The sequence below is a fragment of the Pseudomonas putida genome (assembly GCF_001941965.1).
GTDB classification, from domain to species: Bacteria; Pseudomonadota; Gammaproteobacteria; order Pseudomonadales; family Pseudomonadaceae; genus Aquipseudomonas; species Aquipseudomonas putida_L.
In genome coordinates, this window is sequence record NZ_MKZO01000067.1 from 1 (window position 1) to 57069 (window position 57069).

Here is a 57069-nt window from a genome sequence, read left to right on the forward strand (position 1 = left end):
TCAAGCCAGGGTTTGGCTGGCGGTGTCAAGCGATGCGGTATAGGTAGTCAAAAGGGCTTCTCCCATGCACTGATTTGAGCGCTAATTATATGATATTTATGGATAATTTCCAAAGTTGATGACATTGAGGTCTGGCCACGCCCATAGACTTCTTGAACCGAAGTGAACGCACCAACGCGTGGATCACCAATTCGCTCATTGGTGATATTTTGGCCGTTACGCTCACTGACGGAAAATTGAAGCTCTGCGTCCGACCAACCCAAAACCTTGTCGAGGTCTACATTGACGCCGAACGCAAGCTGATCAGCATATCTGCCAGTAGTATGGGAATCGTAACCCCCAGCCACATTAGACGCGGCCTCTCCTACATAGGTGATATCGAACTTATAGCCTTTCTCAAGGAGCTCTGAGCGAAGTCCGCCCCAATCACCCATCATCCATGGCGAGTCGTTTGAAAATGCCCCTTCCGCATGAGCATAGCCACCAAAACAAACGAGAATTGCAGGAATGGTACGCACAGCAGCACACGCCAAAGAATGTTTGACAGACATGGTTAATCTCTTTTGTTGTTTTTAGATAATCGAACGAACACTACCGCCATCAACGCCCCACACACTCGATGTAACAAATGAAGCTAGATCAGAGGAAAGGAAGACAATAACGTTTGCTACTTCCTCTGGAGTTCCGAGGCGGCCAAGTGGCAACTGACGCAGGGACATCTCATGCTTCACGGCCTCCTCGGGTGGAAGACCGTGAATTTCACTCAACGTGTCGGCGAAACCACCTGGCTTTGTCCAAAATGGCGTCCAAATTGGCCCTGGAGCGACAGCGTTAATACGGATATTGGGGCCTTCACTGCGAGCCAGTCCTTTGGTGATCGCGAGTACCGCTGCTTTGGATGCAGAGTAATCCATCGGATTGGACTCAGGCTGACGCGCCAAGTCAGAGGCATTATTGATAATCACTCCGGATTTACGAGTTCGCATTACAGGCAAAACCTTTCGGCACGCCCGAACGTAACTCATGAAATTCAGATCGAGTGTCTGCTGCCATTGCTCATCTGTAATGTCATCGAAGCTACGTACAGCCCCCGAGCCTACGTTGTTGATCAGGATATCAACAACACCATCAAGGGCTGTCAGAGCACTGTTGAACGACGAGTCGACGCCATGAGCGGTGGAGAGATCTGCTTTGATGATGTGGCTTTCGACTTCGAGCATGTCAAGCTCATGCTTGAGGGTCTCAAGCTCATTCAGGTCGTAATCTAGCAAAGCAAGAGAGCAACCTTCCCTGGCAAACGCAAGAGCTGTTGCTCTGCCAATGCCATTAGCTGCTCCTGTGATGATTACTTTGCGTTGTTCTAAGTTAATGTGCACTAGATCCTCCAAGGCCTCTTTTCGAGGTCGATTTCTCACTGAGTTTTAGCGGTATCCTTAGCGACAAGTCCATGCAAGCCGTTTTAGTCTTACCACCTAGAAAGCTTTAACCTGAGAACACCGAATTTGAGGCGCATACCACCACCAGCAACCAAATAAGAAACAGCAAAATCTGGAGCGGCATAGAAAGCCGATATATAGCATTAACCGTGGCAGGACTCATAATTCAGCACCCCTAAAAATATTCTTATAATAAATCCGCGCATACGCACCCGATCAACCTCTCAGACTGAAGCAGTCTGAAATCTTTGATACTCAGGCACGGGCACATACTGAAACCTCTGCAGCCCTGTTGTTCCAGGCGCTATAGAAACCGCAACCATGCACGGCCAAAAGATTCTGGATGTATGACTTTGCTTAGATCGAAAAAATGCGCGAGAACGTAAGACGGCTCTACTATTGAAGAAACCGGCGCACGCCAAAGAAAGGGCGAGTCGCTTTGACTCGATAGGAATGGTGCAATTTTTAGCGGAAGCGCTTTTCGAACAAATGGGAAGTCGACTAGCGAAGAATGACATGAAAATGGCAAATGCCAGATTGAAATAGTGCATAGCCAAGCCCTGTAAATTTTTATATTTGTATACAGTTTTATGCCCAACCACAGCCACTCAAATTCCCTTTCAACCCACACTAAACAAGCAGTAAGACCTGACGCTGCATCAAGCCCCTGGTAGGGCCCTGCGTTCATAGCCTAGGCATTTGAAAGTCACAGAGCTGCTTCCTGCATCTAAGGGAAACACAAGCCGTCTTTTCAAAAAATGCCTTGATTGAAAATCATTATTTCCATATTGAAATAATCATGTAGTGGCGCAAGGAGCGGTAGAGCTTTGGTCTACTCACAGTAGATTGAAAGGGGATTTACCTAGCAGGCGCTGTCCCCGATAGTTCCGCCGATTTTTTCTCTAGTTAGTTCTAGGTAGTTATTCCACATGGATTGGCGGGTTAATCGCTCGTCCTAGCTCACATCGATAAAGAGACACACTTTAATGTCCCTAGAAAAACAAACCCGGACTGGTGGATGGTTCCCCCCAGTGCTGGGCAGCCTGCATGCCTTGTTAGGCTTGTTCCTTCTTCTCGGCGGGATCGCCCTCGCCAAGAACGGAGGCTCTTGGTATTACCTGATTGCAGGCGTTGGTATGCTGCTATCGGCCTACTATCTGATGCGCAGACGATCCATCGGTATCGCGATCTATGGCGCTGTGTTCCTGGGCACACTGGTATGGGCCGCATACGAAGCCGGCTTGGATTACTGGCAGTGGGTTCCTCGACTAGGCGTGTTCCTGGCGCTCGCTATCCTTAACGCATTGGCCATTCCAGCTTTCAAACCCGAAATGAATCGGCGGGCCAGCAAAAAAACATCTTACTCCCTCGCGGGCGTGCTCGGCTTGGTATTGCTAGCAGGCTTCGCCGCTGCCTTCATTCCGCATGGTGTAATCGAATCGAATACCACTGTAGATCGCAGCAACATGACTCCGGCGACCCAAGGCAATTGGGCGCACTATGGCTCCACTGCAGCGGGCACGCGCTATGCCCCTTATGGCCAGATCAACAAAGAGAACGTCGATGGACTAAAAGTCGCGTGGACATTCCACACCGGTGAAGTCGCCGAAACTGGCCTCGAAGACCAAAACACCCCCTTGCAGATCGACGATACCGTTTACATCTGCACGCCTAAGAGCCAAGTCATCGCAGTCGACGCCGATACAGGCAAGGAGCGCTGGAGATTCAATCCCAAGTCGGACACTGGCGTTTGGCAGCGATGCCGGGGCGTTGGCTACTACGACGTTGAGAATGGCGCCAAGTACCACGATACCCAGAACTCCCCTGCCCAGCCTGCAGCGGCAAACAGCTGCCGTCAGCGCATTATCGTCGCTTCAAACGATGCACGCTTGATGGCTGTTGATGCACACACAGGCGAGCTGTGCGAGAGCTTCGGTGAAAATGGTACTGTCCAGCTAAGCCAAGGCTTGGGCCCATATAAGCCCGGAATCTACTCCCAGACTTCCGCTCCATTGATTGCTGGAGACCTTGTAATTCTTGGCGGGCGCATCTACGACAACGTGGCTGCCGGCCAGCCATCTGGCGTCGTTCGCGCATTCAGCGCAGTCACTGGCGAACTGGTGTGGGCATGGGATCTTGGCAATCCACTAATTGATCGCCTGCCACCTGAAGGTGAGACTTACACCAAGGGCACACCAAACGTATGGGTTACACCGACCTACGACGAGCAACTGGGCTTGGTGTATCTGCCAACCGGCAACACGACGCCGGACTTCTGGGGCGGAAACCGCACAGAAGCGGAGCGGAAGTATTCTTCTGCCGTCGTTGCTCTGGATGTGCGCACGGGTAAAGAACGCTGGATGTTCCAAACCACTCATCATGATGTCTGGGACTACGACGTTCCTGCACAGCCAACGCTCTACGATATCCCTGATGGAAAAGGCGCAACCGTTCCAGCTCTGATCCAGGTCACCAAACGCGGTCAGATCTTTGTACTGGATCGTAGAAACGGCAATCCTATTTCGGATGTGAAGGAGATCGCCGTTCCCCAAAATGGCCAGGAGCCGCTGTCTCCGACTCAGCCGTATTCGGTAGACATGCCAGCCATTGGCGTAGATCCACTGTCTGAAAAGCGCATGTGGGGTCTCAGCGTCTTCGACCAGCTGATGTGCCGTATCCAGTTCTCCCAGCTTCGTTACGAAGGCGATTTTACTCCTCCGACGACCACACCCTCACTGCAGTGGCCGGGCTTCTACGGTGGCATGAACTGGGGTAGCGCAGCTGTTAACGCTACCAACGACTACCTCATCGTTAACGACATCCGCCTGGCGCAGATCATCCAGCTGAAAAGTCGTGAGGAAACTGATCGAATCATTGAAGAGACCCGTGGCAAAAGCGGAGGCGCTGGCCATGACGGCATCAATCCTCAGTACGGCACTCCATATGGTGTGATGCTGATCAACTTCATGTCGGCTCTCGGCGTTCCCTGCCAGAATCCCCCGTTCGGGTCGATGACCGCAATCGATCTCAAAACCAAGAAGATCGCATGGCAGCGTCCACTCGGCACCGTCGAAGACACCGGCCCGCTGGGAATTGCAACGCACCTCCCTATGCCAATCGGCACACCAACACTAAGCGGTTCCCTGACCACGCAGTCTGGCCTCATCTTCTACGCGGGCACTTCTGACTACTACCTCCGCGCCATCGATGCTGATAGCGGGAAAGACCTGTGGAAAGGTCGACTCCCTGTCGGCAGACAAGCAACTCCGATGACCTACATCTCGCTTAAGACGAAAAAGCAATACGTACTTCTCACCGCCGGCGGCGCTCGAAATTCGCCAGACCGTGGTGATTACGTGATCGCCTACGCCCTGCCTGACAAGTAACGGTAGTGGCAGCATGGGGTCGGCCACAGGCTGACCTCATGCTCTGGCCGACATCCTTCAAAAAAAATCTGCATCACTTCCTTAGCATCTGCTCAGGCGGATAGCTGTCGATGGCGCCTGCGCTCATCTCGATTTAAATAGCCAACTCAGTCAGTGACGAGTCCAAGTCTTGAAGCCATCTGCCTGCGCTCATGCTCAAGTCGCTCATCACCACCAACACAAAACGTGAGCAAAAAAATACCTGGAACACCCGCACGATGTCCCAGGTAACGCTGCACAAAAGCTACGTGAACTCACTCCTAGGAAGCAGTGAGCAACAGCGCGGCATAACTCAGCAAAACAACGATGATCTCTAGGTCGATAACAGCTCTGCGGATCAGTTAGATCCATCGCATAGGCCCGGCCCCGGGTAAATCACCTTAAATCGATGCTCCTTCTGCGCCCGTCCTGAAGTCGAAGCTGGCGGTCAAACCACCGTCCGCTGTGACATCGGCACCGTTCAGCGCAACCGCCCCCTCTGAAAGCAGGAACAACGCAGCAGACGCGACTTCCCGCGCTTCCGGGATGCGGCCATTCGGTTGACGAGCAGAGCGTGTATCAAAGAAACGCTGCGAGTCCGCCGCAGACTCGAGATGGCGCTTGAACAGGCCAGCCATCATCGGGCCAGGACTCAAGACATTTACACGTACTCCTTGGCGCGCATGATCCATAGCTCGTTTGCGCGCAATTAAAAATCGACCGATTTCAGCGTTTCAAAAACCCATAGATTTTCCAGATACTTGCAAAACGCAAGACTGTTGTATTTTGCATGGCAACCTATTTTTTATTTTTGGGGCCGTATCTCTTACAAAAATCACCCCTTAGTCAGCGCTCAAGGGCATGGAAGTAGGGTCTATCTAGACCCCGTACAGCTCACCACAAACGGATGAACATCAAAGTTCCCCAAACGCAGCTGCACTCAGACCAGACACCAGAACGAAATTAACCTGTCAAAACAGTGGAATGAATAGCCAAGCTTGAAAAACATTATTTCACAGATGAAACAAATAACTCTGCTCGTTGTGCTAGCGTTTAGATCACGGTCTAGGTGCTGGTCTCGTTACCCATACACACCAGAACTGGAAGCCAAATACCCGAACGCTTCAACGCTTCATGGAGAGGCGGGCCAGGTGGTAGGCTTCAGAGATCGCTTCGCTGCACCTACCCACACGCCGTTAGCCTCAGCATCGAAGCAGTGCGCTCCGTGGTTCTTTTCAAATCAAGGGGGCTTTCTTGTGAGCCGGGCCTACCACGCTCGCACGCAGACCTCCCTTCAATATCATGTTCGAGAACCTGTCACGAATGAGTAAACACGTAATCTTCACCCTATCCCTAAAAGTCTCACCATCTAATCTTGCGGCTCTCTTAAAAGTCGTGCAACAACTGGTTGCCGATACTGAAAAGGAAGAAGGCTCGCTTACCTACGAGTACTTCGTCTCCGATGATGAAAGCACTATTGCGATACATGAAAGATATGTAGATTCGGCGGCAGCAGACCTCCACCTAACCCATACTTTCCCTCCATACTCTGAGAGCTTCGCTAAATTTACAGAAACCGAAAGCTTCTTCATCCATGGTGACGTTTCCACAGAACTCAAGGCAACACTTAAAGAAGCCAAGGTAATTTACCTTAAGCCATTCGCCGGATTTGATAGATACTAAATACAATATCGTATGTCGCGGGTATTAAAATGTCTATCCGCGACTCACCCTCCTCACGCCAATCACCTGCTGTACTTGCTTGATATGAGAGGAGCGAGATTCTCCCTCGTCTGACGAGCCTGCTTAATACCTGGCAGGGTCATCCGTCTCGCGGCCCTGAGATGGCCTAGGATCGGCATCAACAAGCGGTCTCGAATACGCTTTACCGCTGAACGATTGTTTAGCTATAACGGTGGAGTACTGCGGCCAAATCTGAAGCCGTCCTGCGATCCAACCCTTTCGCCCGGCCAGGGTCTTCACCCTCCGCCGTGGAAGACCTGGAGTGCTCTGATGCGAAACCCATTATTCAAGACTCGTATCACCGAAATGCTCGGCATCCGCCATCCAATCCTTTGCGGCGGGATGGGGCCTGGCGTTTCAGACGCGACCTACGTAGCGGCTGTGGTCAATGCGGGGGGAATGGGGTTCATCGTTGCTTCTGCCTACCCTGATCCAGAGCAGTTTCGCGAGGAGCTTCGTAAGTGCCGGCAACTGTTACTTGGAAAAAGGTTCGGTGTGAACCTCTACATATCAGGTCAGCCCACTGCAGCCGGTCGGATGCAGGAGCAGGTGAGAATCCTGGCTGAAGAGAATGTCCTTTGCGTCGAGACCTCAGGTGGTAGCCCCGAGGCAATCCTTCCTGCTCTCCGCGAATCCGGCATCAAAGTGCTGCACAAGGTTTCAGCCGTCCGACACGCGAGGTCAGCCGAACGCCTGGGCGTTGATGCCGTGATTGTTGTTGGCAATGATTCCGGAGGTCATCCAGGAACCTATGGTATCAGCAGCATGGTGCAGGCCCCTCAGGCCTCACAGGAGCTATCCATACCCCTGGTGATTGGCGGTGGGATGGGAACAGGGAGCCAACTCGCCGCCACCCTGGTGATGGGTGCTGACGCGATCTTGATGGGCACCAGGATGCTGGTATCGGAAGAGCTGTGGATTCACCGCCAATACAAGGATCTACTGGTGAACAGCGATGGCACGGATAGCGTCATCGTCAAGACCGGCCTACGCCAACATCACCGGGTTTTGAACAACGAAAGCGCGAAAGCCGTGGCTGCCATCGATGCGACGGGTACCAGCGATTTTGAACACTACCGCCCGCACGTCATGGGCAAATTAACCACCCAGGCCTACCTTACGGGTGATAGCAGCATCGGTATGCTCGACTACGGGCCATCTGCAGTTTTTGCGACTGCAGTGCAGCCAGTGGAACAAATATTCGACGACATTCTGGACGATGCAAAGCGTGCAATGCAGCGCCTGAACAACCTCAGCTGTGGAGGATGACCTTTACCGTGATTCGCGATGGATCGCTGACCTTGTCTTTGCCCAAATAGGACAAGCCAGGTGCAACTGGATCTTCTGCTCAAACTCCAACGTCCCCAGCAAATAAAGCATCCCTAGGTTCTGTCTGAAATTGAGCGAAACCGAACTTCAGTGCCGCGAATGCTGAGAATTTTGTAAGGTTTTCAGCCATCTATGGAAAGGAATCCTGTGATGGCTAATCGCTACGAACTCTCGGATGAAGCATGGAATCTGGTCGCAGATCTGTTTACCTCAACCCACACCAGAGGCAGGCCGCGATCAAGTGATCGCCTGATGCTCGATGGCGTGCTGTGGTTGCTGCGCTCCGGTGCTCCCTGGCGCGACATGCCCGAGCGCTTTGGGCCCTGGCGAACGATTTATCACCGCTTCCGGCTTTGGCGAAACCGGGGAACCTTCGAGCAGATGCTCAAGCGATTGCATTTGCAGCACAATGATCAAGGGCTCATCGACCTGCAGACCTGGATGATCGATTCAACTGCTGTTCGTGCCACCCGCGCCTCATCAGGTGCAGGTAAAAAAGGGGGCTTGATGAGCCCGCAGATCACGCTCTAGGCCGCAGTCGGGGTGGTCTCACCACCAAGATTCATATGCTCTGCGACGCCAACGGCGTGCCTTTGCGCTTCCTGCTTTCTGACGGTCAAGCCAGCGATATCAGCTACGCAGAGCCATTGCTGGACGATGTCTGTATCCCGACGAGCAAACGCGGCCGACCTCGTAAGCGCTGCCGCTGGCTTTTAGCCGACAAGGGCTACGATGCTGATGCACTACGCCGCTACTGTGACCGGTATCGAATGCAGCCGGTCATTCCTCTGCGTGCGATGAAGCGCAAACCCAAGCCTGGGTTGCCCCGCCTGTTTGATCGCCCCAAATACCGCCAGCGGAATGTGATCGAGCGTATGTTCGGCTGGCTGAAGGAGAACCGCCGAGTCGTGACTCGCTTCGACAAGCTTGCAAAAAGCTATGGCGCGATGGTCTCGCTGGCTTGTGTCATGCGGTGTCTGCGACACCTGTTTTGAGACAGAACCTAGATAGTATGAAAATTTACCGGTTGTAATGGCGCGGCATGCAGCAATCCGGCGGACGGCGGATCAAGCGCAGCCTGTTCATCGATGCCGGCGGCGTACGCTTCCTCACCGCCGAAGAACAGCACCGCCTCAGCGATGTGCGCCTGCTCAAGGACTACCTCGCGCAAAAGCGCAACGAACTGCACACCTGGAACGAATCCCAGGGCCAGGTTGCCGAGCTCTCGGCCAACCGCCGCAAGCTGACCAATATCGGCACCTTCCGCGCCTTCGCACTCGCCTACCTGAAGAACCATCCCGACGTGCAGCAGGGCATGACCTGCATGGTCCGGCAGATGCAGACCACCGCCGAGGGCGTGCCGCTGGAGATCTACTGCTTTACCCGGACCACGGTGTGGGCCGAGTACGAGCGGATTCAGGGGGATATTTTCGATTATCTGCTGGCGGTGTTGCCGGAGTTTGGGTTGGCGTTGTACCAACAGCCCAGCGGCAGCGATCTGCGCGCCGGGCTGGATGCCCTGTCGACCGGCCTGGCCGGCGAGCGCCGACCGCTACGTGCCGAGGCGACCGCTCAAGAGCAAGCCTGACGTACCTACTGGTTCTTCTGGCTATCGCGAAGCTGGTAATGAGACACATAGGTGTCTCTCGAAGGCTTGAGATGGTCGCTGCACAGTTGAACCAGTTTATCCACGTCGCCAGCCCTCAAGGCGTCGATGATCAGCCAATGCTCGCGCCGTGCCCGTTCCAGCTGATCGCTTATGACCAGGGAGGACGAGCGAATGGAATGGGCACGCTGGGCATGGTCCTGGGTCGCCGCCACCAGCACTGGGTTGTCCGAGAGGCCGAACAGGACTTTGTGAAACTGCATGTTGGCGCGGAAGGCGCCACGAAGGTTTTCTGACGCGACCATCTCGTCGTGGTTGTCCTGAATGGCAATCAACCGGTTCAGGTCGCTCTCGCCGACCGGAAACCTGATCAGCCGCACACACTGGCATTCAAGCAGCTCGCGCACGGCATAGAGATCTTCCACTTCCTTCGCCGTATAGGCGCGAACGAGCGCACCCACGTTGCGCTTGCGCTCCACCAGCCCCATGCGCTCGAGCTCCACCAGCACCTGCCTCACCACGTGCCGCTTGAGGCCGAAACGCTCGAGCAGGTCATCCTCGACCAACCGCTCCCGTGGATGAAGAAAGCCCAGGACAATCTCCTCCTCGAGTATGCGCACAGTCTGTTCGAGGCCGCTGGCCTGGGTTTCCGAATCGATGAGTTGCATGACGCTGCCTTAAGAACGGGTGGTGCGGACGGGAGAAAGACTGCCACAAAACCACGCGTGCCGCAGCTTCATCGACGGCCAGCCACCTCGCCGAGGAGCGGTGCTTGCACAAGCACCGTGATCGTGTTCTTATCGCCTCACCAGATTATCAATAATCTGATCGACAATTAATTCAATAATAACGCGGTAGGTGATCCATGCCTGACACTCCTCCTGTCATCAAGCCCACTGGCATTCGCAAAGGGCTGACCAACTACGGCGATACCGGTTTCGCCCTGTTCCTGCGCAAGGCGTTCATCAAAGGTGCCGGCTACAGCGACGATGCGCTGGATCGCACGATCATCGGCATCGCCAACACGGGCAGTGGCTACAACCCCTGTCACGGCAATGCGCCGCAGCTCATCGAAGCCGTGAAGCGCGGGGTGATGATGGAGGGTGGCCTGGCGATCGATTTCCCGACCATTTCCATCGCTGAAAGCTTCTCCCAGCCGACCAGCATGTACCTGCGCAACCTGATGGCCATCGACACGGAGGAGATGATCCGCGCACAACCCATGGACGCCGTGGTGCTGATCGGGGGCTGTGACAAGACCGTGCCGGCTCAGTTGATGGGGGCCGCATCAGCCAATGTGCCGATGATCCAGTTGGTGACGGGCTCCATGCTCACCGGCGGCCACCGTGGCGAGCGCGTCGGCGCGTGCACCGACTGCCGGCGCTTCTGGGGACGCTATCGTGCCGAGGAGATCGATGAGCAGGAGATCACCGAGGTCAACAACAAGCTGGTCGCGAGCATTGGCACCTGCTCGGTGATGGGCACTGCCAGCACCATGGCGTGCATCGGCGAGGCACTGGGCATCGTGATGCCGGGTGGCGCAACGGCGCCGGCCGTCACCAGCGACCGGATACGCATTGCAGAGGAAAGCGGTCGCCAGGCGGTACGCAACGCGCGCAATGGGCTGACCCCGGACAAGATCCTGACCGCGAAGGCCTTCGAGAACGCTTTGCGCGTCCTGCTGGCCATTGGCGGGTCCACCAACGGCATCGTTCACCTGACCGCGATCGCCGGGCGCATGGGCTTCGAGATCGATCTCGAGGCGTTCGACAACATGAGCCGCGAAACCCCGGTACTGGTCGACCTCAAGCCTTCAGGCCAGCACTACATGGAGGACCTGCATCGCGCAGGCGGCCTGCAGTCCGTTCTGCGTGAACTGAAACCGCAATTGCACCTGGACGCGATGACCGTCAGCGGGCGCAGCCTGGGTGAAGAGCTCGAGGATTTCCCCGAACATAAACAGGATGTGGTTCGCAGTTTCTCCAACCCGATCTATCCAGCGGGCGGCATCGCGTTCCTCAAGGGCAACCTGGCGCCTGATGGCGCGATCATCAAGCAATCCGCCGCCAACCCCGAGCTGATGGAGCACGAAGGTCGGGCCGTGGTCTTCGAGAACTCCGAAGACATGGCGGCACGCATCGACGATCCGGACCTCGATGTGCAGGCCGACGATGTCCTGGTACTGAAGAACATCGGCCCGATCGGTGCGCCGGGCATGCCCGAGGCCGGCTACCTGCCCATTCCCAAGAAGCTCGCCCGACAGGGCGTAAAGGACATGGTGAGGATTTCCGATGGACGCATGAGCGGCACCGCGGCCGGCACCATCGTGCTCCACGTCACCCCGGAAGCGGCGCTGGGCGGGCCGCTGGCACTGGTCAGGAGCGGTGACCGGATTCGCCTGAGCGTCAGCGAGCGCAGCCTGGAACTCAAGGTTGACGACGCAGAGCTCGCCGCTCGCCGCGCCAGCCTGGTCCTGCCGAAACCCGTCGATGCCGAGCGGGGCTATCGCAAGCTGTTCTACGAGCAGATGACCCAGGCCGACAAAGGGTGCGACTTCGAATTCCTGCGCCCTCCGCAAATGATCGCCCGCGTACCGATGAAGTAAGGCCTGGCAAGACAGTAACGCTTCATTGAAGGCCGGTCGCGTCCAGGCGTTTCTGGCGCTCCCGGCTCACTGACAATAACAAGAGGTGTTCGAATGAACGCGCGCCCTACCCGCATTCGCTATTTCATTCTGCTGTTACTTTTCCTGGTAACAACGATCAACTACGCCGACCGCGCGATACTTTCCATCGTCGGCTCATCGATGCAAAAGGAACTTGGCATCACGCCGGTGCAGATGGGCTTCCTGTTCTCGGCATTCGCCTGGGCCTACGTGGCCGGCCAGATTCCCGGAGGGTGGTTGCTGGACCGGTTCGGCACCAAGCGCGTCTACGCGTGGAGCATCTTCCTCTGGTCGTTGTTCACAATCCTGCAGGCCACCGTCGGCTGGTACAGCGTGTCGGTCGCCGTGGTCGTCATGTTCGCCCTGCGCTTTCTGGTCGGGCTCGCCGAATCGCCCTCCTTCCCGGGTAACAGCCGCATGGCTGCCGCCTGGTTCCCCTCCGCTGAACGCGGCACGGCCGCGGGCATCTTCACCTCCGCCCAGTACTTTGCAACCGTGCTGTTCGCGCCATTCATGGCATGGATCGTCTACCGGTTCGGCTGGCACTACGTGTTCGTGGTGATGGGCGGCCTGGGCATGGCGATGGCCGCTATCTGGATCAAGACTGTCTACTCGCCAAAGCAACACCCGCGCATCAATGCAGAAGAGCTCAGGCATATCGCCGAGGGCGGCGGCATCATCGACATGGACCAGACCGGGGCCAAGAGCGATGCCGTCAAGCCCAGCCTCTCGGCGTTCAAGCAGCTGTTGAGCAACCGCATGATGCTGGGTGTATTCGTCGGCCAGTACTGCATCAATACCCTTTCCTACTTCTTCCTGACCTGGTTCCCGGTGTATCTGGTCCAGGACCGCGGGATGTCGATCCTCAAGGCGGGTTTCATCGCGTCCATTCCGGCGATCTGCGGGTTTCTGGGCGGTGTACTGGGTGGAATCATTTCCGATGGCATGATCCGCAGAGGACAAAGCCTGACCTTTGCACGCAAAGCCCCGCTGGTGCTGGGCATGCTCATGTCCACCAGCATGGTTGCCTGCAACTATGTCGACACTGAATGGGTGATCGTGGCGATCATGGCGCTTGCCTACTTCGGCAAAGGCTTCGGCGCCATCGGCTGGGCAGTGGTGGCCGACACCGCGCCCAAGCAAATCGCCGGGCTGTGCGGCGGCATGTTCAACGCGTTCGGCAACACGGCCGGCATCACCACGCCCATCATCATCGGGCTGATCCTGCAGGCGACCGGCTCCTTCGAGAGCGCCCTGGTATTCGTGGCTGCCAATGCCCTGGTCGCGATGTTCTGCTACCTGGTCATCGTCGGGAAGATCGAACGTATGGAATACAAGTCCGATGACACCCAGCAGCCACTTGCAAAGAGCGTTTCAAGCTGATGGTTCAGCTACGTCGCGTTGAGCGCCGAGCGCTGCGTACCCAGGCGACTGAGCCACAGTGACGCCAGGATGATGGTCCCACCGAAGAACAACCGCCCCAGCGGCTCGTCCTGATTCCAGATCAGCAAGTTGAGCAGCAAGCCCACCGGGACATGCAGGTTGTTCATCACCGCGAGGGTGCCGCCGGAAACCAGGCAGGCGCCCTTGTTCCACCAGTACAGGCCCAGCGCCGTCGGACACAGCCCGAGGAACAGCAACACGCCCCACTGCACGTTGGTAGTGGGCAGGTGCCGGGCATTGCCGAAGGCGAGGAAGGCCGGCAGTACGACGATCAGTGCACCCAGGTAGAAGTAGCCGAAACGCCGGTAATGCGGCAGGTCGCTGGGGTGGCGGGCGACCAGGTGCTTGTACAGGACCTGGCCGGCGGCGTAGGTGAAGTTGGCCAGTTGCAGGAGCAGGAAGCCGATGAAGAAGTCCGGGTTGATGCTGTCGAAGCGGATCACCGCCGCGCCGGCCACGGCCACCAGGGCAGCGAGCAGCGCCCAGGGGTTGAAGCGGCGGTTCAGGGCGTCTTCGATCAGGGTCACGTGCAGCGGGGTGAGGATGGTGAACAGCAGCACTTCCGGCACCGTCAGCACGCGGAAGCTGAGGTAGAGGCAGACGTAGGTGATGCCGAACTGCAGGGCGCCGATCACCAGCATGGCGCGCATGAAGCGCGGCTCGACCTGGCGCCAGCGGGTCAGCGGGAGGAAGACGATCAGGGCCAGGACGACCCGGGCCAGCACCGCAAAGTAGCTGTCGACGTGGCCGGCGAGGTATTCGCCGATCAGGTTGAAGGAATACGCCTGGATCAGCGCGACGATCAGTAGGTAGCCCATGGTTGCCTCTCGGGGATCAAGGCGGCGACCTTAGCGGGTTGGAGTATCCCAGTGCAATTCTCGGGATTCTTTATTGCTCTTGAGGGCCTCATCGCTGGCAAGCCAGCTCCCACAGGGTTCTGCAGCGACTCGGACCCTGTGGGAGCTGGCTTGCCAGCGATGAGGCCCTGAGAGGCAATAAAAAAACCCGGCCGAGCGCAGGGCTTCGACCGGGCAGTACACCCAAAGGAGCAAAAAGGGGTGTCAGTCAGGGAATGTTCTTTGGCCTCAGGCCACCGCGGCCAACTTGGCCTTGGCCTGGTTCAGGCCCTTCTCATGGAAGTCGCCGCCCATGTTCAGGCCTTCGGCGTGGATAAAGGTCACGTCATGGATGCCGATGAAGGCCAGCACCTGACGCAGGTACGGTTCCTGGTGATCACTCGCCGCACCAGCATGGATGCCGCCGCGAGCGGTCAGCACGTAGGCGCGCTTGCCGGTCAGCAGGCCTTGCGGGCCGGTGTCGGTGTATTTGAAGGTCACGCCGGCACGCAGCACATGGTCCAGCCAGGCTTTCAAGGTGCTCGGGATGGTGAAGTTGTACATCGGTGCCGCCAGGACCAGCACATCGGCCGCCAACACTTCGTCAGTCAGTTCATTGGAACGCGCCAGGGCCTGCAGCTCTTCGGCGCTGCGCTGCTCTTCGGGCTTCATCCAGCCGCCCAGCAGGTTGGCGTCCAGGTGCGGCACCGGGTTCTGTGCCAGGTCACGCAAGGTGACGCTGTCGGCGGGGTTGGCGGCCTGCCACTGGGCAACGAAATCACGGGTCAGTTGACGGGAAATCGAATCCTGCTGGCGGGCGCTGCTTTCGATGATCAGTACGCGGGACATTGAATTTTGCCTCCATCGGCAAGGTCGCTAAGTCGATGGAGACAAGATTAATGATTGACCTATCGATAAAAAAGCGTAAAAACTCGGTCAAATCTATCAGTTAATTTGCTTGTTGCGCCTTGCAGTCCACCAGGATGCGCATCTTGATGATCTGCTTGTTGAAGTTGGCCGTGACATCGAGGCTCTTCTTCGCCGGCACGTCGACCCGGCGTACCCTTGGGGTTTCCGGGCCATTGCGGAAAGTCACCCGGCACGAAGCGGCGGTGTCGCCATAGTTTTCGAGGGTGATGGTGCTCATGTCGTTGGCGGTGTCGTAGGCGGTGGTGTCGAGCTTGATACCCTCGCCCAGCTCCTTCGTCACTTCGATGGGATACGCCGCCAGCACGGTCAGCGGCAGCAGGGCCAGCAACGCAACAGAATATTTCTTCATTCGGCGCTCTCCTTGAGAAGAGCGCCAGCTTAGGACAACAGGAGCCGAAGATGAAAGCGCCGCGCGTTACCCTGGATCAGTGGCGAACCCTGCAGGCCGTGGTCGATCACGGCGGCTTCGCCCAGGCCGCCGAGGCCCTGCACCGTTCGCAGTCCTCGGTGAGCTACACCGTGGCCCGGATGCAGGATCAACTCGGTGTGCCGCTGCTGCGCATCGACGGGCGCAAGGCGGTGCTGACCGATGCCGGCAACGTGTTGCTGCGCCGTTCGCGGCAACTGGTCAAGCAGGCCAGCCAGCTGGAAGACCTCGCCCACCATATGGAACAGGGCTGGGAAGCCGAGGTGCGCCTGGTGGTGGACGCCGCCTACCCCAACGCCCGCCTGGTCCGCGCGCTGAGCGCGTTCATGCCGCAGAGCCGCGGCTGCCGGGTGCGTCTGCGCGAAGAGGTGTTGTCCGGGGTCGAGGAAGTGCTGCACGAAGGTATCGCCGACCTGGCCATCAGCAGCTTCAGCATCGCCGGCTACCTGGGTGCCGAGCTGAGCGCGGTGGAGTTCGTCGCCGTGGCCCACCCGGAACACCCGCTGCACCGCCTCGGCCGGGTCCTGAACTTCCAGGACCTGGAAAGCCAGCTGCAAGTGGTGATCCGCGACTCCGGCCGCTCCCAGCCCCGCGACGTCGGCTGGCTCGGCGCCGAACAGCGCTGGACCGTGGGCAGCCTGGCCACCGCCGCGACCTTCGTCAGCAGCGGACTGGGCTTTGCCTGGCTGCCGCGCCACCTGATCGAGCGCGAGCTGCGCGAGGGCGTGCTCAAGCCTTTGCCGCTGGATCAGGGTGGCAGTCGCCATCCACTGTTCTACCTTTACTCGAACAAGGACAAACCCCTCGGCCCCGCGACGCAGATCCTCATCGAGTTGCTGCGCAACTTCGACACCGCGCCGCTGGACGTCCCCTTCGCCGCCCCGGCCCAAGCCTGACAGGAACCGCCCATGGCCTACTTCGAACATGAAGGTTGCTCCCTGCACTACGAAGAATACGGCCGGGGCGAACCCCTGGTACTGCTGCACGGCCTCGGTTCGAGCTGCCAGGACTGGGAAATGCAGATCCCGGAACTGGCCGCCGACTATCGCCTGATCCTCCTCGACCTGCGTGGCCACGGACGCTCCGACAAGCCCCGCGAACGCTACAGCATCGCCGGCTTCAGCGCCGACCTGATGGCCCTGCTGGAACACCTGAACACCGGCCCGGTGCATTTCGTCGGGCTGTCCATGGGCGGCATGGTCGGCTTCCAGTTCGCTGTCGACCACCCCGAGTGGCTGCGCAGCCTGACCATCGTCAACAGCGCCCCGGCGGTGAAGGTGCGCACCCGTGACGATTATTGGCAGTGGGCCAAGCGCTGGAGCCTGGGGCGCATCCTGTCCCTGAGCACCATCGGCAAAGGCCTGGCAGCGCGGCTGTTCCCCAAGCCGGAACAGGCCGAACTGCGGCGCAAGATGGCCGAGCGCTGGGCACAGAACGACAAGCGCGCCTACCTTGCGAGCTTCGACGCCATCGTCAACTGGGGCGTGGAGGAACGCCTGGGGCGGATCACCTGTCCCACCTTGATCATCTGCGCCGACCACGACTACACCCCGGTGGCGCTCAAAGAGCAATACACCGCACTGATCCCCGGCGCCCGACTGGCGGTGATCGCCGATTCCCGGCACGCTACGCCGCTGGACCAGCCCCACGTCTTCAACCAGACCCTGCTGCAGTTTCTCGCTGCGGCCTCAACCACCTCTCAAGGATCATTGAGTACATGCTGAAGAAAATCCTCATGGCCGCCTGCTCGGTCGCCTTCGCTACCGGCGTCATGGCTTCGGACAAGACCCCGCACGTCGAACTGACCACCAGCTTCGGCAAGATCGAGATCGAACTGAACGCCGAGAAGGCACCGGTCAGCACCAAGAACTTCCTGCAGTACGTGGACAGCGGCTTCTACAACAACACCATCTTCCACCGCGTGATCCCGGGCTTCATGGTCCAGGGCGGTGGTTTCACCGACCAGATGGTGCAGAAGGACACCAAGGACCCGATTGCCAACGAAGCGCGCAACGGCCTGCTGAACACCCGCGGCACCCTGTCCATGGCCCGCACCAGCAACCCGAACTCGGCCACCAGCCAGTTCTTCATCAACGTCGCCGACAATGACTTCCTCAACCCGGGTCGCGACGCCGGCTACGCGGTATTCGGCAAGGTGACCAAGGGCATGGAAGTGGTCGACCAGATCGTCAACTCGCCTACCACCATGAGGAAAGGCATGCGTGACGTGCCCGCCGATCCGGTCTACATCAAGTCGGCCAAGCGCATCGACTGACCGGGGTGTCACAGGGACGTGACCCCTCGGGCGAAGCGCCCGCCATCCTTACAGGAGTGCTGCATGCTGTTCCGTCGTTTCGAGCAATTGATCGACATCTTCCGCGAGGCGCCCACTGCGGCGCCTCCTTCGCGGGTCCTGCCCTTCTACCTTTACTACCTGCGCCAGGTCTGGCCGGCGTTCGTCGCCCTGATGGTGCTGGGCCTGATCGTCGCCCTGATCGAAGTGGCGCTGTTCAGCTACCTGAGCCGGATCATCGACCTGGCCCAGGGCACGCCGAATATCAACCTGTTCAGCGAACATGCCGGCGAACTGATCTGGATGCTGGTGGTGGCATTGGTGCTCAGGCCGGTGTTCGTCGGCCTGCATGACCTGATGGTGCACCAGGCCATCAGCCCGGGCATGACCAGCATGATCCGCTGGCAGAACCACGCCTACGTGCTCAAGCAGAGCCTGAATTTCTTCCAGAGCGACTTCGCCGGGCGCATCGCCCAGCGCATCATGCAAACCGGCAACTCCCTGCGCGACTCGCTGGTGCAGGCCATGGATGCGCTGTGGCACGTGAGCATCTATGCCATCAGCTCGCTGGTGCTGTTCGCCGAGGCCGACTGGCGCCTGATGATCCCGCTGCTGACCTGGATCGCCTGCTATGTCGTGGCCCTGCGCTACTTCGTGCCGCGGGTGAAGGAGCGCTCGGTGGTGTCGTCGGAGGCGCGCTCCAAGCTGATGGGGCGGATCGTCGATGGCTACACCAATATCGCCACCCTCAAGCTGTTCGCCCATACCGATTTCGAACAGCAATACGCCCGCGAAGCGATTCGCGAGCAGACCGAAAAGACCCAACTGGCCAGCCGGGTCATCACCAGCATGGACGTGGTCATCACCAGCCTCAACGGCCTGCTGATCGTCAGCACCACGGGCCTGGCCCTGTGGTTGTGGACCCAGTCGCTGATCACTACCGGCGCCATCGCCCTGGCCACCGGCCTGGTGATCCGCATCGTCAACATGAGCGGCTGGATCATGTGGGTGGTCAACGGCATCTTCGAGAATATCGGCACCGTGCAGGACGGCCTGGAAAGCATCGCCCAGCCGGTCAGCGTCACCGATAAACCGAACGCCCCGGACCTCAAGGTCGATCGCGGCGCGGTGCGTTTCGAGAACGTGGATTTCCACTACGGCAAGAGCGGCAGCCGGATCATCAGCAACCTCGACCTGGATATCCGCCCCGGCGAGAAGATCGGCCTGATCGGCCCGTCCGGTGCCGGCAAGTCGACCCTGGTCAACCTGCTGCTGCGCCTGTATGACCTGGAAGGCGGGCGCATCCTCATCGATGGCCAGGATATCGCCGAGGTCACCCAGCAAAGCCTGCGCGGGCAGATCGGCATGATCACCCAGGACACTTCCCTGCTGCACCGCTCGATCCGCGACAACCTGCGCTACGGCAAGCCCGATGCCAGCGACGAGGAACTGTGGAACGCGGTGTGCGGCGCACGGGCCGAGGAATTCATTCCGCTGCTCAGCGATGCCCAGGGCCGCACCGGCTTCGATGCCCATGTCGGCGAGCGCGGGGTCAAGCTCTCCGGTGGCCAGCGCCAGCGCATCGCGATTGCCCGGGTACTGCTGAAGAACGCGCCGATCCTGATCATGGACGAGGCCACTTCGGCACTGGATTCGGAAGTGGAAGCCGCCATTCAGGAAAGCCTGGAAACCCTGATGCAGGGCAAGACCGTGATCGCCATCGCCCACCGTCTCTCGACCATCGCCCGGATGGATCGCCTGGTGGTCCTGGAGAACGGCCGCATCGCCGAGATGGGCAGCCACAGCGAGCTGCTGGCCCAGCGCGGGCTCTATGCCCGGCTCTGGCATCACCAGACCGGCGGTTTCGTCGGGGTCGACTAAGAGCCTCGCTCAGCCCTGTCGATACGGCAGGGCCGAGCGGGCATCTTTCGCATAGGCCAGCACGCCGAGACGTTCCTGGCGCAGGAAATCCTCCACCGCCGTGCGCAGGCCCGGGTGCAGCAGGTAATGCCAGGAGCGGGTGATCACCGGCTCGAACCCTCGAATCAGCTTGTGCTCGCCCTGGGCGCCGGCGTCGAAGCGCTGCAGGCCTTCGGCGATGGCGTAGTCCATGCCCTGGTAGAAACAGGTCTCGAAGTGCAGGCGATCGAACTCGGCCAGGCAGCCCCAGTAGCGGCCATAGAAACTGTCGCCGCCGACCAGGCTGAAGGCCATCGCCACTTCGCGCCCGCCCTGCAGGGCCATGACCACGCGGATCGCCTCGGGCATGCGCTCGGCCAGCAGGCTGAAGAATTCCCGGGTCAGGTACGGTGCGCGACGGCGCACCGCGTAGGTGTTGGCGTAGCAGGCGTAGACGAAGTCCCACTGCGCCTCGCTCAGTTCGGCGCCGCGATACCAGCGGAACTCGATGCCCTGCCCCGCCACCTGCTCTCTCTCCTTGCGCATCTGCTTGCGTTTGCGCGAAGCGAGGGCGTCGAGGAAGTCCTGGAAATCCCGGTAGCCCTGATTGCGCCAGTGGAACTGGCAGCCGAGGCGTTCCAGCCAGCCTTCGCGATGCTGCAGGGCGGCGTCGGCGGCGGGGTCGGTGAAGTTTACGTGCAGGCCGGACTGGCCTTGTTCCAGCAGTGACTCCTCGACCTCCTCCAGCAAGGTTGCCAGCGCATGGGGTTCGCCCAACAGACGTGGTCCGCCTACCGGCGAGAAGGGCACGGCGCAGAGCAGCTTCGGGTAATAGCCGATCCCGGCCCGCTCGCAGGCATCGGCCCAGCCGTGGTCGAACACGTACTCGCCGAAGGAATGGGTCTTGGCGTAGGCCGGCATGGCGGCGAGCAGCTTGCCGTGGTCGTCGGTGAGCAGGCGGTGGGACGGGGTCCAGCCGGTGCGCGGGCTGACGCTGCCGCTGTCTTCCAGGCTGCTGAGGAAGGCGTGGCGCAGGAAGGGTTGGTCCGCCGGGACCAGGGCGTCCCAGGTGGCGGCATCGAGCTGGGCGAGGTGGTTCAGGGTGAGAGTCGGCATTGCGGGAGTTTGCCGGGTTGTGTGCAGGAAAAGAAGATTTGTGTTGTAGCGGGTGGCCTCATCGCTGGCAAGCCCACAATGACCACGTGAGCAACCAAAGGAAAAAAAAGCCCCACCGAAGTGGGGCTGAAAATTTAACGGATGAAGGAGCGTCTTTGCTTAGAAAGCGTACTGTGCGCGCAGTACGAAACCGTCGCCTTTGTCGTCGCCGTTAGCATTCTGGGCGTTGTCGACCTTGGCCTTGACGTAGGTACCGCTGATACGGACGTTTTCGTTGGCGTACCAGTTCAGACCCAGGTTATGCACCTTGCCTTCGATGTCGCCGACGTTGGCGAAGGCGCCGTTGTCGTCTTCAGCTTCGATGTGATCGTAGCGGTAGAACACTTCCCAGGCACCGATCTGCTTGTTCTGAGGCTTGACAGCGTCGAACTTGCCGAGCTTGTAGGCACGGGCTTCACCGGTGATGGTGTAGGCAACCTGAGCGTAGTAACCGGTGGCCTTGATGTCCTGGTAGGCAGCAGCGTCAGCTTCGACCTTGCGCTTCAGGTACTCACCCTGTACCGAGAAAGGACCGGTAGCGAAGGCAGCTTCCAGACCCCAGGCGCGGTCGGTGTCGTAGGCACCGGCTGGAGTGTTGTTGGCGCCACCGAGGGTCAGGCGGTTGCCGTTGGTGCCAGCGTCCTGACCACCGTCGGTGCTCACGCCACGCATGCCCAGGCGGCTGCGGATACGGCCGTCGAAGGAGGTGTCGGACAGGTCGCGCTGAGCGACGTTCAGGCCGAAGTGCAGGACGTTGCCGTCGCTGTGCATCGGCGCGAAGACGCCACGGAAGTTGAACTGCTTGGTGCTGTCGCCGTCTTTGTCAGCGTTGGTGGCGTCTTTGGCGAACATGCCGCCGGACAGGTAGACGGAATCACCGATGTTGCTCGAAGCCTGGATACCCAGGCCGCCGTTGTGACCGTTGACCCAGTCGGCCAGGTCGTAGGCAGCGGTACGCTCGGGAGCGGTTACCCACTTGGAGCTGGTGGCTTTTTCCAGGCCGAATTCTGGGTCGAAGCGACCTACCTTGATCGACACTGGCTTGAAGCCGTTGTAGGCCAGCGAGGCCTCGTCGAAGTAGCCGTCTTCGCTACGGTTGTCACCACCGGAGTTGTGGGAGAAGTCGTAGTTGATCTGGTAAGCCCAGTCGGTAGCCAGAACACCACCGATTTCCAGGAATGCACGACGGAAGTAGCCAGCGTCAGCGCGGTTGCCGTTGACGGTGTAGAACTCGTCGAAGCTGCTGTAGTCAGCCTGGACACGACCGCCGACCTTGAAGCTGTATTGCTTGTCAGTAGTAGCGACCTCGAGGCCACCCTTGGTCTTGACTACGATATCGGCGCCGTCGGTGGTCACGGTACCCGCGAAAGCCTGGGCGGTAACGGCCATGGCCAAGGCGCTGGCTACGAAACCTGCGAAGTGCTTACGGATCATCGATGAAGCTCCCCTAACGTTTTATGGTCTTGATTACGTTGAAAAAACACGTGGACAGGGCCACTTGTGCTGGGGAGGAATCTTGGCGGGGGGTTATTTCAGATCAGTGGCTTTTATATAAATGTTTTGTGACAGCGGAACTTTTTTACTCCGTTCAGGAATATGGCAAAACGCCCGTTTTTCGGCGCGATTGACATCAATTTGCCATCTCTGGGTCGTCCCTGCGACAAAAGCGCACAGCAGCACAGCCTTCCCTCTTCTACCTGCCCGCACCTCGCCGCACTGTCCTGAGCTTCCTTCGCAAACTGTCATGGTCCGGCGACCAGACAGTTTGGTGCGCAGCGCCCCGGCTGTACCGGTACATCCCCCGACGCTCTTTCTAATCTGACCCCGTTCATCAGGCACGGACGCTTCCAGGTAGCAACACCACCTCACCTCACAAGTGCAAGTAAGAAGGAGCAGCAATTGAAAACTGATGAAACGGTCGTCGTCACCGGAGTGACGTCTGGCATCGGGCTGGCTTGCGCCAGAATTTTGCTAAAGCAGGGAAGCAACGTTATCGGAATCGGCCGTCGGGAAGAGCGCCTGAATGCATTGAGCGATGAATTCCACGGAAGTTTCCACGCAATAAGTTGTGATGTTCGCGACAGCCAGACATTGAATGAACGGATCAATGAACTGCCGGAGCAATTCGCAAGTATCGACAAACTGGTCAATGGCGCCGGCCTGCTGCAAGGTCACGGCAAGTTGCTGGACATTACCGACGAGCATATTCAAACCATGCTCGACACCAATGTCCACGGCCTGATCAACGTGACCCGCGCGGTATTGCCCCGGCTGATCGCCAGCGGCCGCGGCCACGTGGTCAACCTGAGCTCCATCGGCGCCCATGTGCATTACCAGGGCGGGCATGTGTACGCCGCCTCCAAGGCCTTCGTCGAGCACTTCGGCCGCTGCCTGCGCACCGAACTGGTGGGCAGCCGGGTACGCCTGACCACCGTCGCCCCGGGCAAGACCCGCTCGGAGTTCGCCCTCGTGCAGAACAACGGCGACCAGGCCCGGGCCGACCAGGTGTACAGCAGCCTGACCCCGCTGGAACCGGAGGATGTCGCCAATGCGGTGGTCTGGGCCCTGCGCCAGCCAACGCACGTGAATATCAACCTTATCGAACTCACGCCTGCTGACCAGGAACTTTCGTACCGGTGATGCCATGAGCCAGACTCTCGCGAAATATTACGTCAGAAACAAACTTACCCATAAGTTGATCAGCAAGCGTGTGTTGTCGCCAATCTCGTTGTCGCAACAACCACCGGCGGATCTGGTCAAGGCCTTGTGCATCGAGGAAGAAGTCTCCCGGCTGTCCGCCGTGTATGCCAACTTCCAGCGTGATGACGATGAACAGACCGGACTTCCACGTTATATGCCGTTCTATCGCTTTATCCAGTCGAAGTTCCCGGGTTTCCAATGGCAAGTTCGCCATGAAGAAGGCCGCAAGACCCTGATTCTGGATAAACCCTATATCAACCAAAGTCGCCCTTCGTTGCTCAACCTGCTGCTCTGCGCGGTCAACGACAACACGGTGACCACCCCGGCGCTGAAGGTCCGCTACCCCACCATGACAGTGCTACCAGACGCTTTGGTGATCGACCTGGAGAAGGCCTTCGAGCGCCTGTCCTTCACCACCTCGGCGCCGCACTTCATGGCGCGCTTCGCCGAAACCCTGGCCAAGGGCCTGGCCGGTGAAACCATCACCCTGGTCTCGCCGGTGTGCCCGGACTACGGCTACGAAAGCAAGAACGGCCGCCTGCGCTACACCTTCGAGCACCTGGGCGAAGGCATCGGCCTGGTGGCCGGGCGGGTGGTCAAGACCCTGCCGGTGCTGCAGGCAGTATTGAAGAAGCACGGTATCGATGCACGGATCGCCATCGGCGCCGGCGACTTCGAGGGCTTCGATGCCTCGACCCTCAACCGCCTCAAGGAAACCCGCGAGGGCTTCGCCCGCAAGCTGCGCATCAGCCAGCAGAAGATCCTCGACATCCTCGGCCCGGACACCGAGTCGATCATGATCGCCGAGGCTGCCGGTGGCGAAGCGCAGTGGCATGCCCTGACCGCCGAGGCCGAACGGCGCCTGGCCAGTCGCGACAACGGCTGCATCGTCGAAAGCGACCTCGACTACGCCGGGATCTTCAATGCCCGCCTGCCGCTGTACCAGGCCTGGCACCAGCAGCGCAGCAATGAGGAACTGATGCAGATCCTCTACGCCCAGGGCGCGGAATACGCGGCCATCGGCAAGGTCTTCGCCGCGCAATGGCAGAACCCGATCGTGATCGGCGCCGACCATAACCGCATGCAGCCGTTCTACTGGTTGTACAGCGACATCCCGGTCCTTTACCTGACGCGGGTGTACTGATGAACCAGCACGACAACGCCACCCACTACTGCCAGTACGGCCCGCAGGGCAACCTGCGCGCGGCGTATGGCCGGCTGCCGTTGCAGCCGCTGTGGACCTGGCTGACCGGCAAGGGCCTGGTGCAACCGGCCGAGGCCCTGAAGGCGAAGATGGACAAGACCGGCGAGCGCTTCCTGCTGGTCCACCTGCTGTTCACCTGGACGGTGATGATCGGCCTGGTGCTGCTCGGCAAGGCGGTGCTGGACGGTGCTTTCCATCCGCTGCTGTCGGTGCTGCTGGTGATCGCGGCCTGGGTGCTGATGGTCAACCGCCTGCGCAGCATGCAGGCGACCTTCCATTACCTGACCCACGGTGCGGTGCTCAAGGACAAGGCCCGGGCCCAGCGTTACGCGCGGTTCTTCCTGACCACGCCGCTGCTGTACCAGGACTGGGACACCTACAACCAGAGCCATGTCCGTGAACACCACAACATCCATGTGCTGTGTACCGACATCGACCCGGACCAGCGCTTCATCCAGGCCCAGGGCTTCTACCCGGGCATGCCGGAGCTGGCCTACTGGTGGCGGGTGATCTGCACACCGTTCCGCCCGACCTACCTGCTGCGCCAGTGGCGCGCGACCCTGAACGACTGCTTCGTGCGGCCGCCACGGGACGAGGTGCGCTTCCGCCTGGTGTTCTGGGCCGTGTTGCTGGTGCTGCTGTGGGCCACCGACAGCCTGATGGCCTTCGCCCTGATCTACGGGATCCCGCGGGCGGTGCTGTTCGAGCACTCGATGTGGCTGCAACTGTTCACCGAACACCTGTGGTTCTACCAGCGCGAGGAAGGCAGGGCCGACAAGCCGCATTACGGCCGCCTGACCTGGGGCCGCTTCCAGGGCCGCACGCCGCCAAGCGGTGGTGTCGCTGCCTGGACCGGCTGGGTGCTCAAGGCGCTGCTGCTGGATGTACCGGTGCGCCTGTACGTCTACCCACAGGACCTGCCCAACCACGACGCTCACCACCGCCGGCCGAACGTGCACTACCGGCATATCGCCAACTACCGCGCCAGCATTGAGGGCCAACCGTCCAGCTACGGCCCGTTCCTCGAAGTCTGGGGCTTCATGTCCGGCCTGTACCTGATTCGCGACCACATGTGCCGCGGCGTGCGCGAGCCCTTCGGCCCGCTGCAGAACGCTGCGACCCAACCCCAAGACATGCTGTACCCCACGCCCAGTTCTCAAGGAGCCTGATCATGCAACAGACGATTCAAGCGGCAAGCCAGCAACTGAACAGCAGCGCCTACGCAGCCCTGAACGCTGCCCAGCTGTTCTCCCGCGAAGACCTGGCCTACATGGAAGAAGCCTGCCAGGTGATCCCCAAGACCATCATCGAGATCGGTGACGTGGGCGAGCAGAACTTCCTCTCGGTCGGCCGCTTCATGGAAGACCAGAAAGGCCAATTGCCGGTGTACCGCAACGATCCGTGGGGCAAGCGCGTGGTGGAGATCCTCTCCTCCGGCAAGAGCCGCGAGTTCTTCAACGGGATCATGGGCGGCGAAAGCTACATCCGCCGTTGCCAGGCCAACCAGCTGGAAGAAGGCAACTTCATCGGCAAGCACATCGACACCTACAGCAACCTGGAATACCGCTACTCGGTGGTCATCCAGTTCGGCAAGGACTACGGCGGCGGCGAGTTCTTCGTCGACTACGAGGGCAAGGAAGCCCTGCTCAAGACCGGCTACGCCGACGTGCTGATCAACCGCTGCGAGATCCCCCACGGCGTGCGCAAGGTGGAAAGCGGGACCCGCACGTCCCTGGTGTTCTTCCTCAGCACCAGCCCGCTGGACAAGCCGAACCTGAACAACAAACAGATCTGACCGGCGTGCGCATCCGCCCATGGAGGGCGGATGCCTTACCGGTAAAGCCAGAAAGGAACCGCTGCAATGACGCAAAGTACAGTCGCCAGTTTTCAAGACACCAAGAACCAGGACATGCAGGCCTACTTCCTCGGCCTGATTTCCGTGGCCGCCTTCGCCATGACCCTGCCGGCGGCGAAGATGCTCGCCGGCGACCTGAGCGCCCTGCAGGTCGGCTTTTTCCGCTCGGTGCTGGCGGCGCTCGCAGCCATTCCATTCCTGATCATCGGCCGCGCCAAGCTGCCCAACGGTTCCCAGCTCAAGCGCATGTTGCTGACGTCCACCGGCATCGTCTACGGCTTCCCGATCCTCACCGCGCTGGGCATGCAGTATGTGCCGGTCAGCCACGGCGGCGTGGTCCTGGCGGCACTGCCGCTGTCCACTGCGATCTTCGGCACCCTGATCACCGGCACCCGGCCATCGAAGATGTTCTGGCTGGTATCGAGCCTGGGCTTCCTCACCGTGTTCGCCTACACCGTGATCAAGTCCGACGTGCAGGACATCTATATCGGTGACCTGGCCCTGCTCGGTGCCGTGGTCCTGGCCGGTTTCGGCTATGCCCAGGGCGGCGCCCTGTCCAAGGAACTGCCGGGCTGGCAGGTCATGTGCTGGACCCTGGTGGTCAGCCTGCCCGTGCTGCTGCCGGTGAGCCTGTTCCTGTACGACGGCGAGACCATCGCCAACCTGCCTGGCCAGGGTGTCGCCGCCCTGCTGTTCCTGGCCCTGATCAACTCGCTGCTGGGCTTCTTCTCGTGGAACCGCGCCCTGGCCCTGGGCGGTATCCAGCGCATCAGCCAGCTGCAGCTGCTGCAACCCTTCTTCACCTTCGCCTTCTCCATCTGGCTGATGGGCGAAGCCTGGAACTGGCTGACCCCGGCGGTGTGCGCCGTGGTGATCGTGCTGGTCTGGCTGTCCAAGCGTCTCTGAACCTTTGCGCGTGTCGGGCGACCGGCACGCGCCTTTTTATCCCGCAATAACACGGAAACATCGAGATGAGCGCTCCGAGTTTTTTCCGCCCCGGCAGCGAACCGCCGGACACCCCCACGCACTGCATCGCCCGTTATGTGGATGGGGTGCTGGGCCTGCTGGCGCTCAAGTCCGGCGAGCAGGTGCTGGACATCGGCTGCGGCGACGGCTGCCTGACGGCGCAACTGGCCAGCCAGGGCGCCGAGCTCACCGGCTTCGACATCGATCCGGAACGGGTGGTGGCGGCCCGGGCCCGTGGCCTGGAGGTGAAACGCGGCAACGCCGAGGAGCTGTATTTCCATCAGGATTTCGACGTGGTGTTCAGTCATGACGCCCTGCACGAGATGCACCAGGCCGACGAGGTCGCGACCGGCGCCTACATGGCGCTCAAGCCGGGAGGACGCTTCGTCGGCGAGTTCGCCGGCAGCGCCCACGCCGCGCTGATCCGCCGGGCCCTGACGGGGGCGCTGGAGCGCCGCTCGATCGACTGGACCGACCTGGAACGCTGGTATCTGCCCAGCGCCCACGAGTACCAGCAGGTGCTGGAGCAGGCCGGGTTCCATGTCAGCCATATCAGCTGGTTCGAGCAGCCGCTGGTGCTGGAGGTGCCGATCACGGAGTGGATCGAGGGTTGCTGCGGTCATTACCTGCAGGCAGTGCCGGCAGACATGCGCGCCGCCTTCCTCGAAGAGGTCACGGAAGACCTGGCCCGCGACCTGCTGGACAGCAACGGACGCTGGACCGTGGATGCGACACGCCTGCGGTTCCGGGCACACAGGAAGGCCTGAGCCATGGCCAACCCTTCAATCAGTCGAAGCAGGATCAACGTCATGCCCATGCAAACCAATGGATTGGCCCTGAAGTCCTTTTATGCCGATAGCCGCATCTGGGCGGGAAAGGATGGCAAGCCGCTGTACTGGATCGATGACCTGAGCCTGGCGGTGAATGGCCTGGAGATCCTCGAAGACTCGTTCATCCCGACCCTGCGCGACAACGATATCGTGCAGATCCTCAATGGCGTGATCTATTCCTATGAGGACCTGGGCCAGGTGAGCACCTTCGCCGACTACTTCAAGCGCTGGCAGTTTCGCTGCATAGATGGTCAGCGACAAATTGTCTGAAACGCAGGTCGTTGCAATGACTGACGTTCAGGCGGATGTACTGGTCGTACTCGCGGGTATTGCTGAACAGTGAACCCGGGGCCAGGAAAATCCGGGCATCGTGCGCCTCCTCGATCAGGCGGCGAAGATCCACGTGCGCAGGGAAGCGCGCCCAGATGAACAATCCCTCCACCACGCCCTCGTCGACTTCCACGCCGACCTTGGTCAGCCACTCCCGTGCGCGGATGCGCTCGTGCATCACCCGCTGGCGCAAGGCATCCAGATGATGCTGGTAGCGCCCGGACTCCAGGGTGTAGGCGACGATCGTCTCGTCCAGGGATGACCCACACAGCACGTTGTACATCTTCTGCTCCACCAGGCGTTCGACGAACTCTGGCGGCGCCACCACGTAGCCCAGGCGCAGCGCCGGGCTGAGCACCTTGCTGAAACCACTCAGGTAGAAGGTCCGGTTCCACTCGTCGAGGCTGCTCAGGCGCAGGGTCTGGCGGGTGCACAGGGCGCCGAAGATATCGTCCTCGACGATATGGAAATCGTATTTCTGCGCCAGTGAGAGAATGCGGAAGCCCTTGGCCGGCGAGGTGTTGCCGCCGGTGGGGTTGTGGATCAGGGTCTGGGTCAGGAACAGCTTGGGCCGGTATTTGGCGACCATCTCCTCCATGATGTCCAGGTCCGGGCCGTCGTGGGTACGCGGCACGGTGATGATGTTGAAGTCGCGATCCTTGATCAGCTTGAGCTGCAGCAGCAGGTAGCTGGGGTCTTCCACCAGCAGGTAATCGCCGGCCTCGAGCATCATGTTGCGGATCAGCGAAAAGGCGTGGGTGGCACCGATGGTCACCACGATCTGCGTGCTGGAGGCGTTGATCTGCAGTTCGCGCAGCTTCTTGGCGATCACCGAGCGCAGCTCCTGGCTGCCGGCGGCCGGGGCCGGGACGCTGCACGACAGGGTGTTGCGGATCAGCCGGCCGGTCACCGAGGCGGGGACCGCGTCGGCCAGCCACGACGGCGGGAGGTAGCCGGAACTGACCGGGAAATCGTATTGCGACGGGTCCAGCGCACGGTAGAGGAAACCGGCATGCAGGCTGGAAGGCGGGATCATCCGCTCCGAATCCTTGCTGGTGTCAGCGGGGCCGGAAGCGAGGATGTAATAGCCGGCGCCGGGGCGGGACTCGATGATCTGCCGGGCGACCAGGTCTTCGTAAGCGCTGCTGACCGTGAAAATGCTCACGCCCAGCTGTTTGGACAGGGCCCGGACCGAGGGCAGTCGACTGCCGCGAACCCATTGGAAGGCTTCGATGCGGCTGATGATTTCGTTGCGAATCTGGTCCACCAACAGCACTTTGCTGTTGCGATCTATCTCGAACATTTTGCTTAACCCTGTTGAAGCCGATGCCGCCTGGAAAGCTTATGGCTTTTTGCCGGCAGATTACACCAGTCCTCCTGGATTCCGGATCAATGACGCTTCATGCGTTGTCCACGCGACCGTCATCGCTGGCAAGCCAGCTCCCACAGGGACCGCGTAACCTGTGGGAGCTGGCTTGCCAGCGATGAGGCCGGCAGCCACAACATAAATGCTGGGAAAGATCAGCGCTTGCGCAGGATCACGCTACCGATCGAATAACCGGCACCGAACGAACTGAGCACACCCAGCGCGCCTTTCGGCAGGTCATCCTGATAGCTGTGCAGTGCGATCACCGAGCCCGCCGAGCTGGTGTTGGCATAACGGTCAAGAATCACCGGTGCCTCTTCTTCCAGCACGTCACGCCCGCGCAGCTTCTTGACGATCAGGTGGTTCATGCTCAGGTTGGCCTGGTGCAGCCAGAAACGCTGAACATCACTGACGTTGAGGTTGTTTTCCGCCAGGTGCGTGCCGATCAGCTCGGCGACCATCGGGCATACCTCGCGGAACACCTTGCGGCCTTCCTGGACGAACAGCTTGTCCGCCGCATCCACGCCCTCTTCCGCCGCGCGGTTGAGGAAGCCGAAGTTGTTGCGGATGTTGTTGGAGAACTGGGTCAGCAGCTTGGTGCTGACGATATCGAACTGATGCTCGGAGGTGGCCAGGTCGGCGCGCTCCACCAGCACGGCAGTGGCCGCGTCACCGAAGATGAAGTGGCTGTCGCGGTCGCGGAAGTTGAGGTGGCCGGTACAGATTTCCGGGCTGACCACCAGCACTGCACGGGCCTGGCCCAGTTGCACGCTGTTGCAGGCGACCTGGATGCCGAAGGTGGCCGAGGAACAGGCGACGTTCATGTCGAAGCCGAAGCCGTTGATCCCCAGGGCCTGCTGCACTTCGATGGCGATGGCCGGGTACGGGCGCTGCAGGTTGGAGCAGGCGACGATCACCGCATCGACATCGGCAGCCGTGCGCCCGGCGCGCTTCAGGGCCTGCTCGGCGGCGGCCACGCCCATCTGGCAGAGGATCGACGGCTCGTCGTTGCTGCGCTCCGGCAGACGCGGCTTCATGCGCTGCGGGTCAAGAATGCCGGCCTTGTCCATGACGTAGCGGCTCTTGATCCCCGAGGCCTTCTCGATGAAGGCAGCGCTGGACTCGGCCAGGGCCTGGACCTCGCCACGCTCGATGGCCGCGGCGTTCTCGGCATTGAACCGGGTGACATAGGTGTTGAAGGATTCCACCAGCTCTTCGTTGGAAATGCTGTTGGCCGGGGTGTACAGGCCAGTGCCGCTGATGACGACGTTATGCACGATCGATCCTCTGTTGGGTTCTTCGAACTGGCACCAAGGTGCCAAGTCGTGATTGCAACACCCCCGCGTGGCAGAGCTGTTGCAGGCTGTTCGGAAGTCGGTTGCCGCGACCGGAACGGGCGTCCGACGGCGGTAAATATCGCCAAGTGTGCCACAACTGCGCCGGGTTGGCCCCTGTCGGGCACAACCCGGCGCCCGCCGGTCAGGCTTCGACCTGGCTCCACTGCTTGCTCAGGCGCTTGTCGGAAATCGGCACCTTGGTCCCCAGTTGCTGGGCGAACAGGGAAACCCGGTATTCCTCCAGCCACCAACGGTACAGCTGCAACTGCTCGTCGCGCTTGCCTTCCTGGGCATGCTTGTCGGCGCGGGCCTTGTACTGCGCCCAGGCGTTGCTCAGCTCGCCGCTCCAGACCCGGTCCTTCTGCACCTGCGCGCCGAGTTTTTCCAGGCGCAGCTCCACTGCCTTGAGGTAGCGCGGCAGTTCCTTGAGCCAGACGCCCGGGGTCTCGCGGACGAAGCCCGGATAGACCAGGTTGCCCACCTGCTGCTTGATATCGTTGAGCGCCACGGCCTGGGCCAGGTCGATCTTGCCCTTGAAGCGCTTTTGCAGGCCGTGCCACAGCTTGAGGATTTCCAGGACCAGCCGCGCCAGGCGCTCGGCGTGATCGGTCCAGTCGCCGCGCTTGCGCTCGGCCAGGGACGCCAGGGCCGCGCCGTCACGCGGCAGCACGCTTTCGCCTTCCAGCACGCAGCTGTCGAGGCTGGCCAGGAGAATATCCTCGACCAGCGAATCGATCCGGCCCAGTTCGCGATAAAGCAGGCCCAGCTCGGTCAGGCCCGGCAACTTGCCACGCAGGAACTTCGCCGGCTCGGCCAGTTGTTGCAGGAGCAAGCGCTGCAGGGCGCGGCGATGCTGGAAGCTGGCCTCGGCCTGGGTCGAGAAACGCCCTTCCTTGACCGTACCGCCCTCCTCCACCAGCGCCGGATAGACCGTCATCGACAGCCCGGCGATCTTCTGCTGGGCGGTCTGCTCGACCTTGCCGAAGCCCTTGGCCTCCACTGGTTTCTGGGTTTTCTCCGACTGCGGCACGGCCAGTGCGGCCTGGCTGGCCGCAGCAAAACGGGCGGTCAGCTCCGCCAGATCGCGGCCTTCGCCGAGGAACTTGCCCTGGCCGTCGACCACTTCGATATTCATCTTCAGGTGGTTTTCCACCTGTTCCGCCGCCTCGGCCCAGGCTTCGTCGCTGACCCGCGCACCGGTCATGCGCAGCAGTTCCCGACCCAGCGCCAGGGGCAGCGAGCCTTCGGCGAAAGTCATGCGCGCCATGGCCGCCTTGACGAAGTCCGGCACCGGCACGAAGTTCTTGCGCAGGGCCTTGGGCAGGTTGCGCACCAGGGCGATGCACTTGGCTTCCAGCAGGCCCGGCACCAGCCATTCCAGGCGTTCGCCCGGCAGGCTCGGCAGCAATGGCGCCGGCACCCGCACGGTAACGCCGTCACGAGGGTGGTTGGGCTCGAAGTGGTAGCTCAGCGACAGCTTCAGGTCGCCCAGGCGCAGGGTGTCCGGGTACTGCGCGGCGGTGACCTCGCTGGCTTCGCGGGCCAGCACGTCCTCGGCGCGCATGATCAGCAGTTGCGGGTCCTTCTGGCTGTTGGTCTTGTACCAACTGTCGAAGGTCGCGGCCTGGTGGATCTCCGCCGGCAGGCGTTCCTCGTAAAAGCCGTAGAGGGTTTCTTCGTCGGCCAGGATGTCGCGGCGGCGGGCCTTGGCTTCCAGCTCGTCGAGTTCTTCCAGCAGCTTCTTGTTCGCCGCCAGACAACGGGCGCGGGAGTTGATCTCGCCGCCCACCAGGCCCTCGCGGATAAACAGCTCGCGGGAAACCTGCGGGTCGATCGGCCCGTAATGCACCGGACGCCGGCCGACCACGATCAGGCCGTACAGGATGACCTGTTCGAAGGCCACCACCTGGCCGCGCTTCTTCTCCCAGTGCGGCTCGAAGTGGTTCTTCTTCAGCAGGTGTCCGGCCAGCGGCTCGATCCAGTCGGAATCGATCTTCGCCACCATGCGCGCATAGAGCTTGGTGGTTTCCACCAGCTCGGCGGTCATGATCCATTGCGGGCGCTTCTTGCCGATGCCCGAGGACGGATGCACCCAGAAGCGCCGCTGGCGGGCACCGAGGTAATCGCCTTCCTCGGTCTTCTGGCCAATCTGGCTGAGCAGGCCGGAGAGGATCGCCTTGTGCAGGCGCGGGAAGTCCGCCGGCTCCTTGTTGACGCTCAGTTGCAGGTCGCGGCAGATCAGCCCGAGCTGGCGATGGGCATCGCGCCATTCGCGCAGGCGCAGGTAGTTGAGGAAGTTCTTCCGGCACCAGTTGCGCAGCGGGCTGGAGGTCAGCTCCTGGCGCTGCTCTTCGAAACCACGCCACAGGTTGACCAGGGCGGCGAAGTCCGAGTCGGCGTCCTTCCACTGCGCGTGGGCCTGGTCGGCGGCCTGCTGGCGCTCCGGCGGACGTTCACGCGGGTCCTGCACCGAAAGGGCACTGGTGACGATCAACACTTCCTGCAGGCTGCCCTGCCTGGCGCCTTCCAGCAGCATGCGGCCCAGGCGTGGGTCCACCGGCAGGCGGGCCAGTTGGCGGCCCAGCGGGGTGAGCTGGTTCTCGCGGTTGACCGCCGAGAGCTCCTGCAACAGGTTGAAGCCATCACTGATGGCCTTGCCATCCGGCGGCTCGATGAACGGGAAGGCATCGATCTCGCCAAGGCGCAGATGGAGCATCTGCAGGATGACGGCGGCGAGGTTGGTACGCAGGATCTCCGGGTCGGTGAAGGCCGGCCGCGCGTTGAAATCCTCTTCGCTGTACAGGCGGATGCAGATACCCGGCTCGACCCGGCCGCAACGGCCTTTACGCTGGTTGGCGCTGGCCTGGGACACCGCTTCGATCGGCAGGCGCTGGACCTTGGCGCGGTAGCTGTAGCGGCTGATGCGCGCGGTACCGCTGTCGATCACGTAGCGGATGCCGGGCACGGTCAGCGAGGTTTCGGCGACGTTGGTCGCCAGTACCACTCGACGCCCCGGATGGGACTGGAAGATGCGCTGCTGCTCGGCCGGCGACAGGCGCGCGTACAACGGCAGGATCTCGGTATGGCGCAACTGCGCCTTGCGCAGCACCTCGGCGGCATCGCGGATCTCGCGTTCGCCCGGGAGGAACACCAGCACATCGCCCGGGCCCTTGCCGACGCTGCGCTCGTGGGCGGCGATCTCGTCGAGGGTGGCGAGGATCGCCTGGTCGACGGTGAGATCGTCCTCGACCCGGTTGCCCTCCTCGTCCTGCTCGCTGGTCAGCGGGCGGTACCAGGTTTCCACCGGGAAGGTGCGCCCGGAGACCTCGATGATCGGCGCCTTGTCGAAGTGTTCCGAGAAGCGCTCCAGGTCGATGGTCGCCGAGGTGATGATCACCTTCAGGTCAGGGCGGCGTGGCAGCAGGGTCTTCAGATAGCCGAGCAGGAAGTCGATGTTGAGGCTGCGCTCGTGGGCCTCGTCGACGATGATCGTGTCGTAGCGTTCGAGGAAGCGGTCGTGCTGGGTTTCGGCGAGGAGGATACCGTCGGTCATCAGCTTGACCAGTGTATTGGCGTCGCTCTGGTCCTCGAAGCGCACCTGGTAGCCGACCAGTGCGCCCAGCGGCGTGCCCAGTTCCTCGGCGACCCGGCTGGCGACGCTGCGCGCCGCGATCCGCCGCGGCTGGGTATGGGCGATCAGGCCGAACTGGCCGCGGCCCAGTTCCAGGCAGATCTTCGGCAACTGGGTGGTTTTCCCCGAGCCGGTCTCGCCGGCGATGATCACCACCTGGTTTTCTGCCACCAGCTTCTTGATCTCGTCGCGCTTGGCGGCGATCGGCAGGCTGTCGTCGTAGCGCACGGTGGGCACGCTGGCCTTGCGCGCGGCGGCCTGGTCGCACGACGCCTGGACCCGCTGCGCCCACTGGGCCAGCTTGGCCTCGTCGGGGCGCTTGCGCAGTTCGTGCAGTTGCCGGCGCAGGCGATGGCGCTCGGCAATCATGGCGTGATCGAGGTTTTTCAGCAGTTGCCCGATGGCGGCGTTCTGGTCAGTCATGAGGTCTTTGGCGGCGCAGGCGTGTCCTGCGGGAGATGATCGGCTTGGAATAGCGGGGGATTGTCGCAGATTTGCCGTTCGTAGGCATCGCCGATGACCCTGTGGGAGCTGGCAAGCCAGCTCCCACAGGGTTCTGTGTTGAACACACTATGTTTAGTTAAACCTTGACTGAAGTTACACAAACACCAATTTAATGAACCATCGCCAGCATGGGAGTATCAAGGCATGACCCTGCCCACCCGCATGCCCCGGCCGCTCCAGACTCCTTCGTTCCCGAAGGTGCGGGCCCGTCGTGGGGAAAACCCGCTGGTGCATATCATCCTCGCCTTCTGGGCCCTGTGGCATTGCCGTCACGCCCGCCCACCAGATACCGCTTTCGCCTGACCGATAACCCTGGCCGTGCATTTGCATCGGCCCACTTGTCGATTCATTGCGCGCCGAACACGGCGCAAGCGAGAGCACCCATGCACTTTGCCCCCATCGAGCAGGCCCGCGCGTTCCTGGACGCCAACCCCGATATCGAAATGATCGAGCTGTTCATCCTCGACGCCAACGGCATGCCCCGCGGCAAGCTGCTGCACCGCGAGGAGCTGCTGGCGGTCTATGAAAGCGGCCGGCCCCTGCCCAGCACCATCCTCGGCCTGACCCTGCACGGCGAGGACGTGGAAAACTCCGGGCTGGTCTGGGACGTCGGCGATATCGACTGTCGCGCCTACCCATTGGAGGGCAGCCTGGTGCGCCTGCCCTGGCGGCAGATCCCCACCGCCGCCGTGCAGGTCAGCATGCACCCCGAACAGGGCCTGCCCGCCGCCAACGCCGATCCGCGCCATGTACTGGTGCGCGTGGTCGAAGCACTCAAGGCCGACGGCTATCACCCGGTGATGGCCTGCGAACTGGAGTTCTACCTGCTCGACCAGAAGCGCGACAGCAACGGCCGACCACAACCGGCTCTCGACGCCGACGGCGGGCGACCGCGAAGTACGCAGGTCTATGGCCTGCGCGAACTGGAACAGATCGAACCCTTCCTCGCTGACCTCTACGCCGCCTGCAAGGCCCAGGGTATTCCGGCGCGCACGGCGATTTCCGAATACGCCCCGGGCCAGGTGGAAATCACCCTGGAACACGGCGACGCCCTGCTGGCCATGGACCAGGCCGTGCGCTACAAACGCATCGTCAAGGGCGTGGCGCACAAGCACGGCATGCAGGCCTGCTTCATGGCCAAGCCCTTCGCCGACCTGGCCGGCACCGGCATGCACCTGCATGTGAGCCTGGCCGATGCCGAAGGCCACAACCTGTTCGCCAGCGAAGACCCGGCCGGCACCCCGCTGCTGCGCCAGGCGGTGGGCGGCATGCTCGACGCGCTGCTGGATTCACTCTTGCTGTTCTGCCCCAACGCCAACTCCTACCGGCGCTTCCAGGCCAACAGCTACGCGCCGCTGGCACCGACCTGGGGCATCGACAACCGCACCGTGAGCCTGCGCGTGCCCGGCGGCCCGGCCCCCACCCGGCATATCGAGCACCGCATCTGCGGCGCCGACGCCAACCCCTACCTCGCTGCCGCCGCCCTGCTCGGCGCAGTGCATCACGGCCTGCGCCTGCAGCTCGATCCCGGCGCACCGGTGGAAGGCAACGGCTATGCCCAGGCCACCACGCTGCTGCCCACCGACTGGCTCAGCGCCCTGACCGCCCTTGAACAGTCGAGCTGGGCCCGGGACACCCTGGGCAGCGAATTCCTTGGCGTCTACCTCGCGGTCAAGCGTGCCGAATACCGTCAGTTCATGGCCGAAGTCGGCGAGCAGGACTGGCGCTGGTACCTGACCCAGGCCTGAACCCTTTTCTCTTTTTCCGAAGGACCTGAATCATGAATGCAGCCCTGAACCGTGGCAGCGCCCAGCGCGCCGCGTCCTATTACAGCGCCACCCTGAACGACGCCACCCAGTACCCGACCCTCGAAGGCACGGTGGAAGTCGACGTGGCGATCATCGGTGGCGGCTTCACCGGCGTCGCCAGCGCCGTGGAACTGGCCGAGCGCGGCCTGAAGGTGGCCATCGTCGAGACCAACCGCATTGGTTGGGGCGCCAGCGGGCGCAATGGCGGGCAGGTTACCGGCAGCCTGTCCGGCGACGAAGCCATGCGCAAGCAGATGCGCGCCCGGCTGGGTGATGACGTCGACGACTTCATCTGGCACCTGCGTTTTCGCGGGCACCAGATCATCGAGCAGCGGGTCGAGCGCTACGGCATCGAGTGCGACCTCAAGCGCGGTCACCTGCATGCGGCGATGAAGCCGTCGCACATGAAGGAACTGCGCGGGTTTGCCGAGGAAGCGGAACGCCGTGGCATGGGCGACCAGGTGCAGCTACTCGACCGTGACGGCGCCCGCCGGTATATCGACTCGCCGCTGTACCTCGGCGCACTGAAGAACCAGCGCAACCTGCACCTGCATTCGCTCAACCTGTGCCTGGGCGAAGCCCGTGCGGCCCACAGCCTGGGCGCGCTGATCTTCGAGAACTCGGAGGTACTGGAAATCGTCCATGGCCCGCGTCCGGCGGTGGTCACCGCCAAGGGCCGGATCGAGGCGAAGCAGGTGATGCTCGCCGGCGATGTCTATCACAAGCTGGAAAAGCGCCAGCTCAAGGGCAAGATCTTCCCGGCCATGGGTGGCATCGTCACCACGGCGCCGCTGGGGGACCTGGCCCGTCAGCTCAACCCCCATGACCTGGCGGTGTACGACTGCCGCTTCGTCCTCGACTACTACCGCATGACGGCGGACGGCCGCCTGCTGTTCGGCGGTGGCGCCAACTATTCGGGACGGGATTCACGGGATATCGCCGGGGAACTGCGGCCGTGCATCGAGCGCACCTTCCCGGCGCTCAAGGATGTGCCGATCGAGTTCCAGTGGAGCTGTGCCATGGGCATCGTGGTCAACCGCATTCCGCAACTGGGCAAGCTGTCGGAGAACGTCTGGTACTGCCAGGGCTATTCAGGGCACGGCATTGCCACCAGCCATATCATGGGCGAGATCATGGCCGAGGCGATCACCGGGACGCTGGAGAAATTCGACACCTTCGCCGGCTGCAGCCATGTACGGGTGCCGATGGGGGATCTGCTGGGGAATCCGCTGTTGGCGGCGGGGATGTGGTATTACCAGGTGCTTGAGAAATTGCGTTGATCTCTCGGGCCTCATCGCTGGCAAGCCAGCTCCCACAGGGACCGCACAAATCTTGAAACCTGTGCTGTACCTGTGGGAGCTGGCTTGCCAGCGATAGGGCCCGAAAGGACTCAGGCGATCTTCTTGAGACCCAACTTTTTCAGCTCTTCATCCCGCAACTCACGCCGCAGGATCTTGCCGACGTTGGTCGTCGGCAGCGCATCACGGAACTCGACGAAACGCGGCACCTTGTAGCCGGTGACATTGGCGCGCATATGCTCCATCACCTGCTCGCGGGTCAGGGTCACCCCTGGCCGGGCAACGATGAACACCTTGATCACCTCGCCCGACTTCTCGTCCGGCACGCCGATGGCCGCGCATTGCAGCACGCCCGGCAGGGTCGCCAGCACGTCTTCCAGCTCGTTCGGGTACACGTTGAAACCGGAAACCAGGATCATGTCCTTCTTGCGATCGACGATACGCATGTAGCCGTCCGCCTGGATCACCGCGATATCGCCGGTCTTCAGCCAACCCTCGGCATCGAGGATCTCGTCGGTGGCGTCCTGGCGCTGCCAGTAGCCTTTCATGACCTGCGGGCCCTTGATGCACAGCTCGCCGATCTCGCCGAACGGCAGCTCGTTGCCGGCATCGTCGATGACCCGGCACAGGGTCGAAGGCACCGGAATGCCGATGGTCCCGACCTGGATATTCTGCGCCGGGTTGACCGAGGCTACCGGGCTGGTTTCGGTCATGCCGTAGCCTTCGCAGATAGCGCAGCCGGTGACTTCGCGCCAGCGCTCGGCCACCGAGAGCTGCAGGGCCATACCGCCGGACAGGGTGACCTTCAGCGCCGAGAAGTCCAGGCGACGGAAGTCCTCGTTGTTGCACAGGGCAACGAACAGGGTGTTGAGCCCGACGAAGCCGCTGAACTTCCACTTCGACAGTTCCTTGACCATCGCCGGCAGGTCGCGCGGGTTGCTGATCAGGATGTTGTGGTTGCCGATCAGCATCATCGCCATGCAATGGAAGGTGAAGGCGTAGATGTGATAGAGCGGCAGCGGAGTGATGAGGATCTCGCAACCTTCATTGAGGTTGGAACCCATCAGCGCCTTGCACTGCAGCATGTTGGCGATCAGGTTGCGGTGGGTGAGCATGGCGCCCTTGGCCACCCCGGTGGTGCCGCCGGTGTATTGCAGCACGGCGACATCGTCGTGGGACGGCGAGGCTTCCTTCACCGCCTTGCCCTGCCCCTTGGCCAGCGCGTCGTTGAACTTCACCGCGGTCGGCAGGCTGTAGGCCGGGACCATCTTCTTCACGTACTTGATGACGCTGTTGATCAGCAGGCGCTTGAGCGGCGGCAGCAGATCGGCGACCTCTGTGACGATAACGTGCTTGACCGACGTCTTGGGTACTACCTTCTCCGCCAGGTGCGCCATGTTGGCCAGGCACACCAGCGCCTTGGCACCGGAGTCGTTGAATTGGTGTTCCATTTCCCGCGCGGTGTAGAGCGGGTTGGTGTTGACCACGATCAGCCCGGCGCGCATGGCACCGAAGACCGCGACGGGGTATTGCAGGACGTTCGGCAGTTGAACGGCGATGCGGTCACCGGGTTGCAGGTCGGTGTGCTGCTGCAGATAGGCAGCGAAGGCACCGGACAACTCGTACAGCTCGCCATAGGTCAGGGTCTTGCCCAGATTGCTGAATGCCGGTTTATCGGCGAAACGCTGGCAGGACTGCTTCAGTACCGCCTGGATATTCGGGTACTCGTCCGGGTTGATTTGCGAGGCAACCCCGGCCGGGTACTTATCCTTCCAAAAATTTTCGATCATGGAAGCCCACTCCTCCAGCAACAGCGAATTCTTCACCGCATCAATGCGATTATTATTGATATTAGATGTCGATTTATTGCAAACCGACTGATCCGAAGCGCGCCGAGAGTAACAGCTTTGCCAGGGGTCGCCTAGAGCTAAAGCGGCCCGATTGGTCACTAAAATGACTCAAGATAAATAGCTGGTCATTTTTAGAGTAAAGGGTCTAAAAGGCGCTGCAAGCTTTAAGCTTCAAGCTGCAAGAGAGGGTTCGCGACCGCTCTATCTTGCAGCTTTCGGCTTATAGCTTGTAGCTGCTCAAGCGGGTTCGCGCAACTCGCGACGCAGGATCTTTCCTACGGGCGTCATCGGCAGCGAATCCCGCAGCACGATGTGCTTGGGCACTTTGTAGCCGGTGAAGTTGGCCTTGCAGTAGGCCTTGAGCACCTCCAGGGTCACGCCGCCCTCCCTCGCTACCACGAACAGCTTGACCGCCTCGCCGGAGCGCTCGTCCGGCACACCGATGGCGGCGCACGCGGCGACTTTCGGGTGGGCCATGACCACGTCCTCGATCTCGTTCGGGTACACGTTGAAACCCGAGACGATTATCATGTCCTTCTTGCGGTCGACGATGCGGGTAAAGCCGTCCGGGTCGATCACCGCGATATCCCCGGTCTTGAACCAGCCTTCGGCATCGAGGGCCTCGGCACTGGCGTCCGGCCGCTGCCAATAGCCCTTCATCACCTGCGGACCCTTGATGCACAGCTCGCCGCGTTCGCCCAGGGGCATCTCGTTGCCGTCGTCATCGGTGACCTTGAACGCCGTGCCCGGCACCGGGATGCCCACGGTGCCCAGGCGCGCCAGCTGGCCGTAGGGGTTGGTGCTGGCCACCGGCGAGGTTTCGGTAAGGCCGTAGCCTTCGACGATGCGGCAACCGGTGATCTGTTCCCAGCGCTCGGCGGTGGCCTTGACCAGCGCGGTACCGCCGGAGTTGGTGACCTTCAGCGCGGAGAAATCCAGGTCCTTGAACCCGGGGTTGTCCATCAGCGCGACGAACAGGGTGTTGAGCCCGAGCAGCGCGGAGAAGCGCCACTTCTTCAGTTCCTTGACGAAGCCGGCGATGTCCCGCGGGTTGGTGATCAGCACGTTATGGTTGCCGGTGACCATCATGCACATGCAGTTCGCGGTGAAGGCATAGATGTGATAGAGCGGCAACGGCGCGATCATCACCTCCTGGCCGTCCTTGAGCAGCTTCTGCCCGTCCGGGCCGAGCTGGGAGAAGCAGGCCAGGACCTGGAGCATGTTCGCCACCAGGTTGCCGTGGGTGAGCATCGCGCCCTTGGCCACCCCGGTGGTGCCGCCGGTGTATTGCAGCACGGCGATATCCTCGTGGCTGGCCGTCACCGGCTTCAGCGCATGGCCCTTGCCCTGGCGCAGCACCTGCTTGAACGACAGCGCCTGGGGCAGGTGGTACTCGGGGACCATCTTCTTGACCTTGGCGACGATGGTGTTGACCAGCCAGCCCTTGGCCGTTGGCAGCATGTCGCCCATCTTCGCTTCGATCAGGTAGTCCAGGCCGGTGTCCGGCAGCACTTCCTGGACCAGCTTGCCGAACATGTTCAGGTAGACCAGGGCGCGGGCGCCGGAGTCCTTGAACTGGTGACGCATCTCCCGGGCGGTGTACAGCGGGTTGGTGTTGACCACGATCAGCCCGGCGCGCAGGGCACCGAACACGGCGATGGGGTATTGCAGGACGTTGGGCATCTGCACCGCGATGCGCTCGCCCGGCTTGAGGTCGGTGCATTGCTGCAGGTAGGCGGCGAAGGCCGCGGAATAGCGGTCCAGTTCGGCGTAGGTCAGGGTTACGCCCAGGTTGCTGAAGGCCGGTCGGTCGGCGAATTTCTTGCAGGAGCGTTCGAATACCTCGATCACCGACTTGTAGGTGCTCATGTCGATCTGCGAAGGGACGCCCGGCGGGCGCTTGTCGTTCCAGAAATCGGCGTGCATTTATTATTGTCCTCGGTCCTGAGCCTGTACGGTCCGGATTGCTGCTTGCAAAACGGCGTTCTGCCGACGTTAGCAGCTCTGCCACAGGTGGCAAATATGCCAAGGCTCGTCATAGATCCTGTGAATCTCCATCTACCGGGCTAGCCGATTCGGCAAGCGGCTATACACTCAGGGGCATCCATTGCCCTGGAAAATCACCATGCTCCACGATGCCTTCTGGCTGCCCGCCAGCCACCATTGCAGCCTGTACGTCCACCAGTGGCTGCCGGCCACGCCGGTGCGCGCGGTGGTGCTGCTGGCCCACGGCATGGCCGAGCATGCCGGGCGCTACCAGCGCCTCGGCGAAGCCCTGAGCGGCGCCGGCTTCGCCCTGTATGCCCACGACCAGCGTGGCCATGGCCGCACGGCGGAGCACGGCACGCTTGGCCTGTTCGCCACCGAGAACGGCTGGAATACCGTGGTCAACGACCTCGGCCTGCTCAACCAGCACATCGGCCAGCAGCATCCGGGCGTGCCGGTGTTTCTCTTCGGTCACAGCATGGGCAGCTACATCGCCCAGGCCTACCTGCTGCACCACAGCGGCAGCCTGCAGGGGGCGATACTCAGCGGCTCGAATTTCCAGCCGCCGGCGCTGTACCGCACGGCGCGGCAGATCGCCCGCCTGGAGGGCTGGCGCCAGGGCCCGCTGGGGCGCAGCGGCTTGATCGATTTCCTGTCCTTCGGCTCGTTCAACAAGGCCTTCAAGCCGAACCGCACGGCGTTCGACTGGCTCAGCCGCGACCCCGCCGAAGTCGACAAGTACGTGGACGACCCACTGTGCGGCTTTCGCTGCTGCAACCGCCTGTGGATCGATCTGCTCACCGGGCTGGAGCAGATCAGCCGCCCGCGCAACCTGGCGCAGATCGATCCGAACCTGCCGATCCTGGTGATCGGCGGCGAATGTGATCCGGTCAGTGCCGGCAAGCGTCTGAAAGATCTGACCGGCGCCCTGCGCCTGTCCGGGAACCAGCACGTGCACCTGCGACTCTATCCGCAGGCCCGTCACGAGCTGCTCAATGAAACCAACCGTGACGAGGTCACCGCGCAGTTGCTCGACTGGCTCGAAAGCACCCTGGCCCTTGGCCGGCCAGTGCGCAGCGAGTGATACTGCGTCCCCCGTCGTGTAGCGAAGGAAACCCCTGAATGACCCAGGTCACCAACACGCCTTACGAATCCCTCGAAGTCGGCCAGAAGGCCAGCTTCAGCAAGACCGTCGAAGAACGTGACATCCAGCTGTTCGCCGCGATGTCCGGTGACCACAACCCGGTCCACCTGGATGCCGAGTTCGCCGCCAGGAGCATGTTCAAGGAGCGTATCGCCCATGGCATGTTCAGCGGCGCGCTGATCAGCGCCGCCGTGGCCTGCGAGCTGCCTGGCCCGGGCACCATCTACCTCGGCCAGCAGATGAGCTTCCAGAAGCCGGTGAAGATCGGCGACACCCTGACCGTGCGCCTGGAAATCCTCGAGAAACTGCCGAAATTCCGCGTACGCATCGCCACCCGCGTGTTCAACCAGAACGAAGAGCTGGTGGTGGACGGCGAAGCCGAAATCCTCGCCCCGCGCAAGCAGCAGACCGTCGAGCTGGTCAGCCCGCCGCCGATCACCTTCGGCTGATTCGCTGCCTATAAAGCCTGGAGGCGGCGCTCGATGAAGCGCCGCTCGGGCGCCTGCCGGGTCAGGCCGAGCGCGATGCGATACGCCTCGCGCGCCTGATCCTGGCGCCCCAGCTGCCGACACAGCTCGGCCAGCGCGCAATGCGCTGGCTGGTAGTCGCGCAGTTCGCCCCGCTGCAGAATGCCCTCGACCAACGCCAGCCCCGCCTCGGGACCGTCCCGTTGCGCCACGGCGGCGGCGCGGTTGAGCTCGATCACCGGCGACGGCCAGCCACGCAACAGTACCTCGTAGAGCCCGACTATCTGCGCCCAATCGGTGGCCTCGGCACTCGGCGCCTCGGCATGCACGGCCGCGATGGCCGCCTGCAGGCTGTACGGCCCGGCACCGCGGCTGCGCAGCGCCCGCTGCACCAGCGCGCAACCTTCGGCAATCAACGCCTGGTCCCATAACCCGCGATCCTGCTGATCCAGCAGCACCAGCTCGCCCGCCCCGGCATTGCGCGCCCGCGAGCGCGAGGCCTGCAACAACATCAATGCCAGCAGGCCAAGCACCTCGGGATCGGGCAACAGCTCGCCCAGCAACCGCCCAAGGCGAATCGCCTCGGCGCACAGTTCGTCGCGCACCACCGTCTCGCCTGAAGACGCTGAATACCCTTCGTTGAACACCAGGTAGATCACCCGCAGCACACTGTCGAGGCGCTCCGGCAATTCGTCGAACGCCGGCACCTGGTAAGGAATGCCGGCATCACGGATCTTGGCCTTGGCGCGGACGATGCGCTGGGCGATGGTGGCCGGCGCCAGCAGGAAGGCCCGGGCGATTTCCTCGGTGGTCAGGTCGCAGACTTCGCGCAGGGTCAGCGGCACCTGGGCGTCGGCGGCCAGGGCCGGGTGGCAACAGGTGAAGATCAGGCGCAGGCGGTCGTCTTCCAGTTCCTCCACGTTCATGTCATCGGCCTCCAGCCGCTCGAGGGCCTGGCGCAAGGCCTCCGGCGAACGTTCGAAACGGGCACGCCGACGCAGGCCGTCGATGGCCTTGAAGCGTCCGGTGGACACCAGCCAAGCCCTCGGGCTGGCGGGAATGCCGTCGCGCTGCCAGCGCTCGACGGCAATGAAGAAGGCTTCATGCAGCGCCTCCTCGGCCAGATCGAAATCCCCCAGCAGGCGAATCAGGGTGGCGAGGATCCGTCGCGATTCGTCCCGGTACACCTGATCGATAACGGCACGCACCGCCTCGCTGTCCGGCATCAGGCCTCCAGTGGAGCGGTGACCAGTTCCACCAGGCGGTCGAGGCTCTCGCCCCAGCCGCGGTGGAAGCCCAGCTCCTCGTGGGCCTGGCGGTCTTCGGCGCTCCAGTGCCAGGCACGGGCAGTGTAGAGCGTCTTGCCGTGGATATCGTCGAGGGTGATCACCGCGGTCATGAAGGCCCTGGCCGCCGGCACCCAGCCGGGACCGAAGGCGTCGGTGAAGACGATCCGTTCCGGCGCGACGATCTCCAGGAACACGCCCTGGTTGGGGTACTCGCTGCCGTCCGGGGCGCGCAGCACGGTGCGGAACAGGCCACCGACCCACAGCTGCATTTCACACACCGGGGTGGTCATGCCGTGGGGCCCCCACCAGCGGCTGAGCAGTTGCGGATCGGTCCAGGCGCGGAACACCCGGGTGCGCGGCGCGTCGATCAGACGGCTCAGGGACAGTTCATGCAGCGCCTCTCCCTGGCCGGGTTGCTGAGGATTCATTGGTCTTGTTCTCCTCGTTCAGGGTTGCAGCTCGCGCACCGGCCGGACCTCGACGCTACCGACCCGCGCCGCCGGGATGCCGCGGGCGATGTGCAGCGCTTCATTGAGGTCGCGGGCTTCCACCAGATAGAAGCCGGCCAGTTGCTCCTTGGTTTCGGCGAAAGGGCCGTCGGTCAGGCTCATCTGCCCGCCCCGTACCCGCACCGTGGTGGCGGTCTGCACCGGCTTGAGCGCCTCGGCGGCGAGCATCCGGCCACTGTCGAAGATGGCGCTGGCGTAGGCCATGCACTCGGCATCGGCAGGGCTCTCGGGCAGACCGTGCAACAGGGTTTCATCACAGTAGACCAGGCACAGGTATTTCATGGCGTTCTCCGACACGGGGTCAGGGCTTGAGGTCGAACAGGGCTTTCTGGGTCTGCATGTCGAAGGGTGCGGACCAGTGTTCGTGGATCACCTGCCACTGCCCGCCGCTGCGGCGATACGCGACGGTCGCGCGCATGAAGCCACATTGGCTCTCGTTATCCGCCGGACCGCAGCGGTTGAGCCAGTGGGCCAGGGCCAGGTCACCCTCGGCGTGTACAGTCAGTTGCGCGACTTCGAAGACCATCGGCCCGCTGCACATGCCCATGCACATTTCCCAGTGTGCCTGGTAGTCGGCCTTGCCCTTGAATTGCAGGGCCTGGATGGCATCGAAGGCCACGACATCGTCGGCATAGACCGCGACGATGGCCGGCAGGTCGCGCTCGCGCACGGCCTGGATCCAGCGGTCGATGAGTTGACGGATTTCCTGTTCGGCTGCGCTGTTCATCGGTACGTCCTCGTGCAGTGATGGGCGCCGGGAAACTCCGGCGCCTGCATCACTGGTCGAACGGGCGCATGCTGGATCGACAGCCCTGGGAAAAAATTCAGGCGGATTCCAGCGGGATCCAGATTTCCACAATGCCACTGCCCGATTGCGCATCGAAGGCTTCGCCATAGCGCTCGAACTCGGGCGCATCGGCGGCGCGCTCGCCGGAGGCCGGGAGCCATTGCTTCCAGATCTTCTCGAAGGTATGACCCAGGCCACTGATCTCGCCATGGTGCTCGAACACCGCGTATCGCCGGGGCTTCAAGGTGTGCCAGGTGAATTCCGCCGGCAATTGGCTGGTCTGCCTGACCTCCACGCCCGCGATATAGAAAAAGCCGCCACGGCCGTCGAAGTTGCAGGACACGCCATAGGTGTCCTCGCCCACCTGCCCCGGCACCTTGCCGATATGCGGGATGAAGCGCTGCCAGAGCGCGGGAATGGTCTTGTTGTTCTGCTGGTTGTACTGCCCGCCCAGACCGGCGATGGTGAACGCGCGTCCATATTCGATTCTGACCGGTGCAAAACCGGTATCCATCCGGGTCGACATATCCATGCCTCGCAAGTCGTTGAAAAGGGCCAGCCAGACAGCATTTATCGATTGCCGTCCTTGCTGGCACTCGGCTAGCGTAGCCGCGTTGCATGTTTCGGGGAACCCGCCAAATGGGATTAATCAGCCAACCTTTGCGCGCCTGTGGACTGGTCGAATCGTCCTGGGTCCGGGCCACGGGCGCCGCCCGTTTCGAGCGCCACACCCACGACGAATATGTGCTGGGCGCGAACCTGTGGGGAAATGAGCGGATCTGGCTGGATGGACGCACCCTGGAGGTGCCGGTTGGCGCGATCACCCTGTACAACCCGCTGGCGGTGCAGGCCTCGGAATTCGCGGTGCAAGGGGTGGAATACATCAGCCTGCACCTGGCGCCCGAGGCGCTGGAACGGGTTGCGCGGGAAAATAACCTGAAACACTTTTCCGGGCTGCCCTGCTTCGATCAGGGCGTTTTCGAGGATGCAAGGCTGTATCGCGCCATCCTCGATTTCGCCGCTACCGAACATGAGGCCCCTCGCGAAGAAGCGCTGCTGGCCCTGCTCGGTCAATTGCTGGAGCGCCCGACCGGGCCGGTCGACGAGCAGAGCGACAGCTTGCGCCTGGCTTTGCAATGCATGCGCGACACCCCGCACGCGCGCCTGGCCCTGGAAGAGCTGGCGGCCGTCGCCGGGCTGAGCAAGTACCATTTCGTGCGTTGCTTCAAGCAAGCCACCGGGCTCACGCCCCTGCAGTACCACATGCAGTTGCGCCTGAGCGAAGCGCGTCGGCGCTTGCGGGCGGGCATGCATCCTGTCGAAGTGGCCCTGGGCCTGGGCTTCTATGACCAGAGCCACTTCATCAATGCCTTCCGCCGGGTCATGGGCATGACCCCCAATCATTACTGGCAGGCTTTCAGAGCGTCGGGGCGAGGATGAATTCGCGGTAGCCAGACAGGATCACGTAGACCGCGAAGTAGCAGAAGATCCCTGCCGACGCCAGGTAGGACCAGGTCAGCAGGCGATCGCCCAGCAGTTTTCCGCCGTGGCTGGCGACGCCGCACAGGGTCACGCACCAGACCACGCCAGCGCTGAAGAAGCCACCGAGGAACAGCCCGGCTTCCAGCGGCCCGCCTGCTCCGGAACGGGAAATCAGCACCCCGCCCACCGCCGCGAACCAGAGGATCGCGCTGGGCGAGGACATGGCCAGGAAGATCCCGCGCAGGAACTCGCGCCAGGGTGATTCGCGCACCACCTCGCGGCTGGTGTCCAGGTGAGCGTTGCCACGCAGGGCCGCCAGCAGCATCTTCACCGCGAACCACACCAGCAGCAGCGAACCGCCGATCCACAGGCCCCAGCGCATGCTTTCGAATTGCAGCAGCACGGTCATCCCGGCCAGGGCAGCCAGGGCGTAGAGCAGATCACCCACGCAGGTCCCCAACCCCAGCCACATGCCCTGCCAGAAGCCGCGCTGCATCGCCAGGGTGATCATGGCGATATTGGCGATACCGATATCGAGACAGAGGGAAAGGCTGAGGAGGAAACCGTTGGAGAAAGGCATGAAGAGAGGGGTCCGCTACCGGCTGTTGATCGAGGCAGCCGGTATTTAAGCGGATTGGGGATGGGGGTGTATTGGAAGAAATTGCGGGGTCGTATGTTTTGAGGGGATTGCAGTCTCAACTCAATCCCCAGCCAGGTAGTCCTCGAGCGCCTGCTGAAACGACTCATGCAGAGCACTGATCGAATCGGCATGAAAACTGATGATCGCTGGCACCCCCAACATCCGCCCCACAAAAATCCTGTCACGCGAATCGTATTCGACCCGGGCGGAATACCCCAAATAGCTGATGCAATTCATGCTTGAGCTCTCCTCGATGGAACGCGCGAGAAGCCTAGCAAAGCCAGGCTGCAACTCCTGGGCAGAGTTCATTCAAGACTTTTCAGCCCTCCCCCAACACCCGCGCATACCGCTCCCTGTCGATATTCGCCCCGCTCAACACCACCGCCACCTTGCGCCCCTGCTGCCGCTCGCGCTCCTGGTACAGCGCCGCCAGGCCCGCCGCGCCAGCACCTTCCGCCGTGTTGTGGGTATCCTCGTGATAGATGCGGATCGCCTGCCCGATCTCCTCATCGGTCACCCGCACGATCCGCGCCGCGCCCTGGCGGATGATCTCGAATGCCTCCGGCTGCGGAATCCGGCAGGCCATGCCGTCGGCGAAGGTGTCGGCGGTCTCGGTGGTGACGATCCGTCCTTCCTCGACACTGCGGGCAAAGGCGTCGGCCTCGCGGGAAACCACGCCGATGATCTGCGTGTCCAGCCCGAGCAGGTCACGGGTGCGGATCAAGCCGCAGATCCCCGAGCCCATGCCGATCGGCACATACACCGCATCCAGCCCGGCCACCGCCTCGAACAGTTCCAGGGCATAGGTGGCGACGCCGCGAATCAGGTCCGGATGAAACGGCGGCACGCTTTCGAAACCTCGGGCCTGCGCTATCCGCGCGGCTTCGGCGCGAGCCAGGTCGAAGTCGGCGCCATGCTCGATCAGCTCCGCCCCCAGGGCACGCATCGCCGCGTTTTTTTCCGGCGAATTGCCCAGCGGCACGACGATCACGATCGGTACTCCGGCATTGCGCGCTGCCAGGGCCATGCTCTGCCCGTGATTGCCCCGAGTGGCGGTGACCAGGCCCCGGGTCTGCGGCGCCCGGGCCAGCAGCGACTGCACGTAGAGCAAGCCGCCACGCACCTTGAAGGCTCCGGTCGGCGCATGGTTCTCATGCTTGACCCACACCTCGCAGCCCAGCCGTTCGGCCAGGCGCGGCCAGGCATATTGCGGGGTGGCGGGGACTTCGGCGCGGACCAGACGGGACGCTTCGCGCAGGGCAGGCAGGTCGAACATGGAACACCTCGGATCAGGTTGACGTTGACCCGATCCTGGGCGCCGCGCATTGTATGGGTCAAACCTTATATTGCATGGCCAACAATAAATCATGTGGACCCCGACCCTCCCTGACGACGGACAACCGCGCTATCTCGCCCTGGTCGAGGCCATCGCCCGGGCCATTGAATACGGCGAACTAAAGGTCGGCGAACGCCTGCCGCCACAACGCCGTCTGGCCTGGGCTCTGGGCCTGAATCCGAGTACGACCCAACAGGCTTACCGCGAGGCCGCGGCGCGGCATCTGGTGTCCGGCGAGGTCGGGCGCGGTACCTATGTGCTGGCGGGGAGCAAGGAGGCGACGCTGTTTCGCTTGAAATAACGCGATCAGGACAGCACCTGCATCGATCTGTCGACCAATGTGCCGGTGGTGGACGAACACGGACAGGACCTGGAAAACGCGCTGCGCCATGTCCTGCACCAGGGGCCGGCCCACGGCCTGGAACACTATCTCGGCGCCGAGCAATTGCTGCTGGGCCGCCTGCAAGGTGCGAGCTGGCTCAACCTGCGCGGTCTGCAACTGACAGCCAGCCAGGTGCTGCTTTGCGGCGGTGCGCAACAGGGGCTGTTCAGCGTGCTGCTATCGCTCTGTCAGCCCGGCGAGGCGGTGATGGTCGAGGCCCTGACCGCGCCCGGGATCAAGGCCGCCTGCCGGCAACTGCGCCTGCCGCTGCACGGCGTCGCCATGGACGACCAAGGCATCCTCCCCGACGACCTCGACCGCGTGGCCCGGGCCAGTGGTGCGCGGCTGGTGGTGCTGACTCCGGCGCTGCACAACCCTACCGGCGCAAGCATGGGCGAGCAGCGCAGACAGGAGATTGCGGCGGTGGTCGAGCGCCTGGATTTGCTGCTGGTGGAGGACGATGTCTATGGTGCCCTGGGCGACCAGCCGCCATTGCTGCCGCTGCTCGGCGCCCGTGGATTGCTGGTCAGCAGCCTGTCGAAAACCGTCTGTGCCGGCCTGCGCCTGGGCTGGATCGCCGGCGACGAAAACCTGCTGGCGCAGATCGATCCCCATGCCCAGGCGACTCACTGGCAAATCGCCCCGCTGATCCTCGGCATCGCCGGACGCTGGATCGACGATGACACCGCCGCGCGCAAGCTGGCCTGGCAGCGCGAGGAAGTGACCCAGCGCTGGCGCCTGGCCCAGCGTATTCTGGGACCGGGGATACAACCGGCCACACCGTCACCGCATATCTGGCTGAACGGCCCGCGCCCCGGCGATGTGCTGGCCGCGGCCTGTCGTGCCAAGGGTGTCGAGGTAGTGCCGGCTCAGGTGTTCGCGGTCAAGCAGGGCCAGTTGCCCGCCGTGCGCGTCAGCCTCACCGCAGCGCGCAGCCGGGCCGAACTGAAACAGGCACTGGAGCGCATCGCCACGGTGCTCGACGAATTCACAACGCAGGATTCGGAGTGACAAGCATGACCACCCGCCTACACTCCAGCGCCATGAACGAACGTGAAGCTTTCTATCAACAGGCCAGTGAGCATCTGTGCCAGCAGAGTCCGGCCTGGGCTGCCCTTATCGGGGCTATCGGCCCCTGCCTGCATGTGCCGCTGCCGACCCGCGATCCGTACCAGGCGCTGGTGCGTGCGATTGCCTACCAGCAACTGCACGCAAAGGCCGCGGAGGCGATTCTCGGGCGCTTCATGGCCTTGTTTCCCGGGCAGGCTTTTCCATCGCCCGAACAGTTGCTGGCGACCACGCCGGAACAACTGCGCGCCTGCGGGTTTTCCGGGCGAAAGATCAGTACGGTGCAGGCCTTGGCTCAGGGCCGGCTGGACGGCCTGGTACCGGATCATGCCGAGGCCCGGCAACTGGAACACGAGGTGCTGATCGAGCGCCTGACCCGGCTGCCCGGCGTGGGCCGCTGGACCGTGGAGATGCTGCTGATCTACACACTGGAGCAGATGGATATCCTGCCGGTGGATGATTTCGGGGTGCGTGAAGGGTATCGGCGGCTGCATGGGCTGGAGGCGCAGCCGACACGCAAGCAGTTGCTGGAGGTGGGGGCGGCGTGGAGTCCGTATCGGACAGTGGCGGCATGGTATCTGTGGCGGGTGCCGGTGAAGGGAATTTGAAAGCAAGAGGCGGAGTTTCTGGCAAATGAAGGTCCTTCAGACTTCAAGCCAGTTACATCCCTGAAGCACGACCGCATTCCCTGTGGGAGCTGGCTTGCCAGCGATTACGATGGTGAATTCACCGCTGCAATCGCTGGCAAGCCAGCTCCCACAGGAACGGTGGCGGTCTGATCATTGGAGACAGGTCCATGCGCCATAAAACAACCGCCATCAAGGAATCCGACCCCCGCTGGCAAGCCCTGCTCGCCCGCGATGCCTCCGCCGACGGCACCTTCGTCTACGGCGTGCGCACCACCGGCGTGTACTGCCCGCCGTCCAGCTCCGCGCGCCGGCCCAATATCGAGAACGTGGAATTCTTCGACACCCCCGCCGACGCCGAAGCCGCGGGCTACCGCCCAAGCAAACGCCGCGGCACCGATCCGAGCGAACTGGCCCGCCAGCACGCCGCCCAGGTCACACAGGCCTGCAAGCTGATCGAGAGCGCGGAGGAAGAGCCCAGCCTGAACCAGCTGGCCGAACAGGTGAACATGAGCCCGTATCACTTCCACCGGGTGTTCAAACGCACCACCGGCCTGACGCCCAAGGCCTACGCCAGCGCCCACCGTGCACGCAAGCTCCGCACACAACTGGGCAATGCCGAATCCATTACCGAGGCGCTGTATGGCGCCGGCTTCAACTCCAACAGTCGTTTCTACGAGTCGAGCAATGCCCGCCTCGGCATGACCCCCGGCGCCTACCGGGATGGCGGCGCACAGACCGATATCCACTTCGCCATTGCGCAGTGCTCGCTGGGGGCGATTCTGATCGGGCAAAGCGCCAAGGGCATCTGCGCGATTCTCCTTGGCGATGATCCGCAAGCCCTGCTGCAGAACCTGCAGGACAAATTCCCCAAGGCCAACCTGATCGGCGCCGATGCCGGCTTCGAACGCCTGGTGGCGCGGGTGGTAGGTTTCGTCGAAGCACCGGCCATTGGCCTCGACCTGCCCCTGGACCTTCAGGGCACGGCGTTCCAGGAGCGTGTCTGGCAGGCGCTGCGGGAAATCCCGGCGGGCAGCACGGCCAGCTATGCCGAGATCGCCGAACGTATTGGCGCACCCAAGGCCGTGCGTGCCGTGGCCCAGGCCTGCGCGGCCAACAGCCTCGCGGTGGCGGTACCCTGCCATCGGGTAGTGCGCAGCGACGGCAACCTGTCCGGCTATCGCTGGGGTGTTGAGCGCAAGCAGCAATTGCTGCAAAGGGAGAGGGAATCGAGCGGCAAGCTTTAAGCTATAAGCGGCAAGAAAGAGCAATCAGCGGTGACGCCAATTGCTCTTTCTTATGACTTGCAGCTTGAAACTTAAAGCCTTGATTCAACCCTGGCTGCACCCATCACCCATCACCCGGTATTCAACAGTGTGACGCTCGCCTTGATGATCTTCATACACCATGGTGGCCGGAACCACTTCACAGACATTTGGAACTTTCGACAGGCTGATGACCTTGGCGATATCCAGCTTGGTGCCGTAGCTGTACTGCTCGACCTGCGGCTGTACGGCCTGGTCGGCAAAGGCGAACGAAGAGACGGCAAGCAGGGCGGCTGCAACTAATGCTTTCATGATATTTGGGCCTTTAAAGCAATCGAACCAACAGATTGACTTCATATGCCGAAGTGGCGCGGAGAAGTTGTTATATCAGTGACATAACACGAAGTACCGATCCCGTTGGAACTTGTTGAGTGGGGATGCGCTTAGTTTACTGATCTGCTAACTTCGTTGAATCATCGAGCCTGACATTCACTATTACCATTCCTGCAACAATAGACACAAACCCTTACCCCACGGGAAATGCTGAAAAAGCCCGTTCCAGAGCCATCGCCGTGCCAAAAATCGACCCAATTCGCTGTGCCTGCCTCTCAGCCACCGAGCGGCCACTGCTGAACAAGCTCTACAAAATCCATGGCTCGGCGATGCGTACCAGCGATGCCGGCGAGGTCTGGGTGGCGCGTGCAGGAGAAATCATCGGCGGTTTGAGCCTGACGCCTGTGCCAGACGGACAATGGCTGACCGGCCTGCTGGTAGCGCCCGACTGGCGCGGGAAAGGTGTGGCGCGGTTGCTGATCGACCACGCCTGCGGGGCGGAGCGGACCTGGCTGTTCTGCCACCCGGACCTGCAAGGCTTCTACGAGCGTCTCGGCTTCATGGTGAACGAGGATCTACCGCAGACCCTCGCCGATCGCCTGGCCCGCTATCGGCGCAGCAAGCCGCTACTGGCGATGGTTCGCGATCAGTCGTCGGCAGCCGGGTCCAGCCCGGGGAACAGCACCTCGGTGTAGCCGAAGCGGCTGAAGTCATGAATCCGCGACGGGTACAGGCGCCCGATCAAATGATCGCACTCATGCTGCACCACCCGCGCATGGAAGCCATCGGCGGCACGGCGGATCGGCTGTCCCTGCGGATCGACCCCTTCATAGAAAATATGCTTGTAGCGACTGACCACGCCGCGTAGCCCCGGCACCGACAGGCAACCTTCCCAGCCCTCCTCCAGCTCGGTGCTGGTGGGTGTGATCAGCGGGTTGAGGAGGATGGTCTGCGGCACCGGCTCGGCGTCCGGGTAGCGCTCGCTGCGCTCGAAGCCGAAGATCACCAGTTGCAGGTCGACACCGATCTGCGGTGCGGCCAGGCCGACACCGCCGACATGGCGCATGGTCTCGAACATGTCGTCGATCAGTTGCTGCAACTCGGCACTGCCGAACAGGTGCTCGGGCACCGGTGGGGCGATACGCAGCAGGCGCTCGTCGCCCATCTTGAGGATTTCACGAATCATGGGGGGTCCGGCTCACAGGTTCTGCCTCGGCGGCCGGGGCATGATCGCGGCCCAGCCCGGAAACCTGGTTTGTAGCACGTTCCGGGGCGCCATCACCGGGTTCTTTTTCCCCGGGATCCTTGCCCTCTGCCGACATATGTTCGATCACCGCATTCATTTCCGCGCCCAGCAGCAGCACCGCCGCGGAAATGTAGAAGTACAGGAGCAGGACGATGATCGCCCCGATGCTGCCGTACATGGCGTTGTAGTCGGCGAAGGTCTTCACGTAGTAGCCGAAGCCCAGGGACGCGATGATCCACACCACCACCGCCAGCACCGAACCGGGGGTGATGAAGCGGAATTCCTGCTTCACATCGGGCATCACGTAGTAGATCAGCGCCACCGCCACCATCATCAGGGCCACGATGGCCGGCCAGCGCGCCACGGTCCAGATAGTGACGATGATGTCCTCCATGCCCACCTGCGAGGCCACCCAACCCATCACCTGCGGCCCCAGCACCATCAGTGCGGCGGCGGCCAGGAGCATGCCGGCGATGCCCACGGTGTAGAACACCGACAGCGGGATGCGCTTCCACACCGGGCGCCCCTCGACCACGTCGTAGGCAGCGTTCATCGCGCTCATCATCAGCCGTACGCCGGCCGAGGCGGTCCACAGGGCGATAACAATACCCACCGAAAGCAGGCCGCCCTTGGATTGCTGGAGCTGGTCGATCACCGGGTTGACCTGTTCCAGCGCCTGCGGCGGCAGGACCAGTTCCGATTGCAGGCGCAGCCACGAGAAGAAGTCCGGCAGGTGCAGGAAACCGATCAGGGCGATGAGGAACAGCAGGAAGGGGAACAGCGAGAACAGCATCTGGTAGGCCAGCGCCGAGGCATAGGTGGACATCTCGTCGTCGAGGAATTCCTTGACGGTTCGCACCAGTACGCGGTGGACCGGCAGACCGCGTAGATGGGTAAGTCTCATTGGCGTCTCCTTGCGCAGCCTGAAGCTCGTTTACAAAACAGTCTAATAGACCCTGCACACAAGGTTGCGATTCCCTCCTGCGTGCAAAAAAAACGGCCATCCATGGATGGCCGTCTTCGTCTGGCCCGCGGGCCGGTCAAGGCTTCTTCACGGCATCCTTGACCTTGCCCACGGTTTGCTGGGCTTCGCCCTTGAGCTCCTGGGCCTTGCCTTCGGCACGGAGTTTGTCGTTGTCAGTCGCCTTGCCGACGCCTTGCTTGATATTGCCGACCGCTTCGTTGGCCATGCCTTTGACTTTGTCTTTGGTGCCACTCATGGGATTTCTCCTTAACGGGATAGTCGGAATCGACAATGAGTGGAGTGCCTGGCGAAGCGGGGAGTTTCATTTATTTTTCCGCCTCGCAGCGATTGCGCAGGTCGGAGTTGCTGATGGTGCCGCAACTGCCGCCCTTTTTCGCATAGCAGTAGTTGCGCTGGTCACTGTCGGAGATGGAACTGCACCCGTAGCCGCCCATTTCGGCATAACAGGTATTGCGCAGGTCGGAATCGTTGATGCTGCCGCAACCGCCATTGCCTTTCTTTGCATAGCAGTAGTTACGTCGGTCGCTGTCGGAGATCTGCCCGCAACTGCCGTTGCCGGTTTCGGCTTCACATTGTCTGCGCAGATCGGAATCATTGATGTTGCCGCAACTGCCGTTGCCCGTCTTCGCCTCGCAATAGCGACGCTGGTCCGAGTCGCTGATACTGCCGCAACCGGCAT

53 protein-coding genes and 2 pseudogenes (1 of these 55 only partly in view) are annotated in these 57069 nt (G+C 61.9%); 28 read left to right on the forward strand and 27 right to left on the reverse strand.

Going from position 1 to position 57069, the window contains the following annotated elements; all coding sequences use genetic code 11:
* Positions 1-47: 47 nt before the first annotated feature.
* A complete protein-coding gene (locus PSEMO_RS27435; protein ID WP_081430345.1) occupies positions 48-551 on the reverse strand; it encodes a carbohydrate porin in 504 nt (167 codons plus the stop codon).
* A 21-nt stretch (positions 552-572) separates the two neighbouring features.
* Entirely contained in the window at positions 573-1376 is an 804-nt protein-coding gene (locus tag PSEMO_RS27440) for an SDR family NAD(P)-dependent oxidoreductase (RefSeq protein WP_075806290.1), read from the reverse strand.
* A gap of 1046 nt (positions 1377-2422) precedes the next feature.
* Between PSEMO_RS27440 and PSEMO_RS27445 the strand changes: the two genes are divergently transcribed.
* On the forward strand, positions 2423-4822 hold the full coding sequence (locus tag PSEMO_RS27445; protein WP_075806025.1) for a membrane-bound PQQ-dependent dehydrogenase, glucose/quinate/shikimate family: 2400 nt from the start codon (positions 2423-2425) through the stop codon (positions 4820-4822).
* Between the two features lie 419 nt (positions 4823-5241).
* On the opposite strand, the gene PSEMO_RS27450 is transcribed toward PSEMO_RS27445, so the two are convergent.
* Positions 5242-5565, reverse strand: coding sequence for an SDR family oxidoreductase (locus PSEMO_RS27450; RefSeq protein ID WP_305955611.1), 324 nt, complete (start codon positions 5563-5565; stop codon positions 5242-5244).
* A gap of 598 nt (positions 5566-6163) precedes the next feature.
* On the opposite strand from PSEMO_RS27450, the gene PSEMO_RS27455 reads away from it, so the two are divergent.
* The 4 genes and pseudogenes from PSEMO_RS27455 to PSEMO_RS27475 form a co-directional block, all read left to right on the forward strand.
* Complete coding sequence (locus PSEMO_RS27455; protein ID WP_075806027.1) at positions 6164-6523, forward strand: putative quinol monooxygenase; 360 nt, start codon at positions 6164-6166, stop codon at positions 6521-6523.
* Positions 6524-6853: 330 nt separating this feature from the next.
* Entirely contained in the window at positions 6854-7852 is a 999-nt protein-coding gene (locus PSEMO_RS27460; RefSeq protein WP_075806028.1) for an NAD(P)H-dependent flavin oxidoreductase, read from the forward strand.
* Between the two features lie 210 nt (positions 7853-8062).
* Positions 8063-8907, forward strand: a protein-coding gene (locus tag PSEMO_RS32440; RefSeq protein WP_372239145.1) for an IS5 family transposase whose coding sequence is annotated in 2 segments (ribosomal slippage) — positions 8063-8417 and positions 8417-8907 — 846 coding nt in all. Because the reading frame shifts where the segments join, the coding sequence is not laid out codon by codon here.
* A gap of 38 nt (positions 8908-8945) precedes the next feature.
* Positions 8946-9500 (forward strand): annotated as a pseudogene (locus PSEMO_RS27475) (mechanosensitive ion channel family protein); the annotation flags it as partial.
* Positions 9501-9505: 5 nt separating this feature from the next.
* Here the strand turns inward: PSEMO_RS27475 and PSEMO_RS27480 are convergent.
* Entirely contained in the window at positions 9506-10186 is a 681-nt protein-coding gene (locus PSEMO_RS27480) for a GntR family transcriptional regulator (RefSeq protein WP_075806031.1), read from the reverse strand.
* Positions 10187-10383: 197 nt separating this feature from the next.
* On the opposite strand from PSEMO_RS27480, the gene PSEMO_RS27485 reads away from it, so the two are divergent.
* Both PSEMO_RS27485 and PSEMO_RS27490 read left to right on the forward strand, forming a co-directional pair.
* On the forward strand, positions 10384-12123 hold the full coding sequence (locus PSEMO_RS27485) for an IlvD/Edd family dehydratase (RefSeq protein ID WP_075806032.1): 1740 nt from the start codon (positions 10384-10386) through the stop codon (positions 12121-12123).
* A 93-nt stretch (positions 12124-12216) separates the two neighbouring features.
* Positions 12217-13566, forward strand: coding sequence for an MFS transporter (locus PSEMO_RS27490; protein ID WP_075806033.1), 1350 nt, complete (start codon positions 12217-12219; stop codon positions 13564-13566).
* An 8-nt stretch (positions 13567-13574) separates the two neighbouring features.
* Here PSEMO_RS27490 and PSEMO_RS27495 read toward each other — a convergent pair whose 3' ends face one another.
* From PSEMO_RS27495 to PSEMO_RS27505, 3 genes are all read right to left on the reverse strand, one after another.
* Complete coding sequence (locus PSEMO_RS27495; RefSeq protein ID WP_075806034.1) at positions 13575-14444, reverse strand: carboxylate/amino acid/amine transporter; 870 nt, start codon at positions 14442-14444, stop codon at positions 13575-13577.
* 267 nt (positions 14445-14711) lie between these two features.
* The gene (locus PSEMO_RS27500; RefSeq protein WP_075806035.1) at positions 14712-15311 is read right to left on the reverse strand and encodes an FMN-dependent NADH-azoreductase; all 600 of its coding nucleotides are present in this window, start codon (positions 15309-15311) and stop codon (positions 14712-14714) included.
* A 100-nt stretch (positions 15312-15411) separates the two neighbouring features.
* Complete coding sequence (locus PSEMO_RS27505) at positions 15412-15741, reverse strand: 3-phosphoglycerate kinase (protein WP_075806036.1); 330 nt, start codon at positions 15739-15741, stop codon at positions 15412-15414.
* A 50-nt stretch (positions 15742-15791) separates the two neighbouring features.
* On the opposite strand from PSEMO_RS27505, the gene PSEMO_RS27510 reads away from it, so the two are divergent.
* The 4 genes from PSEMO_RS27510 (at position 15792) to PSEMO_RS27525 (ending at position 19993) form a co-directional block, all read left to right on the forward strand.
* A complete protein-coding gene (locus PSEMO_RS27510; protein ID WP_009405168.1) occupies positions 15792-16715 on the forward strand; it encodes a LysR family transcriptional regulator in 924 nt (307 codons plus the stop codon).
* Between the two features lie 12 nt (positions 16716-16727).
* Positions 16728-17543 carry an alpha/beta fold hydrolase gene (locus tag PSEMO_RS27515; RefSeq protein ID WP_075806037.1) on the forward strand — a complete coding sequence of 272 codons (816 nt, stop codon included), beginning with the start codon at positions 16728-16730 and terminating at the stop codon, positions 17541-17543.
* Positions 17537-18094, forward strand: coding sequence for a peptidylprolyl isomerase (locus PSEMO_RS27520; RefSeq protein ID WP_075806038.1), 558 nt, complete (start codon positions 17537-17539; stop codon positions 18092-18094). Before PSEMO_RS27515 ends, PSEMO_RS27520 begins: the two co-directional genes overlap by 7 nt.
* Positions 18095-18157: 63 nt before the next feature.
* Positions 18158-19993, forward strand: a complete 1836-nt coding sequence (locus PSEMO_RS27525; protein WP_075806039.1) for an ABC transporter ATP-binding protein — start codon at positions 18158-18160, stop codon at positions 19991-19993.
* Between the two features lie 9 nt (positions 19994-20002).
* On the opposite strand, the gene PSEMO_RS27530 is transcribed toward PSEMO_RS27525, so the two are convergent.
* Both PSEMO_RS27530 and PSEMO_RS27535 read right to left on the reverse strand, forming a co-directional pair.
* Positions 20003-21127, reverse strand: coding sequence for a GNAT family N-acetyltransferase (locus PSEMO_RS27530; protein ID WP_075806040.1), 1125 nt, complete (start codon positions 21125-21127; stop codon positions 20003-20005).
* A 159-nt stretch (positions 21128-21286) separates the two neighbouring features.
* The gene (locus tag PSEMO_RS27535; protein ID WP_075806041.1) at positions 21287-22600 is read right to left on the reverse strand and encodes an OprO/OprP family phosphate-selective porin; all 1314 of its coding nucleotides are present in this window, start codon (positions 22598-22600) and stop codon (positions 21287-21289) included.
* Positions 22601-23065: 465 nt separating this feature from the next.
* On the opposite strand from PSEMO_RS27535, the gene PSEMO_RS27540 reads away from it, so the two are divergent.
* The 7 genes from PSEMO_RS27540 to PSEMO_RS27570 all read left to right on the forward strand — a co-directional run bounded on the left by PSEMO_RS27540 (position 23066) and on the right by PSEMO_RS27570 (position 28991).
* Entirely contained in the window at positions 23066-23806 is a 741-nt protein-coding gene (locus PSEMO_RS27540; protein ID WP_075806042.1) for an SDR family NAD(P)-dependent oxidoreductase, read from the forward strand.
* Between the two features lie 73 nt (positions 23807-23879).
* On the forward strand, positions 23880-25010 hold the full coding sequence (locus PSEMO_RS27545; protein ID WP_144443635.1) for a hypothetical protein: 1131 nt from the start codon (positions 23880-23882) through the stop codon (positions 25008-25010).
* A complete protein-coding gene (locus tag PSEMO_RS27550; protein ID WP_075806044.1) occupies positions 25010-26239 on the forward strand; it encodes a hypothetical protein in 1230 nt (409 codons plus the stop codon). The genes PSEMO_RS27545 and PSEMO_RS27550 overlap by 1 nt, the downstream gene beginning before the upstream one ends.
* A gap of 2 nt (positions 26240-26241) precedes the next feature.
* Positions 26242-26865: a 2OG-Fe(II) oxygenase gene (locus PSEMO_RS27555; protein WP_075806045.1), complete on the forward strand. Its 624-nt coding sequence runs from the start codon at positions 26242-26244 to the stop codon at positions 26863-26865.
* Between the two features lie 66 nt (positions 26866-26931).
* Positions 26932-27831: a DMT family transporter gene (locus tag PSEMO_RS27560; RefSeq protein WP_075806046.1), complete on the forward strand. Its 900-nt coding sequence runs from the start codon at positions 26932-26934 to the stop codon at positions 27829-27831.
* A 65-nt stretch (positions 27832-27896) separates the two neighbouring features.
* On the forward strand, positions 27897-28658 hold the full coding sequence (locus PSEMO_RS27565) for a class I SAM-dependent methyltransferase (RefSeq protein ID WP_075806047.1): 762 nt from the start codon (positions 27897-27899) through the stop codon (positions 28656-28658).
* 42 nt (positions 28659-28700) lie between these two features.
* Entirely contained in the window at positions 28701-28991 is a 291-nt protein-coding gene (locus PSEMO_RS27570; protein WP_075806048.1) for a hypothetical protein, read from the forward strand.
* On the opposite strand, the gene PSEMO_RS27575 is transcribed toward PSEMO_RS27570, so the two are convergent.
* From PSEMO_RS27575 to hrpA, 3 genes are all read right to left on the reverse strand, one after another.
* Positions 28942-30354: an aminotransferase-like domain-containing protein gene (locus PSEMO_RS27575; RefSeq protein ID WP_075806049.1), complete on the reverse strand. Its 1413-nt coding sequence runs from the start codon at positions 30352-30354 to the stop codon at positions 28942-28944. The genes PSEMO_RS27570 and PSEMO_RS27575 overlap by 50 nt on opposite strands.
* Positions 30355-30572: 218 nt before the next feature.
* Complete coding sequence (locus tag PSEMO_RS27580; protein ID WP_075806050.1) at positions 30573-31694, reverse strand: beta-ketoacyl-ACP synthase III; 1122 nt, start codon at positions 31692-31694, stop codon at positions 30573-30575.
* Between the two features lie 202 nt (positions 31695-31896).
* Entirely contained in the window at positions 31897-35808 is a 3912-nt protein-coding gene (gene hrpA / locus PSEMO_RS27585) for an ATP-dependent RNA helicase HrpA (RefSeq protein WP_075806051.1), read from the reverse strand.
* Between the two features lie 225 nt (positions 35809-36033).
* Between hrpA and PSEMO_RS33260 the strand changes: the two genes are divergently transcribed.
* The 3 genes from PSEMO_RS33260 to PSEMO_RS27595 all read left to right on the forward strand — a co-directional run bounded on the left by PSEMO_RS33260 (position 36034) and on the right by PSEMO_RS27595 (position 38977).
* Positions 36034-36192: a DUF3080 domain-containing protein gene (locus PSEMO_RS33260; protein WP_144443636.1), complete on the forward strand. Its 159-nt coding sequence runs from the start codon at positions 36034-36036 to the stop codon at positions 36190-36192.
* Between the two features lie 80 nt (positions 36193-36272).
* Positions 36273-37637, forward strand: a complete 1365-nt coding sequence (locus PSEMO_RS27590; protein WP_075806052.1) for a glutamine synthetase family protein — start codon at positions 36273-36275, stop codon at positions 37635-37637.
* A gap of 32 nt (positions 37638-37669) precedes the next feature.
* Positions 37670-38977, forward strand: a complete 1308-nt coding sequence (locus PSEMO_RS27595; protein ID WP_075806053.1) for an NAD(P)/FAD-dependent oxidoreductase — start codon at positions 37670-37672, stop codon at positions 38975-38977.
* Between the two features lie 110 nt (positions 38978-39087).
* On the opposite strand, the gene fadD1 is transcribed toward PSEMO_RS27595, so the two are convergent.
* On the reverse strand, positions 39088-40785 hold the full coding sequence (gene fadD1 / locus PSEMO_RS27600; RefSeq protein WP_075806054.1) for a long-chain-fatty-acid--CoA ligase FadD1: 1698 nt from the start codon (positions 40783-40785) through the stop codon (positions 39088-39090).
* A 297-nt stretch (positions 40786-41082) separates the two neighbouring features.
* Positions 41083-42771, reverse strand: a complete 1689-nt coding sequence (fadD2, locus tag PSEMO_RS27605; protein WP_075806055.1) for a long-chain-fatty-acid--CoA ligase FadD2 — start codon at positions 42769-42771, stop codon at positions 41083-41085.
* 199 nt (positions 42772-42970) lie between these two features.
* Here fadD2 and PSEMO_RS27610 point away from each other — a divergent pair, with 199 nt between their 5' ends.
* Together PSEMO_RS27610 and PSEMO_RS27615 are read left to right on the forward strand one after the other, a co-directional pair.
* Complete coding sequence (locus tag PSEMO_RS27610; protein WP_075806056.1) at positions 42971-43915, forward strand: alpha/beta hydrolase; 945 nt, start codon at positions 42971-42973, stop codon at positions 43913-43915.
* A 38-nt stretch (positions 43916-43953) separates the two neighbouring features.
* On the forward strand, positions 43954-44424 hold the full coding sequence (locus tag PSEMO_RS27615) for a MaoC family dehydratase (protein WP_075806057.1): 471 nt from the start codon (positions 43954-43956) through the stop codon (positions 44422-44424).
* A gap of 8 nt (positions 44425-44432) precedes the next feature.
* Here PSEMO_RS27615 and PSEMO_RS27620 read toward each other — a convergent pair whose 3' ends face one another.
* The 5 genes from PSEMO_RS27620 to PSEMO_RS27640 form a co-directional block, all read right to left on the reverse strand.
* A complete protein-coding gene (locus PSEMO_RS27620; protein WP_075806058.1) occupies positions 44433-45668 on the reverse strand; it encodes an RNA polymerase sigma factor in 1236 nt (411 codons plus the stop codon).
* Positions 45668-46159 (reverse strand): SRPBCC family protein, encoded by a 492-nt coding sequence (locus PSEMO_RS27625; RefSeq protein WP_075806059.1) that lies wholly within the window; start codon positions 46157-46159, stop codon positions 45668-45670. Before PSEMO_RS27625 ends, PSEMO_RS27620 begins: the two co-directional genes overlap by 1 nt.
* Positions 46160-46177: 18 nt before the next feature.
* Complete coding sequence (locus PSEMO_RS27630) at positions 46178-46522, reverse strand: YciI family protein (RefSeq protein WP_075806060.1); 345 nt, start codon at positions 46520-46522, stop codon at positions 46178-46180.
* A 19-nt stretch (positions 46523-46541) separates the two neighbouring features.
* The gene (locus tag PSEMO_RS27635; RefSeq protein WP_075806061.1) at positions 46542-46967 is read right to left on the reverse strand and encodes a YybH family protein; all 426 of its coding nucleotides are present in this window, start codon (positions 46965-46967) and stop codon (positions 46542-46544) included.
* A 97-nt stretch (positions 46968-47064) separates the two neighbouring features.
* Positions 47065-47559, reverse strand: a complete 495-nt coding sequence (locus tag PSEMO_RS27640; RefSeq protein WP_075806062.1) for a GyrI-like domain-containing protein — start codon at positions 47557-47559, stop codon at positions 47065-47067.
* Positions 47560-47666: 107 nt separating this feature from the next.
* On the opposite strand from PSEMO_RS27640, the gene PSEMO_RS27645 reads away from it, so the two are divergent.
* Positions 47667-48467, forward strand: coding sequence for a helix-turn-helix transcriptional regulator (locus tag PSEMO_RS27645; protein ID WP_075806063.1), 801 nt, complete (start codon positions 47667-47669; stop codon positions 48465-48467).
* Here the strand turns inward: PSEMO_RS27645 and PSEMO_RS27650 are convergent.
* From PSEMO_RS27650 to PSEMO_RS27660, 3 genes are all read right to left on the reverse strand, one after another.
* Positions 48445-49089 (reverse strand): LysE family translocator, encoded by a 645-nt coding sequence (locus tag PSEMO_RS27650; RefSeq protein WP_075806064.1) that lies wholly within the window; start codon positions 49087-49089, stop codon positions 48445-48447. The two genes, PSEMO_RS27645 and PSEMO_RS27650, sit on opposite strands and share 23 nt — an antisense overlap.
* 120 nt (positions 49090-49209) lie before the next feature.
* The gene (locus tag PSEMO_RS33635; RefSeq protein WP_178392067.1) at positions 49210-49386 is read right to left on the reverse strand and encodes a hypothetical protein; all 177 of its coding nucleotides are present in this window, start codon (positions 49384-49386) and stop codon (positions 49210-49212) included.
* A gap of 82 nt (positions 49387-49468) precedes the next feature.
* Entirely contained in the window at positions 49469-50425 is a 957-nt protein-coding gene (locus PSEMO_RS27660) for a threonine dehydratase (protein WP_075806066.1), read from the reverse strand.
* A 91-nt stretch (positions 50426-50516) separates the two neighbouring features.
* On the opposite strand from PSEMO_RS27660, the pseudogene PSEMO_RS27665 reads away from it, so the two are divergent.
* The 3 genes and pseudogenes from PSEMO_RS27665 (at position 50517) to ada (ending at position 53808) form a co-directional block, all read left to right on the forward strand.
* A pseudogene (locus PSEMO_RS27665) lies at positions 50517-51878 on the forward strand (aminotransferase-like domain-containing protein).
* 5 nt (positions 51879-51883) lie between these two features.
* Positions 51884-52543, forward strand: a complete 660-nt coding sequence (locus PSEMO_RS27670; protein WP_144443637.1) for a DNA-3-methyladenine glycosylase family protein — start codon at positions 51884-51886, stop codon at positions 52541-52543.
* Positions 52544-52731: 188 nt separating this feature from the next.
* Positions 52732-53808 carry a bifunctional DNA-binding transcriptional regulator/O6-methylguanine-DNA methyltransferase Ada gene (gene ada / locus PSEMO_RS27675; RefSeq protein WP_075806067.1) on the forward strand — a complete coding sequence of 359 codons (1077 nt, stop codon included), beginning with the start codon at positions 52732-52734 and terminating at the stop codon, positions 53806-53808.
* A gap of 84 nt (positions 53809-53892) precedes the next feature.
* Here the strand turns inward: ada and PSEMO_RS27680 are convergent, their stop codons facing one another.
* The gene (locus PSEMO_RS27680) at positions 53893-54138 is read right to left on the reverse strand and encodes a DUF2790 domain-containing protein (RefSeq protein ID WP_075806068.1); all 246 of its coding nucleotides are present in this window, start codon (positions 54136-54138) and stop codon (positions 53893-53895) included.
* 350 nt (positions 54139-54488) lie between these two features.
* Here PSEMO_RS27680 and PSEMO_RS27685 point away from each other — a divergent pair, with 350 nt between their 5' ends.
* The gene (locus PSEMO_RS27685; RefSeq protein ID WP_081430356.1) at positions 54489-54854 is read left to right on the forward strand and encodes a GNAT family N-acetyltransferase; all 366 of its coding nucleotides are present in this window, start codon (positions 54489-54491) and stop codon (positions 54852-54854) included.
* Here PSEMO_RS27685 and def read toward each other — a convergent pair.
* The 4 genes from def to PSEMO_RS27705 all read right to left on the reverse strand — a co-directional run.
* A complete protein-coding gene (gene def, locus PSEMO_RS27690) occupies positions 54806-55345 on the reverse strand; it encodes a peptide deformylase (protein ID WP_075806069.1) in 540 nt (179 codons plus the stop codon). The two genes, PSEMO_RS27685 and def, sit on opposite strands and share 49 nt — an antisense overlap.
* Entirely contained in the window at positions 55335-56309 is a 975-nt protein-coding gene (locus tag PSEMO_RS27695; RefSeq protein WP_075806070.1) for a YihY/virulence factor BrkB family protein, read from the reverse strand. Before PSEMO_RS27695 ends, def begins: the two co-directional genes overlap by 11 nt.
* 136 nt (positions 56310-56445) lie before the next feature.
* Positions 56446-56625 carry a CsbD family protein gene (locus tag PSEMO_RS27700; protein WP_075806071.1) on the reverse strand — a complete coding sequence of 60 codons (180 nt, stop codon included), beginning with the start codon at positions 56623-56625 and terminating at the stop codon, positions 56446-56448.
* A 70-nt stretch (positions 56626-56695) separates the two neighbouring features.
* Positions 56696-57069, reverse strand: the 3' portion of a protein-coding gene (locus PSEMO_RS27705) for a hypothetical protein (RefSeq protein ID WP_075806072.1). It continues 46 nt past the right edge of the window; the window shows 374 of its 420 coding nt (coding positions 47-420); its start codon lies off the right edge, out of view — the gene reads right to left on this strand; the stop codon is at positions 56696-56698.

Coding starts and splice junctions, on each gene's coding strand:
- PSEMO_RS27435 (WP_081430345.1), bottom strand. CDS start 551: ATGTCTGTCAAACATTCTTTGGCGTGTGCTGCTGTGCGTACCATTCCT.
- PSEMO_RS27445 (WP_075806025.1), top strand. CDS start 2,423: ATGTCCCTAGAAAAACAAACCCGGACTGGTGGATGGTTCCCCCCAGTG.
- PSEMO_RS27455 (WP_075806027.1), top strand. CDS start 6,164: ATGAGTAAACACGTAATCTTCACCCTATCCCTAAAAGTCTCACCATCT.
- PSEMO_RS27460 (WP_075806028.1), top strand. CDS start 6,854: ATGCGAAACCCATTATTCAAGACTCGTATCACCGAAATGCTCGGCATC.
- PSEMO_RS27480 (WP_075806031.1), bottom strand. CDS start 10,186: ATGCAACTCATCGATTCGGAAACCCAGGCCAGCGGCCTCGAACAGACT.
- PSEMO_RS27485 (WP_075806032.1), top strand. CDS start 10,384: ATGCCTGACACTCCTCCTGTCATCAAGCCCACTGGCATTCGCAAAGGG.
- PSEMO_RS27490 (WP_075806033.1), top strand. CDS start 12,217: ATGAACGCGCGCCCTACCCGCATTCGCTATTTCATTCTGCTGTTACTT.
- PSEMO_RS27495 (WP_075806034.1), bottom strand. CDS start 14,444: ATGGGCTACCTACTGATCGTCGCGCTGATCCAGGCGTATTCCTTCAAC.
- PSEMO_RS27500 (WP_075806035.1), bottom strand. CDS start 15,311: ATGTCCCGCGTACTGATCATCGAAAGCAGCGCCCGCCAGCAGGATTCG.
- PSEMO_RS27505 (WP_075806036.1), bottom strand. CDS start 15,741: ATGAAGAAATATTCTGTTGCGTTGCTGGCCCTGCTGCCGCTGACCGTG.
- PSEMO_RS27510 (WP_009405168.1), top strand. CDS start 15,792: ATGAAAGCGCCGCGCGTTACCCTGGATCAGTGGCGAACCCTGCAGGCC.
- PSEMO_RS27515 (WP_075806037.1), top strand. CDS start 16,728: ATGGCCTACTTCGAACATGAAGGTTGCTCCCTGCACTACGAAGAATAC.
- PSEMO_RS27520 (WP_075806038.1), top strand. CDS start 17,537: ATGCTGAAGAAAATCCTCATGGCCGCCTGCTCGGTCGCCTTCGCTACC.
- PSEMO_RS27525 (WP_075806039.1), top strand. CDS start 18,158: ATGCTGTTCCGTCGTTTCGAGCAATTGATCGACATCTTCCGCGAGGCG.
- PSEMO_RS27530 (WP_075806040.1), bottom strand. CDS start 21,127: ATGCCGACTCTCACCCTGAACCACCTCGCCCAGCTCGATGCCGCCACC.
- PSEMO_RS27535 (WP_075806041.1), bottom strand. CDS start 22,600: ATGATCCGTAAGCACTTCGCAGGTTTCGTAGCCAGCGCCTTGGCCATG.
- PSEMO_RS27550 (WP_075806044.1), top strand. CDS start 25,010: ATGAACCAGCACGACAACGCCACCCACTACTGCCAGTACGGCCCGCAG.
- PSEMO_RS27555 (WP_075806045.1), top strand. CDS start 26,242: ATGCAACAGACGATTCAAGCGGCAAGCCAGCAACTGAACAGCAGCGCC.
- PSEMO_RS27560 (WP_075806046.1), top strand. CDS start 26,932: ATGACGCAAAGTACAGTCGCCAGTTTTCAAGACACCAAGAACCAGGAC.
- PSEMO_RS27565 (WP_075806047.1), top strand. CDS start 27,897: ATGAGCGCTCCGAGTTTTTTCCGCCCCGGCAGCGAACCGCCGGACACC.
- PSEMO_RS27570 (WP_075806048.1), top strand. CDS start 28,701: ATGCCCATGCAAACCAATGGATTGGCCCTGAAGTCCTTTTATGCCGAT.
- PSEMO_RS27575 (WP_075806049.1), bottom strand. CDS start 30,354: ATGTTCGAGATAGATCGCAACAGCAAAGTGCTGTTGGTGGACCAGATT.
- hrpA (WP_075806051.1), bottom strand. CDS start 35,808: ATGACTGACCAGAACGCCGCCATCGGGCAACTGCTGAAAAACCTCGAT.
- PSEMO_RS33260 (WP_144443636.1), top strand. CDS start 36,034: ATGACCCTGCCCACCCGCATGCCCCGGCCGCTCCAGACTCCTTCGTTC.
- PSEMO_RS27590 (WP_075806052.1), top strand. CDS start 36,273: ATGCACTTTGCCCCCATCGAGCAGGCCCGCGCGTTCCTGGACGCCAAC.
- PSEMO_RS27595 (WP_075806053.1), top strand. CDS start 37,670: ATGAATGCAGCCCTGAACCGTGGCAGCGCCCAGCGCGCCGCGTCCTAT.
- fadD1 (WP_075806054.1), bottom strand. CDS start 40,785: ATGATCGAAAATTTTTGGAAGGATAAGTACCCGGCCGGGGTTGCCTCG.
- fadD2 (WP_075806055.1), bottom strand. CDS start 42,771: ATGCACGCCGATTTCTGGAACGACAAGCGCCCGCCGGGCGTCCCTTCG.
- PSEMO_RS27610 (WP_075806056.1), top strand. CDS start 42,971: ATGCTCCACGATGCCTTCTGGCTGCCCGCCAGCCACCATTGCAGCCTG.
- PSEMO_RS27615 (WP_075806057.1), top strand. CDS start 43,954: ATGACCCAGGTCACCAACACGCCTTACGAATCCCTCGAAGTCGGCCAG.
- PSEMO_RS27620 (WP_075806058.1), bottom strand. CDS start 45,668: ATGCCGGACAGCGAGGCGGTGCGTGCCGTTATCGATCAGGTGTACCGG.
- PSEMO_RS27625 (WP_075806059.1), bottom strand. CDS start 46,159: ATGAATCCTCAGCAACCCGGCCAGGGAGAGGCGCTGCATGAACTGTCC.
- PSEMO_RS27630 (WP_075806060.1), bottom strand. CDS start 46,522: ATGAAATACCTGTGCCTGGTCTACTGTGATGAAACCCTGTTGCACGGT.
- PSEMO_RS27635 (WP_075806061.1), bottom strand. CDS start 46,967: ATGAACAGCGCAGCCGAACAGGAAATCCGTCAACTCATCGACCGCTGG.
- PSEMO_RS27640 (WP_075806062.1), bottom strand. CDS start 47,559: ATGGATATGTCGACCCGGATGGATACCGGTTTTGCACCGGTCAGAATC.
- PSEMO_RS27645 (WP_075806063.1), top strand. CDS start 47,667: ATGGGATTAATCAGCCAACCTTTGCGCGCCTGTGGACTGGTCGAATCG.
- PSEMO_RS27650 (WP_075806064.1), bottom strand. CDS start 49,089: ATGCCTTTCTCCAACGGTTTCCTCCTCAGCCTTTCCCTCTGTCTCGAT.
- PSEMO_RS33635 (WP_178392067.1), bottom strand. CDS start 49,386: ATGAATTGCATCAGCTATTTGGGGTATTCCGCCCGGGTCGAATACGAT.
- PSEMO_RS27660 (WP_075806066.1), bottom strand. CDS start 50,425: ATGTTCGACCTGCCTGCCCTGCGCGAAGCGTCCCGTCTGGTCCGCGCC.
- PSEMO_RS27670 (WP_144443637.1), top strand. CDS start 51,884: ATGACCACCCGCCTACACTCCAGCGCCATGAACGAACGTGAAGCTTTC.
- ada (WP_075806067.1), top strand. CDS start 52,732: ATGCGCCATAAAACAACCGCCATCAAGGAATCCGACCCCCGCTGGCAA.
- PSEMO_RS27680 (WP_075806068.1), bottom strand. CDS start 54,138: ATGAAAGCATTAGTTGCAGCCGCCCTGCTTGCCGTCTCTTCGTTCGCC.
- PSEMO_RS27685 (WP_081430356.1), top strand. CDS start 54,489: ATGCGTACCAGCGATGCCGGCGAGGTCTGGGTGGCGCGTGCAGGAGAA.
- def (WP_075806069.1), bottom strand. CDS start 55,345: ATGATTCGTGAAATCCTCAAGATGGGCGACGAGCGCCTGCTGCGTATC.
- PSEMO_RS27695 (WP_075806070.1), bottom strand. CDS start 56,309: ATGAGACTTACCCATCTACGCGGTCTGCCGGTCCACCGCGTACTGGTG.
- PSEMO_RS27700 (WP_075806071.1), bottom strand. CDS start 56,625: ATGAGTGGCACCAAAGACAAAGTCAAAGGCATGGCCAACGAAGCGGTC.